The following is a 54,158-nucleotide window of genomic DNA, read 5'->3' on the forward strand; positions in this document are numbered from 1 at the left end:
ACACGCAGAGCCTGCTGCGGGCCTATGGCATCGACCGCCCGGGCGCGCAGCTGCTGGCACTGCACCAGCACAACGAGAGCGAGGCGGCGCAGGCGGTGATCGCGCGGCTGGCCGCGGGCGAGCGCATCGCCTACGTCAGCGACGCCGGCACGCCCGGCGTCAGCGACCCGGGCGCGCGGCTGGTGGCCGCGGCACGTGACGCCGGCCATCGCGTGCTGCCCCTGCCGGGCGCCAGCAGCGTGACCACCCTGGTCGGCGCCGCCGGGCTGGTCGCCGCCGGCGACGCGGGCAGCGCCTTCGTGTTCGGCGGCTTCCTGCCGAGCAAGGCGGGCGAGCGCGATGCCGCGGTGCTGCTGCTGGCCGACGAGCCCCGCAGCGTCGTGCTGCTCGAGGCGCCGCATCGCATCGAGGCACTGGCCCGCGCGCTGGCCACCCTCGGCGAGCGCAAGGTCACCGTCGGGCGCGAGCTCACCAAGCAGTTCGAGGAGATCGCGACCGTCGCCGCCGCCGACTTGCCCAGCTGGTTCGCCGCCAGCCGCGACCGCACGCGCGGCGAGTTCGCGCTGGTGCTGCACCCGAAGCCCACGGCCGTCGACGACAGCATCGAGGGCGAACGCGTGCTGCGCCTGCTGCTGGCCGAACTGCCCGTGAAGACCGCGGTGCGCGTCGCCGCCGAGATCAGCGGCGCCCCGCGCAATGCGCTCTACGAGGCCGCGCTGCGAATGCGCAAGGACGGGGACGAGTCGATCGCCCCCTAGTGCGACCGCCGACCCGCCGGCATCAGCCGTCGAGTTCGGGGTAGGCGCGGAAGATCCCGTCCTCGTTGAAGGCGATCCGGCGCGGGCTGCGCAGATAGTCGTGGACCCGCTGCCGGCGACCGATGTTGGCATGCAGCTTCGCGACCGCCGGGGTGTCGGCCAGCGCCCGCACAGCCGCCTTGGGGAAGGCATAGCGCAGCCCCGCGACCAGCTGGAACAGCGAGAGGTCGGCGTAGGTCAGGACGTCGCCGACCAGGTGCAGGTCGCCGGACGGATTGCGCTTCAGCACCGTCTCGAACCAATTCAGGAATTTCGGAATGCGCTCCTCGCGAAAGGCCCTGGCGCGTGCCAGCGCGGCCTCGCGCTGGTCCTCGTAGTAGAGCCCGGTCGACAGCGGATGATGGGTGTCGTGCGCCTCGGCCACGCAGTCGGCGATCGTCAGCTGCAGCTGGTGCGTCCAGAGGCCGTCGGCCTCGCCCACTCCCGCGAGCCCGAGGCGCGGACCGAGGTACAGCAGGATCGCCGCGGTCTGGCCGACCACGATGTCGCCGTCGACCAGGAAGGGCGGCGCGAACGAGGGCCGGGGATTGTCCGGATCGCCAAGCCGGCGCCCTAGATTCGATTCGCCGCCGCCCCTGGACGGGGGCTCCCGCGCCACGTCGACATAGGCAGCGCCCGCGGCCTCGAGCGCCAGGCGGACGAATTCACCGCGGCCCTGGATCGTGGGCCAGTAATGAAGCTGGTAGGTCAAGCATCCTCCGCACGAAGGGGTGGAGCCCGGAGGATACGAGCCTGGCGACCCTCAATTGCGAACGATCGCGTAGGCCGCCACGCCCGCGACCACGCCGGTGCGGCGCGCCCGGTCGCGTGCGCGCATCTCGTCGTCCCAGCGGCGGCGGTCGCACTCCCAGGTGTTGCCGGTGATCCAGAGGCAGTCGGCGTGGCGCTGGTCCGCGCGCTGGCGCTCCGCCGAACCCGCAACCCCGCCGGCCAGCACGCCGGTCACCACGCCGGCACGCTGGGCGTCGCGGCGGTTGTGCCAGTCGTTGTTCCAGTGGTTGTTGTTCCAGCCGCTGTTCCAGTGGTGCGGCGGCGGACGATGGCGCGAATGGTGGCGTTGTGCATCGGCCGCGCCTGCCGCCACCAGCAGCGCGACGGCGACCAGCGCATGCAGCGTCTTCATGGCTTCTGCACCAGGTCGACGATGCGGGTCTTGGCCGGGTCGGCGGCGGCCGCGCATTCCTTGCCGAGCCGGGTGACCTGGGTGCTGATCCAGTCGCGGGTCAGCTTGCCGACCGCCGGGCCGTTGCGCCCGGTGAGATAGCCGTGCAGCCAGACCATGCCGTTGCCGAGGTAGTCCTGCGCCTCGATGGCGCGGCGCCGCTGGGCTTCGCTGGCGTTCTGGCCGGGCAGCACCTGCGACGCCGCGGCATTGAAGTCGGCACACGACAGAACGGACGCATCGTCCGCCTCCCGCGGCGCCTGCGCCAGCGCGGCCTGCCCCGCGACGAAGGACCCGATCGCTGCCAAAGCCTTGAGTCGATGCATGTCTGCTGCTCCTTGGGCGGCTGCCGCCTTCGCGATCATCCTAGAAAGTTCGGCCATGCGCGTCCACCACTTCGAGTTGGCCGAGAATCCTGGCCGATGCGCTTGACGATGATTCGAACCCTGGTGCTGTCGATCGGCGGGCTGGTGCAACTCGCCGGCCCCACGGCCGCAGCGCCGGCCGACCAGGCCCTGGCACTGGCCCGGGCCAACGGCTGCATGGCCTGCCATGGCATGGTCCACAAGCAGGTCGGCCCCGGCTTCGCCCAGGTGGCGGCGCGCTGGCGCGACGACCCGGCTGCGCCGGCGCGGCTGGCCGGCAAGATCCGCGGCGGCAGCGTGGGCAGCTGGGGCCGGGTCATCATGCCGCGCCAGTCCGGGGTCGACGAGGCACAGGCCAGGCTGCTCGCCGACTGGGTCCTGTCTCAGCCGACGCCCTGAAGAAAAGCGACGCGACTGCGCCTCCCACATATTGAGGAGGAACCGAAGCCCCGGGACCCTGCGCGCTTGCCGGCCGCAATCGGTCCATCACACAATGCCAGCCACACCATGGAGGCGAAGCGATGAGTAGCGGGGCCGATGCGAAGGTATCCATCGAATACGACGCATCCCCCGATGCACTGTTCCATCCAGAGAAGCAACCCACGATGTTCGTCGGGCGCCCGGATGTCACATTGCCCGGACTGGCGGTCGAAGCAGCGCGCCTGGCCTACCTGCATGCCGAGTCGGATCCGGCCGAATCGCGCAGGCTGGCGGACGCGCTGCGCCTGGCGGGTTTCGCGCAACCCGCCCACTTCGCCGACCAGTCCACCGGTGCCTACGGGTACGCGTCGCTGCGGGCCGCAGACGGGCTGGCGATGATCGCCTTCCGCGGCACCCAGCCCGATGATCCGAAGGACGTGCTGGCCGACCTGGCCCTGCTGCCGACGCCCTGGGCCGGCGGCCACGTGCATTCGGGATTCGGCCGGGCGGCCGAATCGCTGGAGACGCAGGTGCTGCAATGGCTTTCGATCGGCGCCCCACACCGCAGGCGGCTGCTGCTTTGCGGCCACAGCCTCGGGGCTGCCATGGCGACGATATTCGCCGGCCTGGTCGAACCGACCGACGTCATCACGATCGGCTCGCCGCGCGTCGGCGACATCGACTTCGTCGATTCGCTGCCGGCGCGCGCCATGACGCGCATCGTCAACTGCGCCGACGTCGTGCCGACCTTGCCGCCCGGCATCACCTCCTACCACCATGTCGGCAGGCTGCTCTACATCGACAAGGACGGCGTGCTGCACGACAACCCGGAAACCCCGTTCGTGCTCAAGGACCGGCTCACCGGACAGGCCGCGCACGCCGCGCGCGTGCTCGCGCAGCCACGCCCGGAAGCCCTTCCCGCCCGGGCCCTGACCGACCACTCGCCGGTCAACTATCTGCGCGCGTTCTTCTGATTCGCCACGCTCGCCGGCCTCAGCTCTCGTTGTGCGCGACCTGCACGCGGCGGCGCGTGCGTGCCGCGACGTCGTAGATGTTGAAGTCCTTCATCGTGCGCCCGTACAGATGCAGGCTGACGGCCCGGGCGCGCTCGGCGGGAACGCCCGTGACATGGATGTGGTCGGGGTTCGGCACGAAACTCGTCACCGCGCCGCGCGTGAGCAGCTGGAGGCCGCCGCGCACCAGGTCGATGTCCTGATCGCCGCCCTCAGGCGAGACCCGCAGGTAGCTGCGCTCCTCGAGCACGCCTTCGACGATGCCGACCACGCCCCAGCTGCCGTGGTCGTGCACCGGTGTCCACTGGCCGGGGCGCCAGACCAGCGCGTAGAGAGACAGCCCGTGGTCGGGATCGTCGCGGATCAGGTTGCGCGTGTAGCCCTCCGGGTCGCTGCGGTAGTGCTGCGGCTCCAGGAAGCTCTCGGCGTCCTCGATCAGGTCCAGCATCAGCGGCGCCAGCGCGAGCACGCGGTCGGCGGCGAGCGAATGCACACGGCTGCGTGCCGCGGCTTCGACAATGAAGCGGTCCAGGGCAGGTGAGGTCATGGGCGGATTATCGGGCGGGCGCGCACGCAGCCCGACAAGCTCCGCCCCGAAGGCTCACTTCGCCGGTGCCGGCGTCACCCGCAGCGCCACGGATTCGGTGATGTTGGCCACCACTTGGTCGCCCACCTTCACGTCCTGCAGCGCCTTCGGATCGCGCACGTGGACGTCGACCAGCTGGCCGCTGGTGCCTCGCAGCGTGACGATGTTCTTCTTGCGATCGAGCGAGAAGACGTTGGCGACGATGGTGGTGCGGTTGACGGCGATGCCGCCCGGCCGCGCGCCCTTCTGGGCCACAGCGGCCGCATCGGTCTCGACCCGCTCGCGAATGCCGTCGCCGCCCTTCACGAGCGCCACGGCGACGCCGATGCGGTAGCTCAGGCGGACCCGGTCGCCGACCTTGACCTGCTCGAGATTGCGCACCGCCGGGTCGACCCGCAGGTCGTTGATATTGCCCCTCGGGCCCTTGATCGAGACGATGCGGTTCGCGACATCCACGGCGGTGACCTCGCCGGTGACGGAAAGCACCGCCGAGCCGCCCCGGGCGTCCTCGACCTCGATGCTCCGTCGGGGAGCCTCGGTCTGAGCGCTGGCGGTGCCTGCGCAAAGAGTCAACGCGGCGCACGCCGCGAGCAATGCCTGTCTTTGGAGGTTTTTCATGTTGGACCTGCGTTGTGGAAGGAAGCCGAAGCGACCATACGCGGGCCGAGGCCGGCTGTCACTTGCACTTAAGTGCAGTGGCGGCCGTGGCGTGCCTTACTTCTTGGGGGCGGGATTGGTCTCGGCCGAGGTCTGGTTGGAGCTCGGCGGCGAAGCGGCGGTGGTTGCGGGCGAATGGGCGCCCGAGGCTTCGATCGGCTTCGCTTCCTCGGTCGGTGGCGCAAAGGCGAAGGGGCCCGGGTCGGTGCATGGCGGCGTCGGCGTGGCGACCGGCACCGGCTTGCCCGCGGCGACCAGTCCTTCGCGGACATGGTCCGCGACCCGCGTCTGCGCCTGGCAGAGCTGGTAACTGTCGACCTTGGCGCTCCAGGCGGTCCTGGCCGCCGCCTCGGCCGCCTTGGCCTTGGCTTCGGGCGTGGCAGGCGGTGCGGGCAACCTGGCCAGCGCAGAGGATGCAAAAGCCAAGGCCAACGACAGGCCGCAAAGTTTCAGCGCGTTCTTCATGAGGGACTTCCTTCGACCCGGACGTTGGCGACTGGCGCATGCTCGCGTGCCTGCACGCTGCGCTGCGCCAGGATCTTGCCGGCCGCGATGTCGGCATACCAGAGCGGGTGATGTTCCTTGGCCCAGGTCTCGTCGACCGAGCCCTCGCGCATGGCGGAGTAGGCGCCCTTCATGCCCAGCGTGCCGATGTAGATGTGGCCCATGATCAGCGCCATCATGCACAGCGTCGCGACCGCGTGGATCATGTGCGCGACCTGCATCTCGCCGCGCGTGTAGACAAAGCCCGGCAGCAGCTTGTCGAGGAACAGCCCCGAGCCGATGACCAGGCTGCCAAGAAACATCACGCCACCCCAGAACACCAGTTTCTCGCCCGCGTTGAATCGATGCGAAGGCGGCTCCTTGCCCCCGAACAGGCCGCCCCCTCGCTTGAGCCACGTCAAGTCGTCCTTGCTGGGCCAGTTGCTGCGAATGAAGGTGAAGATCATGAAGATCGTCGTCACCACGAACAGCGGACCCACGAAGTTGTGCACGGTCTTGAGGACGTAGGCCAGCCAGCCGAACAAGGCCCCGCCCAGCACCGGCAGCAGGAAGAACTTGCCGAAGGCCATCACGATGCCCGAGATGGCCAGCACCACGAAGGCACCCGCGTTCGACCAGTGCGTGGCCCGCTCGAACGGGGTGAAGCGCTCGATCTTGCGGCCGGTCTCGCGGCCGTGCAGCCCTATCGGCCCGCGGGTGAAATAGAAGATCGCCAGCGCCAGCAAGGTCACGAAGAGCAGCGCGGCGCCGTAGGGAATGATCCAGTTGTTGCGCACCTGGCGCCAGGCTTCGCCGGCGTTGGTGTACAGCGAGCCCGGGTACTTCACGAAGCCCTGGATCAGGTTGCCGGCCTCCGGCGCTTCGCTGGCCGGCAGGCTGCTGAAGCCGGTCACGCCGCCGCTCACCTGGCGCCACATCGGCGCGTTGTTGCCCGGCTGGACCCGCTGGCGTTCGCCATTGGTCTGGTTGAGGTAGTTCGGGTCGGCGCTGGCTTCCGGCTTGACGTCGAAGATGTTCTGGCTGCGGATGCCGCCCGCGACCGGCGCGGCCGGCGCCGGTGTGGCGACTGCCGGCGCGGTGGCTGCGGCCGGCGGTTCCGGCGTCTGGGCATGGGCGGCGATGCTGCAACCCAGCACGGCGGCCATCGCCAGGGCGTTAAGCGCTTGTCTCATGCGACCTCCGGCTCAGTTGATCCGGTTGTATTCGTTCTGGTTCTGGGCGCGCGTCTTCTGGTGCTGCTCCCAGGACGACCGGTCGCCGATCTGCCAGCCGCTCGCGGTAAACGCCGTGCCGGTGTCGGGCTTGGTGCCGGTGCCGGTCCATGGGGCGGCATCCAGCCGCACGCCATGGGCGTTGGTCTGCGGCTTCTCGGTGCAGGCCGCCAGCAGCACCAGCGCCGAGACCAGCGCCACCGTTGCGGAAAGCCGCCTCATTTCGTGACCCCGTTGGTCGGCGTGCCGGCCGTCGGCGTGCCGGCCGTCTGCGAGCCGTAGGCGGTGCCCCAGCCCCACACTTCGGCGCCCTTGCCGCGATGGACCACGCGGGTGCGGAAGATGTCGGCGACCACGTCGCCGTCGCCCGCCAGCAGGGCCTTGGTCGAGCACATCTCGGCGCAGGCCGGAAGCTTGCCTTCGGCCAGCCGGTTGCGGCCGTACTTCTCGAACTCGGCCTGCGAGCCGTTTTCTTCCGGACCGCCGGCGCAGAAGGTGCACTTGTCCATCTTGCCGCGGGCGCCGAAGGTGCCCTGCGACGGAAACTGCGGCGCGCCGAATGGGCAGGCGTACGAGCAATAGCCGCAGCCGATGCAGACATCCTTGTCGTGCAGCACCACGCCTTCTTCAGTGCGGTAGAAGCACTGGACCGGGCAGACCGCCATGCAGGGTGCGTCGGAGCAATGCATGCAGGCCACCGAGATCGAGCGCTCGCCGGGCACGCCGTCGTTGAGCGTCACGACGCGGCGGCGGTTCACGCCCCACGGCACCTCGTTCTCGTTCTTGCAGGCCGTGACGCAGCCGTTGCATTCGATGCAGCGTTCGGAATCGCAGACGAACTTCATTCTTGCCATACTGAGTCCTCTATGCCTTCTCGACGTTGCAGACCGTCGTCTTGGTTTCTTGCATCATCGTGACGCTGTCGTACCCGTAGGTGGTGCTGGTGTTGATCGCTTCGCCGCGCACGATCGGATGCGCGCCCGCCGGGTAGTAGGCCAGCATGTCGGCCCCCTGCCAGTGGCCGGAGAAGTGGAAAGGCATGAAGACCGTGTCAGGCCCGACGCGCTCGGTCACCAGGGCCTGCACGTTGAGCCGCGCCCCGGTGGGCGTGTGGACCCAGGCGCGCTCGCCGTTGCGGATGCCCTTCTCGGCCGCCACCCGCGGATGGATCTCGATGAACATCTGCTGCTGCAGCTCGGCCAGCCAGGGATTGGAACGCGTCTCCTCGCCGCCGCCCTCGTATTCGACCAGGCGGCCGGAGGTCATGATGAACGGGAACTTCTCCGCGATCTTGTCGGCGATGTTGCGCTGCTGAACGCTCTTGTAAAGGGTGGGCAGGCGCCAGAAGGCCATCTTGTCGTCGTGCGTGGGGTACTTCACCGCCAGGTCCGGCCGGGTCCCGTAGAGCGGCTCGCGGTGCTGCGGGATCGCATCGGGGAAGTTCCACACCACGGCGCGCGCCTTCGCGTTGCCGAAGGGATGGCAGCCGTGGTTCTGCATGAACACGCGGATCATGCCGCCCGAACTGTCGGTCTTCCAGTTCTTGCCGTCGGCCTTGGCCTTTTCGGCCTCGGTGAGCTCGTCCCACCAGCCGAGCTTCTTGAGCAGCAGGTGGTCGAGCTCTGGGTAGCCGGTCGTGATGGCGGCGCCGAGCGAATGGGAGCCGTCTTCGGCCAGCAGGTTCTTGCCGTTGCGCTCGACGCCGAAGTTGGCGCGGAAGTTGCCGCCGCCGTCCATGACGTGCTTGGAGGTGTCGTACAGGTTCGGCGACCCGGGGTGCTTCAACGCGGGCGTGCCGTAGCAGGGCCAGGGCAGACCGTAGTAGTCGCCCGCGATGTCGTAGCCGTTGACCTTGTCCTTGACCGAGCCCTTCGCCTTGAGCGTTCGGACGTCGAAGGCGGCCATGTTGCGCATGTGGGCCTGCAGCCGTTCGGGGCTCTGGCCGGTGTAGCCGACCGCCCAGCAGCACTTGTTGATCTCGCGCAGGATGTCGTCGGGCACGGGCTCGTCCATGCCCTTGACCTGCTGCATCTTGTAGTTCTTGCTGAGCTCCTTGCCAAAGCCGAGACGGTCGGCGAACTGCTGCATGATCATGTGGTCGCTGCGGCTTTCCCACAGCGGCTCGATCACCTTCTCGCGCCACTGGAGCGAGCGGTTCGACGCCGTCACCGAGCCGCTGGTCTCGAACTGGGTGCAGGCCGGCAGCAGGTAGACCGCGCGATTGGGATTGAGGTCTTCGGCCCGGCCGGGCATGGCGGCCATGGCCGCGGTCGCCGACGGATACGGATCGACCACCACCAGCAGGTCGAGCTTGTCCATCGCCCGCTTCATCTCGAGGCCGCGGGTCTGCGAGTTGGGCGCGTGGCCCCAATAGACGACGCCGCGCAGGTTCGAGTCCTGGTCGATCAGCTCGTTCTTCTCGAGCACGCCGTCGATCCAGCGCGAGACGGTGATGCCGGGCTTGCTCATCATCGCGGGCGAGGCGAAGCGGCTCTTGATCCAGTCGAAGTCGACGCCCCAGGTGGCGGCGAAGTGCTTCCACGATCCTTCGACCAGGCCGTAGTAGCCGGGCAGCGAATCGGGGTTCGGGCCGACGTCGGTGGCGCCCTGCACGTTGTCGTGGCCGCGGAAGATGTTGGTGCCGCCGCCCGCGGTGCCGACATTGCCCAGCGCCAGCTGCAGGATGCAGGAGGCGCGCACGATCGCGTTGCCGATCGTGTGCTGCGTCTGGCCCATGCACCAGACGATGGTGCCCGGACGGTTCTCGTTGAGCCAGGTCGCGACCTTGAGCACCTGCGCCTCGTTGACGCCGCAAGCCTCCTCGACCTTGTCGGGCGTCCACTTGGCCATGACCTCCGCGCGCACCTCGTCCATGCCGAAGACGCGGTCGTTGATGTACTTCTTGTCTTCCCAGCCGTTCTTGAAGATGTGGTGCAGCACACCGAAGAGGAAGGGAATGTCGGAGCCCGAGCGGATCCGCACGTACTCGTCGGCCTTGGCCGCGGTGCGCGTGAAGCGCGGGTCGACCACGATCATCTTGCAGCCGTTTTCCTTGGCATGCAGCATGTGCAGCATGCTCACCGGATGGGCCTCGGCCGCATTCGAGCCGATGTACAGCGCCACCTTGGCATTGCGCATGTCGTTGTACGAATTGGTCATGGCGCCGTAGCCCCATGTGTTCGCCACGCCCGCGACGGTGGTCGAGTGGCAGATGCGCGCCTGGTGGTCGCAGTTGTTGCTGCCGAAGAAGCTCACGAACTTGCGCAGCAGGTAGGCCTGCTCGTTGCTGTGCTTGCTGGAGCCGATCCAGTAGACCGAATCGGGGCCGCTGGCCTTCGAGAGATCCTTGAGCTTGGCGGTGATCTCGTCGAGCGCCGTGTCCCAGCTGATGCGCTCGTACTTGCCGTTGACCAGCTTCATCGGATAGCGCAAGCGGTACTCGCCGTGGCCGTGCTCGCGCAGGGCGGCGCCCTTGGCGCAGTGCGCGCCGAGGTTGATCGGCGAGTCGAACACCGGTTCCTGGCGGACCCAGACGCCGTTCTCGACCACGGCGTCGGAGGCGCAGCCCACCGAGCAGTGCGAGCAGATGGTGCGACGGACCTCGACCTTGCCCGCACCGACGGCGGTCGGCCGGCCTTCGGCGGCATTGGCCTTGCGCAGCAACGTGAGCTGGCCGGCCGCGAGGCCGGCGCCGACGCCCAGGCCCGATCGGCGCAGGAAGGCGCGCCGGTCCATGGTCGGCAGCGCGCTCGAGAGGCCGCGCCGCAAGCTGTGGACAAGGGACGACGAGGAAGAAGCGGCGCCGCCATGCGGGGCGCCGGTCGATTTTTTGGTCAATAGCATCGCAGGTGCCTTCGTTCTCAGGCGGACGTGGTCTGGTAGTAGCGCTTGACGTGTTCGCTCAGCGAGTAGCCGCCGCCCTTCGCGGGCGGTGGCGGGAGCTCGGGCGCCGCCGTGGCGGCGGGCGCCGGGGCGACCTGGGGCAGCGCGGCGACGGCTGCGGCGGCGGCGCCGACCGTGGCGGCGCCGAAAAAGAATCCCCTGCGCGACGCCCGCTGAGGGGCGGCGTTTTGGCTGTCCGGCATGTCAACTCCAGGAGTGGCTGGGCGAACCCACATATGAAACCAGTTGCGTACGTTTGGATACTAGTCCTGACCCTAATAGGTCGTCGTCAATGTCCTTCGATCTCAGTCCAGCATGTCGAAGCCCTGGCGTTCGACCTCCGCGAAGGCCGAGGTCAGGCCGGCCAGGGAGGCGTAGAAGCGCGCCTTGGGGTGCTGCGTCACTGCGTCGCACATCGCCGGCAGCCATGGCTGCACATGGGTCGAAAAGAAGGCCTGCTGGGCCGTGAGATTCGAGACCTCGATGTCTTCTCCGGCGATCAGGTAGCGCATGACCTCGAAGAGACAGGCGATGTGGTCCTCGGTCTCGGGCATCGATTCGTCGCGCGCGAGGCCGATCCGCTCGAGATCTCGGCGCAGGTGCACCAGCGGCTTGTCGTTGAGGAATCCGCTCAGGTAGTGCGAGCCGAAAAGATAGACCTCCGGCTTGCCGATCCCGCCGAAGAGCGCGTCGTATTCGCTGCGAAGCGCCGCCGCGTCGGTGTTGCGTGACGCGCCCACCAAGGTGCGCCACGGCTCCTCCAGGAATGCGCCCGCGGCCGGCGCTTCGGTCGGTGCGACCTGGACGGCCTCGAGCAGTTCCGCGTCGGGTGCGGCGTACCAGAGGCGCGCCAGCAGTCCGTAGAGTTCCGCGCGGGCGATCTCTTCGTCGAGTGCCGAGGAGGCGGGGAAGCTTTGGCTCATAGGTCAGTGATCTTCATTTCGCCCTGCGCGCTGTACAGATCGATCACCCGGCAGTCGCTGCACATCTTGAGCCGTTCCAGGGCCTCGCCCTGGAACATGGCATGGCCGGCCAGCTTGCCGAGCATCGCTTCGATGGCCTTCTGGGTGCCGAAGGGCTTCGCGCAGCGGATGCACGACCAGGGCCTGGCCTCGTTGAGCACCACCGGCTGCTTGCGCTCGGGCGCCACCAGGAGCCGCGGCACCAGCGAGATCGCGCGCTCGGGACAGGTCGTTTCGCACAGCCCGCACTGGACGCAGTTCTTCTCGATGAAGCGAAGCTGCGGCGCGTTCTGGTTGTCCTGGAGTGCGCCCGCCGGGCAGGCGCCGACGCAGGCCAGGCACAAGGTGCACTTGTCCTTGTCGACTGCGACGGTGCCGAAGGGCGCGCCTGGCGGCAACGGGATGGCGATCGGCGTGTCGGGCTGCGCCCTCAGCGCCGGCGCGGCCTCCGTCAGGTGATCGAGCGCGAGTTCGAGCGTGCTGCGCTTGTCGCCGCCGACCGCGAACCGGGCGACCTTGTCGGGCACCTGCGGCCGGGTGTCGCGCAGTGCGCCGAGCGCGCCGTCGAGCGCGGCGACCGACGCCGCTTCGACGATGCGGAAGTGGGTGCCCGTGTAGCCCAGCCCGTGCAGCAGCGACTGGGCAAGCGCCGCCTGTGTCTGGAGTGCGGCGCGGTACTGCGGCGCTTCCTCGCCGGTGACGAGCACGCACACCTGCGACGCGCCGAACGCCACGGCGCTCAGCCACAGGTCGATGCCGGTGCTTGCCGCGTGGAAGAGCCCGACCGGGATCACGTTCGCCGGCACGCCCTGCGCCTTGCCGAGCTGCGCCTGTCGTCCCAGTTGCGCCACCAGCGCCTGGCCGCCCTCCTCGCTGTGCAGCAAGAGCACCGCGTCGCGTCCGCCCGCGCCTGCGTAGGCGGACAGCAGCGTCCGCAGCTTGAGCCCCTGGTCGGGCGCGCGCGGATAGGCATAGCCCAGCGCGCCGGTCGGGCACACGGTCGTGCAGGCGCCGCAGCCGACGCAGAGATGGGGATTGACGACGATGCGCTGGCGTTCCTTGGCGCTGCTCACCGCGTGGGCCGAGCAGACGTCGATGCAGGCGCTGCAGCCGACCACCTCGTTGCGGCTGTGGGCGCAGAGCTTCTGGTTGTAGTCGAAGAACTTCGGCTTCTCGAACTCGCCGTCCATGTCGCGGAGGCGCAGCAGGATCTGCGGGCCCTGGGGATGCGCCACGCCGCCCGGCAGGTGGAAATAACCCTGCGGCGGCGCATGCCAATCGATCTGGGGCGCAGCGCCGAGATCGAGCACGAGGTCGAAGTCGCCGTCGAACGCCTCCGGCGGCCGGTCGAAGCGGATCGCACCGGCCGCGGTGCAGGCGCGCTCGCAATCACGGTGCGCGCTGCACTTGGCCATGTCGATCTGGTAGTCCAGGCCGATGGCCTGTTCGGGACACGCGGCCACGCAGGCGTTGCAGCGGGTGCAGAGATCGAGGTCGATCGGGTTGTCACGGGTCCACTGCAGCCGGAACGCGCCGAGCCAGCCCGCCAGCGAATCGATGCGCCCGGCGAGCACGGGCCAGCGCCGCTCCTGCGCACCGCCGGCCGCGCCCGCGCCTTGCGAGAAGATCGTCACGTCGAGGCTGTCGGCGACCAGCGCCGCCGCCTTCTCGGCCTCGTCCAGCGGACCGACGATCAGCAGGCGGCCCTGGCTGACATAGCGCACGGTCGAGACCGGATCGGGCTCGGGCAGCCGGGCGGCGGCGAGGAGCGCGGCGATCTTCGGCATCGCGCTCCTGGCGTCGCGGCTCCAGCCGCCGGTTTCGCGGATGTTGACGAAGCGGATCGGCGACGTGGCCGCCGGGACCTGTGCCGCCAGTTCCGCGAAAAGCCGCTTTTCCTGGGTGCAGGCGACCACCACGTCGTCGCCGGATTGGACGGCTCGCTGGAACGATGCCGCCTCGCGGCGGCAGAGCGAGGAATGAAGGGGGAGTGACTCAGCCAGGGCCGTCCCGAGCGTCTTCGGCTCGAGCGGCATCGTCTTGTTGCAGTCGCAGATCAGCGTGGTGGTCATCGGCATCTTGGCTGGCGGATTGCGCATCGGCAACCGGCTGGCTGGAAAGGTCCCCTGGATCGCTCGACTGTGCCACGTCTGGCGATCCATCGTCGCGGGATGTCTGCTCGGGCTCTTCGTCGAAGAGGTTCAGAAATTTCGCACTTGCCATCTGGCGCAGCACGCTCTCGGGCAGGGGAGTCGGCTTGGAATAGTCGTCGACGTAGGTGTCCAGGCCGTCCATCACGTTGAAGTGGGGGTCGGTGAACAGCTTCTTGAAGGCGGCGTTCTTGACTTCGGGCGCCACCTCCCGGCCGACGAACGGCCTGAAGTCGGAGTCGATGGTGAGCGCCTGCGCGTCCGCCAAGGTGAGCGGCGGCGGTTCGGGCGCGGGATCGGCAGGCGTCGTGCTCGCTTCGAGCGTCGCAGGCGGGGTGTCCTGCGGTGGCGCCGGCGCTGTCGGCGGCTGCTCGTCCGGCACCTGGCCGGCGCGCTCGGCCTGCTTGCGGCGCGACCACCGGCCCAGAAATCCCTCAGACATCGCCGGCTCCCGGTCCGCGCTTCTTTTCGGTCGTCACGCTGGCCGCGTTGCCGAAGCGATCGACCAGCGGCCGGAAGCTCTCGGGCCGCCGGCGGCGCTTGGGCTCGATCACGTAGTGCGCATCCACGAAGTCGCGCACCCAGTCGATCACCTCGGGCGGGGCCGGCACCTGTTCGACGGTCTCCTGCGCATCAAGCCAGCGGCCGGCCTCGTAGTAGCTGAGCGTCACGACGACCGGGCGCGGAATCGGCTCGGGGGCGAGCGTCGCCTCCTCGTCCATGCGCCAGAGCACGAACCAGCAGGGCGCCGGGGTGGTCGCGTTCAGGTGGTAGCCCTCGGCTTCGTCGCGGAACAGCTCGACCTTGTAGCCGGGATGGAGCCATCGCTGCGCGCCGTCGTCGTCGTGCAGCAGCCGGGGCCCGGCGCCGAAGCCTGGCGCGTCGGGGATCACGCTGTCGAGCGTCCAGCGCCAGGGCTGCCAGTGGCTCGACGGGCCGTGCAGGCGCTCGCGGCGCATCACGACCGCGACGTCGAGCGTCGGGCGGCCGACGGTGCCAGGCGCAGGGAACTCGGAGGAAGACATGTACCGCACGATAGCGGATTGCCCTGCACCATGGAGAAGCACCGCATCGATCAGGGCTGCAGATGTGAAAAGGCCGGAAGCAATTGGGATGCTTCCGGCCTCAAATTTGGTCCCGCCGCCAGGAATCGAACCTGGATCTCAGCCTTCGGAGGGCCGAATTCTATCCGTTGAAATACAGCGAGAGGGGCTTCCGAAACATCGGAAGCTCTCTATTATCGCCTATCGGACGGCGCCCGGCACGTCCGGGGTGAATCCGAGGCCCGCGAGGTACACCCGGAAGGCTTGGCGCCCCGTCGCCACGAGGTCGAAAGCGGACGGGTCCAGCAGCCAGTTCTGGATCAGCCCGCTGATCAGCGCATGCAGGCCCTGGGCCGCCGCCGGGGCCGGGATCGGCAGCCGCCTGCGGGTGCGGCGGGCGTCGGCCACCATGGCCTTCTCGAATTCGGTCACGCAGCCGTTGCGCGCCGACAGGTGGCGCTGCTGCACCGATTCCATGTCGTGGGTGTATTCGACCTTGTGGGTGGCGATGTCGAACACCCGGCGCACCTGCATGTCACTGGTCATGAGCTTCAGCGCCTCGACCATCTGGTGCTCGACCTCTCCCATGGGCTCGGCGCCGCTGCCGGCGGAGGCCCGGGCCACCTCGGCCTCGAGTGGCAGCGTGACGCGGTCCATCATGGCGTTGAAGAGCGCCGCCTTGTCCTTGAAGTGCCAATAGATCGCGCCGCGGGTCGCGCCGGCCTGGTGCGCAATTTGCTGCAGCGAAGTCTGCGACACGCCCTGGGCCTGGAACAGGATCTCCGCCGCGTCGAGCAGGCGGTTGCGCGTCTCCTGGGCCTCTTCCTTGGTTCGTCTGACCATTGTTCAGAGACTCCCTTCTTAAAATCCACCGGCTGGGGAAGGTCACACTATACATTCATGAATGTATGTAAGATAGAGCCCTTTCCCCGATAGTCAAGATCGCCCCGTTGCTCTAGGCACCCGCGCGGTCGCGCCAATCTCCCGTCCTCCTTCAAAGGAATCACATGCCCGACTTGCATGTCTCGCGCCATTCGTTGTTCTCGCCGCGCCGCCCCGCCACCATTGCCGCCGCCGCCATCATGCTGCTCGCGCTGACCGCCTGCGGCAAGGGCGAAGCCCCGAAGGCCGCCGGCGGCGGAGGCCATCCGGCGCCCGAGGTGGGCGTGGTCGTCGCGACCCCGACCAACGTCGGGCTGGTGACCGAACTGCCGGGCCGGCTCGAGTCCACCCGGGTGGCCGAGGTGCGCGCCCGCGCCGCCGGCATCCTGATGCAGCGTGTGTTCCAGGAAGGCAGCGACGTGAAGGCCGGCCAGGTGCTCTACCGCATCGACCCCGCCCCCTACGCCGCCGCGGCGGCGAGCGCCGAGGCCAGCCTGGCGCGCGCCGAAGCCAATGCGGTACAGGCCCGGGCCCTGGCCGAGCGCTACAAGCCGCTGGTCGCGGCCAACGCGGTCAGCAAGCAGGAATACCAGAACGCGGTCGCCGCGGCCAAGACCGCCGAAGCCGACATCGCGGTCGGCCGCGCCGCGCTGCAGACCGCCAAGATCAACCTCGGCTACGCGACCGTGACGGCCCCGATCTCGGGCCGCATCGGCCGCTCGCTCGTGACCGAGGGCGCACTGGTGGGCCAGGGCGACGCCACGGCTCTGGCCGTGATCCAGCAGATCGACCCGCTGTATGTGAACTTCACGCAGTCGGCCACCGAGGTGCTGCGGCTGCGCCGCGCGCTGCAGGAAGGCCAGTTCAAGCGCGCCGGCGGCGAGGCCGCCAGCGTGCGCATCGCGCTCGAGGACGGCACCGAATACGCGCACCCGGGCCGGCTGCTGTTCTCCGACCTGACGGTCGACCAGACCACCGGCCAGGTCACGCTGCGCGCCGAGGTGCCGAACCCGAAGGGCGACCTGCTGCCAGGCCTGTACGTGCGCGTGCGCATCGAGCAGGCCCAGGCCACCAACGCGATCACGGTGCCGCAGCAGGCGGTCACGCGCACCCAGCAGGGCGACACCCTCACAGTGGTGGGCGCCGACGGCAAGCTGAGCAAGCGCACGGTGAAGATCAGCGCCGCCCAGAACAACCAGTGGGTGGTGCTCGACGGCCTGAAGGCCGGCGAGCAGGTGATGGTCGACGGCTTCCAGAAGCTGCAGATGATGCCGCCCGGCACGCCCGTGAAGGCGGTGCCGTGGACCGGGCCGCAGGGCGCCACCGCCCCGGCGCCGGCTGCTTCCGCTGCGGCCGCCCCGGCTGCGGCCGCGAAGTAAGGAGCCCGCCCGCATGGCCAAGTTCTTCATCGACCGTCCGATCTTCGCGTGGGTGATCGCACTGTTCATCCTCGTGGTGGGCGGTGTGGCGATCACGCAGTTGCCGATCGCCCAGTACCCGCCGGTGGCCCCGCCGGCCATCGTCATCAACGCCGCCTACCCCGGTGCTTCCGCCCAGACGCTGGAGGACAGCGTGCTGTCGGTCATCGAGCGCGAGATGAACGGCTCGCCCGGCATGATCTACATGGAGTCGGTGGCGCAGGCCGACGGCACCGGCGCCATCACGATCAGCTTCGCGCCCGGCACCGACGCCGACCTGGCGCAGGTGGACGTGCAGAACCGGCTCTCGCGCGCCACCCCGCGGCTGCCCGCGGCGGTGACGCAGCAGGGGGTGCGGGTCGACAAGTCGCGCTCCAACTTCCTGCTGTTCACGATTCTTTCCTCCGACAACCCGGCCTTCGACCCGATCGCACTGGGCGACTATGCCTCGCGCAACGTCGTGCCCGAACTGCAGCGCGTCAAGGGCATCGGCCAGGCGCAGCTGTTCGGCACCGAGCGGGCGATGCGGGTCTGGATCGACCCGGCAAAGCTGCAGGGCTTCAACCTGTCGTCGAGCGACGTCACCAACGCCATCAAGGGGCAGAACGCGCAAGTGGCCTCGGGCACCATCGGTGACCTGCCGAACGTGGCCGGCCAGGCGATCGCGGCCACGGTGGTGGTCAACGGCCAGCTCACCAATGTCGAGCAGTTCCGCAACATCGTGCTGCGCGCCAACACCGACGGCTCGGCCGTGCGGCTGCGCGACGTCGCCCGCATCGAGCTCGGCGGCCAGGCCTATTCGACCTCGGCGCGCCTGAACGGCGAACCGGCGGTCGGTATCGGCGTCCAGCTGGCGCCCAGCGGCAACGCGCTCGAGTCGGCCAGGCTGGTGCGCGCCAAGATGGAGGAGCTTTCGCGCTTCTTCCCGCAGGGCGTGAAGTGGGAGATCCCGTACGACAGCTCGCGCTTCGTCAAGATCTCGATCTCGCAGGTGGCCGAGACGCTGGTCGAGGCCGTGGTGCTGGTGTTCCTGGTGATGTTCCTGTTCCTGCAGAACTGGCGCTACACCATCATCCCGACCATCGTGGTGCCGATCGCGCTGCTGGGCACCTTCGGCGTGCTGCTGGCGCTGGGTTTCTCGATCAACGTGCTGACGATGTTCGGCATGGTGCTGGTGATCGGCATCGTGGTGGACGACGCCATCGTGGTGGTCGAGAACGTCGAGCGCATCATGAGCGAGGAAGGGCTGCCGCCGCTGGAGGCCACGCGCAAGGCGATGAAGCAGATCTCGGGCGCCATCATCGGCGTCACCGTGGTGCTGATCTCGGTGTTCGTGCCGCTGGCCTTCTTCGCCGGTTCGACCGGCAACATCTACCGCCAGTTCTCGGCCGTGATGGTGGCGTCGATCGGCTTCTCGGCCTTCATGGCGCTGTCGCTCACGCCGGCGCTCTGCGCGACCTTGCTGAAGCCGGTCGAAGCCGGCCACCACCACGAGAAGACCGGCTTCTTCGGCTGGTTCAACCGCGGCTTCTCGCGCACCGCCAAGGGCTACGAAGGCCTGGTGGCGCGCATCCTGCGCCGCGCCTTGCGCTACCTGGTGATCTACGCGGCCATCATCGGCGTCGTGGTGATCGCCTACCTGCGGGTGCCGACCTCCTTCCTGCCGCAGGAAGACCAGGGCAACATCATCGTCAACGTGCAGCTGCCGCCGGGCGCGACCCAGGAGCGCACGCTCGACGTCATGAAGCAGGTCGAGGGCTTCATCCTCAAGCAGCCCGAAGTGCAGAGCATGGTGGGCGTGATGGGCTTCAGCTTCTCGGGCCAGGGCCAGAACGCCGGCCTCGCCTTCGTGACGCTCAAGGACTGGAAGGAACGCAAGGGCGAGGGCGAATCCGCTTCGGCCCTGGCAGGCCGTGCCTTCGGTGCGCTGTCGGGCGTCCGCGATGCCTTCATCTACCCGCTGAGCCCGCCGCCGATCCCCGAACTGGGCAATGCCAGCGGCGTGACCTTCCGCCTGCAGGACCGCTCCGGCGCGGGTCACGAGGCGTTGGTCAACGCCCGCAACCAGCTGCTGGGCATGGCGTCGCAGAGCAAGATCCTGACGCAGACCCGGCCCGACGGCCTCGAGGACGCACCGCAGCTGCAGATCGACATCGACCGCGACAAGGCCAATGCGCTGGGCGTGACCTTCGATGCGATCAACGCGACGCTGTCGACCGCCCTCGGCTCGAGCTATGTCAACGACTTCCCGAACCAGAGCCGCCTGCAGCGCGTGGTGGTGCAGGCCGACGCCCCGGCTCGGATGCAGCCCGAGGACCTGCTCAAGCTGAACGCGGCCAATGCGCAGGGCAAGCCGGTGCCGCTGTCGGCCTTCGCGACCACGCGCTGGATCACCGGCGCGCAGCAGACCGTGCGCTACAACGGCTATCCCGCGATGCGCATCAGCGCCGACGCGGCGCCGGGCTACAGCACCGGCGCTGCGATGGCCGAGATGGAGCGGCTTGCCGCCCAGCTGCCGCCCGGCTTCGGCTACGAATGGACCGGCCAGTCGCGGGAAGAAAAGCTCGCCGGCTCGCAGGCCATCATCCTGTACGGCTTCGCGATCCTGGCGGTGTTCCTGTGCCTCGCGGCGCTCTACGAGAGCTGGTCGATCCCGCTGGCGGTGATCCTGGTGGTGCCGCTGGGCGTGCTGGGCGTGCTGCTGGCGACGATGCTGCGGGCCTACTCCAACGACGTGTACTTCCAGGTCGGGCTGATCACCATCATCGGCCTGTCGGCGAAGAACGCGATCCTGATCATCGAGTTCGCCAAGGACCTGCAGGCGCAGGGCAAGGGCGTCGTCGAATCGGCGCTGGCGGCCGCGCACCTGCGGTTCCGGCCGATCATCATGACCTCGCTGGCCTTCGGCCTGGGCGTGATGCCGCTGGCCTTCGCCACCGGCGCCGGCTCGGCGAGCCAGCGCGCGATCGGCACCGGGGTGCTCGGCGGCATGATCACCGGCACCACCCTCGCGGTGTTCTTCGTGCCGGTGTTCTTCGTGGTGGTGCGCGGATTCTTCAAGGGCAGCGCCCGACAGCACGAGGCCGACAAGCGGCACGCCCAGGCCGCCGGCATCGAGGAAGAAAAACATGACTAAGCGATTCATCACCACCGCGCTGGCAGGCGCCGCCGCCCTGATGCTGGCGGGCTGCTCGCTGATCCCGACCTACGAGCGCCCGGCGGCCCCGGTGCCGGCCACCTTCCCGAACGCGGCGGCGGCGCCGACCGCGCCCGGCCAGCCGCCGGCCGCGACCGTGGCCTGGCAGGACTACTTCACCGACCCGCGGCTGCAGCAGCTGATCCACCTCGCGCTCACGAACAACCGCGACCTGCAGGTGTCGATCCTCAACATCGAGCAGGCGCGGGCGCAGTTCCAGATCACGCGCGCGGCGCTGTACCCGGCGCTCAACGCCAGCGCGAGCGGCACGCGCCAGCGTCCGTCGCTGGTCGGCGACGGCGTGAGCTCCGTCTATTCGGTGGGCCTGGGCGTGACGGCCTGGGAGCTCGATTTCTTCGGCCGCGTGGCGAGCCTGAAGGATGCCGCGCTGGCCCAGTACCTGGCGACCGAGGAAGCCCGCAAGGCGACCCAGATCAGCCTGATCGCCTCCGTGGCCAACGGCTGGCTGGCGGTGCTCGGCGACGACGAGGCGCTCGAGATCACGCGCCGCACCATGGTCACGCGCGACGACTCGCTCAAGCTGACCAAGCTGCGCTTCGACAACGGCGTGGCTTCCGAGATCGACTACCGCTTCGCCGAGGCGCAGGCCGAGACCGCGCGCGCCACCTACGCCCAGCAGCAGCGGCTGCGGCTGCAGGACGAGAACGCGCTGGCACTGCTGCTCGGTGCCCCGGTGCCGCCGGAGACCATCGTCGGCGCCGCCGAGGGACTGCAGGCGCTGGCGCCGATGCCCGAGGTGCCGGCGGGCCTGCCGTCCGACCTGCTGGTCGAGCGGCCCGACATCCGTGCCGCCGAGCAGCAGCTGATCGCGGCCAACGCCAACATCGGTGCCGCGCGCGCCGCCTTCTTCCCGCGGGTCACGCTGACCACCTCGATCGGCACCACGAGCTCGGAGTTCTCCAACCTGTTCAGCAGCGGCACCAAGGCCTGGGCCTTCGCGCCGCAGATCACGCTGCCGATCTTCAACGCCGGCGCCAACCAGGCCAACCTGGACTCGGCCCGCGCCGGACAGAAGATCGCGGTGGCGCAGTACGAGAAGTCGATCCAGTCGGCTTTCCGCGAGGTCGCCGACGCGCTGGCCGGCCGCGCCACCTACGACGAGGAACTGCGCGCGCTGGTGGCCCAGTCCAAGGCCGAGGAAACCCGCTTCCAGCTGTCGGACATGCGCTATCGCGGTGGCGTCGCCAGTGGGCTCGACCTGCTGGATGCCCAGCGTTCGCTGTTCACCTCGCAGCTCGCGACCGCCCAGATCCGGCAGCAGCGCCTGCAGAACCAGGTCGTGCTCTACAAGACCCTGGGTGGCGGCTGGGCCACCAGGTAGGGCCGCGGGACGCCCCGGGTCCGGCCTGAGACGGCCGGGCCCGGGGGCCTCTCTATAATCCGCCGTTGATCCGAAAAAAGCCCCCGATACTGAGGACGCAATGAGCGACGACCCGCACTACCAGGCCACAGAAGAAGCCCACACCGGCCCGATCAAGAATCCGAAGCAACTGCTGCTCGCGGTCTTTTTCTCCTTCATCGCTCCCATCCTGATCATCGTCGGCCTCGTGTCGTTCGTCGTCTCGGGCACCCATCCCTCGGGTTCGGCGCAAGGCGACAGCATGTCGCTGTACGGCGTCTCCAAGGACACCCGCGACCGCGACATCGCCGACCGCCTGAAGAAGGTCGGCTCGATCGAGATCCGCGACGCCAACCGGCCGCTGGCCACCGGCGAGGCCGTGTTCAAGGCCCAGTGCGTGGCCTGCCACGGCGCACCGGGCATCCCGGGCGCGCCGCACTACGGCGACGCCGCAGCCTGGGGCCCGCGCATCGGCCAGGGCTACGCCACGCTGGTCGAGCACGCGCTCAAGGGCAAGGGCGCGATGCCGGCCCAGGGCGGCGGCGACTTCGACGACATCGAGATCGGTCGCGCGGTGGTCTACATGGCCAACGCGGGCGGCGCCACCTTCCCGGTGCCCGACCGTCCGGCCGCGGCCCCGGCGGCCGAGGGCGCAGCCCCGGCCGATGCGGCCCCCGCGGTGGCCAGCGGCAAGTAAGCCGCCGCGACCCGACCCGAAGCCCGCGCGATGCGGGCTTTTTTCATGGCCGGGGCAACGGCTGGCCGGCGGACGGGCTCAGCACATGGCCGAAACGGGCCGGAAGGTCTTCGGCGCAGACATCCTCGGGGACCCATCGCCCCTGCTCGATCGCCTCGGCCGCCAGACCGACATCCTGCGTATGGACCAGGCCGAGGCCGATGTCCGCCACCAGGTAGAGCCGGCCTTCGCCGTCGAGCAGGCAGGCCGTGGGCTCGATCGGCAGACCGGAATGCGAGCGGACCGACAAATCCTCCGACACCCGCCAGATCCACGGCGCGGCCTCGAGCTCGACGTAGACCCGCTGGGGCCCGTTCTGGAAGAACCACTGGCCCTGGTCGTCGTGTTCGTAGTTGCGCTGGATGAAGTCGATCAGCTTGTCGTGCCTAAGCTGCGAGCCCCTGGCCTGGCTGAACGGCCCCAGGGCCTGGGTGCGGTCGTCGCGCAGGAACCAGTTGCCGCGGGCGTCGAGCCCCAGCCAGCCGTAGCAGTGCGGCACGTTGGGCCACTTGGCAAGGGCCTTCAGAACGATCTCATCCATGGCGCCATTTTGCGCCGTGCGGGGCTGTGCCTCAGCGGTGTTCGTTCAGCCAGGCCACCACGCGCTCGGGCATGGCCCGCACGTGGCCCGGGGGTGCACCGAGCGGAAAGCCCACGTGGCCGCCGTGAGCGGGCTGCCAGAGCGTCACGTGGCTGCCGACTTCGCCCTGGCGCGGCAGGCTCGCGGCCGGCACGAACGGGTCGTTGACGGCATTCACGACCAGCGCCGGGATCCGGATCTGGTGCAGGTGCGGCTTGGCCGAGCCCCGCGACCAGTAGTCGTCGGTGCCGCGGAAGCCGTGCAGCGGCGCGGTGAAGACATCGTCGAAGGCGTACAGGTCGCGCGCCGCGAGCAGCTTCTCGCGGTCGAACAGGCCCGGGTGCTGGGCCAGCTTGGCCAGCGCCTTGGGCTTCATGGTCGACAGGAACATGCGCGTGTAGACCAGCCGGTTGAAGCCGCGGCCGATGGCGGCGCCGCCGGCCGCCAGGTCCAGCGGGGCGGAGATCGCGGCGACCGCGCTGGCCACCTTGGCGGCTTCGGACCCGGCCTCCTCGGCCCAGCGCATCAGCGCATTGCCGCCGAGCGAGACACCCGCCGCCAGCAGAGGCTGGGCCGGGTCGCGCTGTGCGCGCAGGCGGGCCAGGATCCAGCCGACCTCCTCGAAGTCGCCCGAGTGGTAGGCCCGCGGCGCCAGGTTGAGCTCGCCGCTGCAGCCGCGGAAATGCGGCACGGCATAGTCCCAGCCCCGGGCATGGGCGAAGGCGCCGAAGACCTCGGCGTAGTGGCTTCTGGACGACCCTTCGAGGCCGTGGAACAGCACCAGCAGCGGCTTCGGACCGGACACCGCGGCATCCAGGAAGTCGACATCGACGAAGTCGCCGTCGGGCGTGCCCCAGCGCTCGCGCCGGTAGGCCGGCAAAGGTGCCTCGGCGCGCCGCGCGTACAGCGCGGGCCAGATGGTCTGAAGGTTGCCGCCGGGCAGCCAGCGTGGGGCGACGTACTGCATGGCCGCGCTCAATGCAGCGTCTGCGGCGCCTCGCTGGCGTCGCCGGGCTCGTGCGCGCTGCCGGGGCTCGCGTGGTGCGCGACCATGCGCCAGCCCTGTGCCGTGCGGTGATAGACGTTGGTGGCCAGCACGAAGGCATGGCGCGGCCCCTCGGCGGTCAGCACCTCGATGCGCTCCAGCACGTTGTGCACCGCACTGGCGAGCGATTCGACCTTGCGCACCCGCGCCGGCGTGGCCTGGATGGCGCCGTTGCCGAACATGTGCTCGAAGGCGGCGCGGATCGCCTCGGCCCCGACCAGGCGCGGGCCGCCCGGGTGGACGCAGAACACCTCTTCCTCGTCGGCCCAGCAATCCATGAGGGCGTCGACGTCGCCCCGCTGCAGGGCTTCGTAGAAGGCGGCTTCGACATCGTCGGCGGTGCCGCCGATGGTGCTGGCGCGGAGTTTGGCTTTGGTGGACATGGTGGTGCTGCCGGAAGTAGCGATTTTGCCTCGGTCGCGCGTCGCCTCAAGGGCCGGCGGCCACCCAGCCCTGCACCACCGAGCGCAGTTCGCCCTGGGTGGCGCGCCAGACCAGTTCGGGCGCCGCCACGTGAACCCCGGGCGGCGCCAGCGCCAATGCGACGTCGACCAGCTCGGCCACCTTGGAGGCCCGCGCCGGCTGCTCGCTGGGCGGCACCATGAAACGGGCGATCGACAGCATCCAGGCCGCCAGCCGCTCGGCGGGATGGGCCAGGCGCCGCGCCACCGGCTTCTGCGCCGAGCGCACCAGCAGCACGCGCTCGAAGCCCAGCGCCACCACCGCCTGCTCGTCGAGGCTGGCCAGGCCTCGCTTCAGAGCCTCGGGCAGCCGGCCCTGGTCGTGCGGCAGCACCACCGCCAGCGTCTGGACGCCGCACGACCGCAGCCAGCCGGCCAGCGCCGGCAGCTGCGCCGGCTCGGGCGTCCACAGCGCCCGTTCGCGGTCGTAGAAAAGCCGCGGCGGCTCGAACAGCACCAGCGCCGTGCGGGCGGCCACCGGCGGCCACTGCGCCATCGGCAGGTCCGGCACCTGCACGGTCTCGACGCCGGGCAGGCCGTCGCGGATGGGTTCGCGCGCGAGCACGTAGGTATGGTCGAAGCGATGGCGGCCCGCGAGCCGCCGCACCAGTTCGTGGCCCAGCACGCCGGTGGCGCCGGCGATCAGCAGCGCGCCCTTCGACGGCCGGCCATCGAAGGGTCGCCGGTTCGCGGCCTGCAGGGCCTGGAGCGGATCGGGCGCCATCCTTCTATGCTACCTTTGCCGACTTCGTACAGAGAGGGCTCGGACATGTTGAAACGCTGGCTACTGATCTTGATCGCGGCGCTGTCGCTCGCGGGCTGCGGCTACAACGACTTCCAGCGCCTCGACGAGGCCAGCAAGTCGGCCTGGAGCGAGGTGCTCAACCAGTACCAGCGGCGCGCCGACCTGGTGCCCAACATCGTCGCCACGGTCAAGGGCGAAGCCAACTTCGAGCAGGAGACGCTCACCAAGGTGATCGAGGCGCGGGCCAAGGCGACCTCGATCCAGGTCTCGCCCGAGACGCTCAACAACCCCGAGGCCTTCGCGCGCTTCCAGCAGGCGCAGGGCGAGCTGTCGGGCGCGCTGTCGCGGCTCATGGCGGTGTCGGAGCAGTATCCGAACCTGAAGGCCAACCAGGCCTTCCGCGACCTGCGCGTGACGCTGGAGGGCACCGAGAACCGCATCACGGTGGCGCGCAACCGCTTCATCCAGACGGTGCAGGAGTACAACGTGCTGGCCCGCAGCTTCCCGACCAACTTGACGGCCAAGGTGATGGGCTACCAGCCCAAACCCAACTTCACGGTCCAGAACGAAGCCCAGATCTCGGCGCCGCCGACGGTCGATTTCAGCGCCCCCAAGAAGTAGGCGCGGCAAGCACGCGATGACGGCGGCCCGCATCCGGCAGGCACTGACGGCCCTCCTCCTGATGGCGGCGGCGCTGCTGGGGGCGCGGGCGCAGGGCCTGCTGCCGGTGCCCGCGCTCGACGCCCGCGTGATCGACAAGACCGGCACCCTGAGCGCCGCGCAACGCAGCGCGCTCGACGCCAAGTTGCAGGCCTTCGAGCAGAAGAAGGGCTCGCAGATCGTGATGCTGATGGTCCCGACCACGCAGCCCGAGGACATCGCGAGCTACGCCAACCGGGTCGGCAACGCCTGGAAGATCGGCCGCAAGGCGGTCGGCGACGGCATCCTGGTGGTGGTCGCCAAGGACGACCGCAAGATGCGCATCGAGGTCGCCAAGGCGCTCGAGGGCGCGGTGCCCGACCTGGCCGCGGCCCGCATCATCGACGAGGCGATGAAGCCGCGCTTCCGCCAGAACGATTTCGCCGGCGGCCTCGATGCCGCGGCCGACCAGCTGATCGCCCGCGTCAACGGCGAGGCCCTGCCCGAGGTCGACGCCCGCGGCGGCGACTTCGGCGAGGCCCCGCGCGGAGGCAGCGGCTTCAACTGGCAGGACCTGGGCATCTTCCTGTTCGCTGTGGTGCTCGTGGGGGGCCCGATCGCCCGCCGCATCCTGGGCAAGATCCCAGGCTCGCTGGCGCTCGGCGGCCTGACCGGCGTGGTGGTGATGGTGCTGACATCCAGCCTGGTGATCGCGGTGCTGGCCGCGCTGGGCGCCCTGCTCTTCACGCTGCTGTCGACCGCCTTCGGTGCCGGGCCCACGATCGGCCGGCGCGGCGGCGGCTTCGGCGGCGGCCTGGGCGGCGGATTGGGCGCCGGCGGCCTGGGCGGCTGGGGTGGCGGATCTTCCCGTGGCAGCGGCGGTGGCGGCGGTGGCTTCGGCGGCGGTTTCAGCTCCGGCGGCGGTGGTGATTTCGGCGGCGGCGGCGCCTCGGGAGACTGGTAGCCATGGCCTTGTTCGCACGCCTCGCCCGCATCTGGCGCCATCGCTGGACCGACGAAGCCGACCTGCGCCGCGCGCTGCCGGCCGACCTGCTCGACCGCCTGACGCACCGCGTATCGGCCAGCGAAAAGCGCCACACCGGCGAGATCCGCATCTGCGTCGAGGCCGGCCTGCCGCTGTCCTACCTGTGGCGGGATGCGCCGGCCCGCGAGCGCGCCATCATGTTGTTCGGTAAGCTGCGGGTCTGGGACACCGAGCACAACAACGGCGTATTGATCTATCTGCTGCTGGCCGAGCACGCGATCGAGATCGTCGCCGACCGCGGCATCGATGCGCGGGTCGACGACGCGCAATGGGCGGCCCTGGCGCAGCGCATGGGCGCCGCCTTTCGCGAGGGGCGCTTCGAGGACGGGCTGACCCAGGCGCTGGAAGAAGTCTCGGCGCTGCTGGTCGCGCACTTTCCGCTGGCCGAGGGCCACGCGGACAGCAACGAACTGCCGGACGCGCCAGTCGTCCTCTAGGGTTCGAGCAACATCAGGCCCGAGGCCGTGTTGGAGATCGGCAGGTGGTAGTTGCGGTGCAGGCAGCGGGCGCTTGACCCGAGGGCGCCGCGAGTGGCCAGCCACATCAGCAACTCCACGCCCTGGGTGCCGGCCTTCTCGACCAGCTCATGGGTGCTGAACCGCGTCGCCCATTTCGGGTCGTCAACCAGGCTGTCCATGAACCGCAGGTCGAAGTCCTTGTTGATGAAACCGGCGCGCTGGCCGTCCAGCTGGTGCGACAGGCCACCCGTGCCCATCACGGCGACCCGGGCGTCGCTGTCCCAATTGCGGATGGCGCGCCCGACCGACTCGCCCAGTGCGTAGCAGCGTCTGGCCGAAGGCAGCGGGAACTGGACCGTGTTGATGCACACGGGCACGACCTTCACGGGCCAGGCCTGGTCCGGCCACAGCAGCGCCATCGGAAGCGTGAAGGCGTGATCGACCTGCATCTCCTGGCAGCTCGTGATGTCGAACTCGTCTTGCACCAACGCGTCGATCAGTTGCCACGACAGCGCCTGCTCGCCCTCGAACGAGGCCATGACCGGCAGGCCCCAGCCTTCGTCGGCGCCGCTGTAGACCGGTGCGGCACCGACCGCGAAGGTCGGCATCTTGTCGAGGAAGAAGTTGAGGCCGTGGTCGTTGTAGAACACCACGAGCACTTCGGGCCGGGTCTCGGCCAGCCAGCGGTGCACCGGCGCGAAGGCATCGAAGAAGGGGCGCCAGTAGGGCTCCTGCTGCAGGTTGCGGGCGATTGCGCGGCCGATCGCCGGCACGTGGGAGGTGGTGATGGCACCAACAAGATTGGCCATGGCAGGTGTCTCCTGGCGGGTCAGGCGGCGGCCAGGAGCCGGGCCTGGAACTCGGCCTTCGTCAGGCCGGTCTGCTGGGCGCCGATGTCCTGCATGTCGAGGCCGAAGATGCCGGCGAACTTGGCGAGGTAGTAGGCGTTGCCGCCGGCCTCGATCAGCTGCAGCACATTGCGCGCGCGAATCGCTTCGCGCTGCTGCTCGTTCAATCCGTAGGCTGCGCAGTAGGCGTCCTCGTCGCGAACGAAGGCCTCGCGGTTGGCGGCTTGGTTGAAGGAAAAGCACATCTTGTTCAGCGCGTAGCCCTTGCGGGCCTGGCGGCCGTCGAACAGAGTCGTGCCGGGAATGTCAGGGGTGCACATGAAGGTCTCCTGGAGGGGTCGGTCGGGCGAATGCTTGATCTGGATCAATCGCGTGCGCTCCAGACCGGCCTGCGCAGTGTTCCGGCAATCGACGCGCCGATAAAGGCCGACATACTCATCCCACCCATGAGCGAATTCGATCATTTGGACTTGGACGGCCACCTGCTGCGCCTGCTGCTCGCGGTGCACGAGGAAGGCTCGATCACGCGTGCGGCGCAGCGCCTGGGCGTCACCCAATCGGCGGTGAGCCATCTGCTGGACAAGCTGCGCGCCATCGTCGGCGACCCGCTGTTCGTCAAGTCCGGCCGCGGCATCGTGGCCACCGCGCAGGCCGACCTGCTGGCCGGGCGCGCCCTCGTGCTGCTCGACGAGTTGCGCGCCTTCAGCACCGCGGCCGGCTTCGAGCCGGCCCGGCTCACGGCCTGCTTCACCGTGGCCGCCAACGACCTGCAGCGCGACCTGCTGGTGCCGGCGCTGCTGCGCCGCCTTCGGGCCGAGGCGCCCGGCGTCACGCTGCGGGTCATCGCATCGGGCGCGCCGGTGCCCGCGATGCTGCGCGAACAGGCCTGCCAGTTGATCATCACGCCGCGTCCGCCCGAGGGCTCGGACATCATGCAGAAGCGCCTGTTCGAGGACCACTACCGCGTCTACTTCGACGCCGAATGCCGTGCCGCGCCAACCTCCGAGGCCGACTACCTCGCCGCCGAACACGTGAGCGTTCTCTATGAACCGCTGCGGCGGCTCGACATCGACGATTGGTTCGTGCAGCGCCATGTGGAGCGCCGCATCGTGGCCAGCGTGCCCGGCATGGCGGGACTGGGCGCGCTGGTGCGCGGCGGGCCGTGGCTGGCCACCGCCCCCTCGCTGCTGATCGAGGGCGCCCTGCGCGGGCTGGCATCGGCGCCGGTGCCGCTGCACACGCCGGCGATGCCGATGTACATGGCCTGGCACCAGCGCCACCAGGTCGATCCGATCCACCGCTGGCTGCGCACGCACCTCGAGGCCGCGGTGGCCGCCACCTTGGCGGGGACGCGGCACCTGTCCTGACCGCGCCGCCCTTCAGGCCAGGCCGGGTAGCGCCCAGACACCGTTGCCGCCGACGGCATAGAAACGCCGCCCGGGCGCCGGCTCCACCTGCCAGCCACCGGTGAATTCGCCGAAGGCGGGCAGGATCAGTTGTTCGCCCTCGCGCACGAAGCAGGGCATGCGCAGGCTGTCGCGGCCACGGCCATGCAGCCTGCAGGCCGGATGAAGATGGCCGGCCAGCACGAAATGCGTCGGATGGCGCTGCGGATGATGGCAGGCCGCGAAGGGGCCGAACCGATGCGGCTCGTCGACCAGTTGGAAGCGCAGCGCGGCCGGTGGGTCGCCGGCACGGCTGTCGTGGTTGCCGCGCACCAGCGTGCAGGCCAGCGCGGCGTGGCGGTCGCGCCAGGCCTCCACCGCCGCCAGCAGCGTGGCCGTTCGGGCCTGCGCCGCATGCAGGAAATCGCCGAGGAAAACGACCTCGCGTGGCGTCAACCGCTCGATCAGGCGGTCGAGCCGTGCCAGGTTCTCCTGCGTGGTGCCGCCGGGCACCGGCTGGCCGAGCGCGCGGTAGGTGGCCGCCTTGCCCAGGTGCAGGTCGGCCGCGAACAGCACGCGGGCGGCCGGCCACCAGAGGGCGCGTTCCGGCAGCAGTTCGATGGTTTCGCCGGCCAGTTCGATCCGGCAGGCAGCGAGCGGCGAGGTCACGGTTCGAGTTTCCCAAAAAGCGGCGCGGCGGGCTTCAATGGCCCGCGGCCGCACTTTCGAACTGCTGCACCATGCGCGCGATGCGATCGGCCACGTTCTCGTTCGAAAGCTTCTCTCGAAATCGCTCGACCATCAGCGGAAACGCGAAGGGCGTGGGCTTGGCGAGCGTTCGCAGCACCAGCCGCTGCGCACGCATGCGCGCCAGGCTGGCCCGCAGGCGGCCGATTTCCAGCTCCAGCGCCAGCAGTTCGGCCTCGGCCTGCTGCAGCAGCCGATTGGCCGGGTCGTACTTGCGGAACACTTCGTAGAACAACGACGACGACGCCTGCAGCTGCTTGTTGCTGCGCTTCTCGCCCGGATAGCCCTGGAAGATCAAGCCCGAGACCCGCGCGATCTCGCGAAAGCGGCGGCGCGCAAGCTCGGTGGCGTTCAGCGACGCCAGCACCTCGTGCAGCAGCGCCGTGCGCTCGTCGTCGTGCGCGATCGCGTCCTGGGCCTCGGCGTCGTGCCCGGCCACCAGCACCTGCGGCAGCAGGGTCGGCCAGTCGACCTCGGTGGCACTGAGCAGCTCGAAGCCGTAGTCGTTGACCGCGATCGAGAAGGTGCGCGGCTGGTGCTGCGCGACGCGCCAGGCGACCAGGTTCGCGAGGCCGAGGTGCACCGGCCGGCCCGCGAACGGATACAGGAACAAGTGCCAGCCCTCGCGCGACTTGTGCACTTCGGCCAGCAGCGTATCGGGTGTGGGCAGCGCCGACCAGCGCTGCTGGATCTCGAGCAGCGGACGCACGCATTGCAGTTCCGGCGTCTCGTAGCGGCCTTCGTCGGCGAGAGCGAGCTGCTGCACCACCGCGTCGGCCAGCGTGCTCGACAACGGCATCCGGCCGCCGTTCCAGCGCGGCACCGCGGAGCGCTTGCCGCTGGCGCGCCGCACCCAGGCGGTCATGTCGTGGATGCGCACCAGTTCGAGCAGGCGGCCGCCGAAGAGGAAGCAGTCACCCGGCTTCATGCGCGCCACGAAGCCCTCCTCGACGCTGCCGATCTTCGCGCCGCCCAGGTACTGCACCGACAGGCTGGCGTCGCTCACGATGGTGCCGATGTTCATGCGATGACGGCGCGCCAGCCGCGCATCGGGCACGTGCCAGACGCCTTCCGCGTCGGGCACCGCGCGCCGGTAGTCCGGGTAGGCGGCCAGCGATGCGCCACCCTGCGAGACGAAGTCCAGGCACCACTGCCAGCTCTCGCGCGAGAGCGTGGCATAGGCGGCCGTGTTGCGCACCTCGTCGTAGAGCGCGTCGGGCTCGAAGCCGCCGCCGAGCGCCACCGTGACCATGTGCTGCACCAGCACATCGAGCGGATGCTCGGGCGAGCGGCGCGATTCGATGTGGCCGCCCGCGATCGCGGCGCGCGCCGCCGCGCCCTCGACCATCTCGATGCTGTGGGTCGGCACCAGCGTGACGCGCGATGGCCGGCCCGGCGCGTGGCCGGAGCGGCCCGCGCGCTGCAGCAGCCTGGCCACGCCCTTCGGGGAGCCGATCTGCAGCACTCGCTCGACCGGCAGGAAGTCGACGCCCAGGTCGAGGCTCGACGTGCAGACCACCGCCTTGAGCTCACCGTTCTTCAGGCCCAGTTCGACCCACTCGCGCACCGCGCGGTCGAGCGAGCCGTGATGCAGCGCGATCTGCCCGGCCCAGTCGGGCCGCGCCTCGAGCATCGCCTGATACCAGATCTCGGACTGCGAGCGGGTGTTGGTGAAGACCAGCGTGGTGGTGCTGGCGGCGATTTCCTCGATGACCTGCGGCAGCATCGTGAGGCCCAGGTGGCCGCCCCACGGAAAACCCTCGGCCCGACCCGGCAGCAGCGAGTCGACGACCAGCTTCTTCGGCACCTCGCCCTGCACCAGCAGGCCCGGCTCGTCGCCCAGCAGGGTGCGCATCGCCTCTTCGAGATTGCCGAGCGTGGCCGACATGCCCCACACGCAGAGCCTGTCGTTCCAGCGCCGCAGGCGCGCCAGCGCCAGCTGCACCTGGACGCCGCGCTTGTTGCCGAGCAGTTCGTGCCATTCGTCGACCACCACCATGCGCAGCGTGCCGAGTACCTCGCGCGCATCGGCGCGCGCGAGCAGCAGCGACAGGCTCTCGGGCGTGGTGACGAGCACGGTCGGCAGGCGCTGGTTCTGGGCGCTGCGCTCCGCCGAGCCGGTGTCGCCGCTGCGTGCGCCGGCGCTCCACGGGTGCATCTCGGCACCGGCGGCGTCGAGCGCCTGCTGCAGGGCACGCAGCGTGTCGGCCGCCAGCGCGCGCATCGGCGTCAGCCACAGCACCGTGAGCGGCGGCGGGGCTTGTGGCCGCTTGCCGCCGGGACGTTTCGGCGGCGACGCGAAGGCCAGCAGCGCGCCCAGCCAGACGGCGTAGGTCTTGCCGGCGCCGGTGGTCGCGTGCAGCAGGCCCGAGCGGCCCTGCGCCACCGCCTTCCACACGGCGCGCTGGAACTTGAAGGCCTTCCAGCCACGCGCCGCGAACCAGGCATCGAGCGCTTGTTTCGTCGTCATCACGAAGGCAGCAGCGCCGCCAGGGTCTGCAGGGTATCGGCGTCTTCGACGGTCTTGTCTTCGCGCCAGCGCAGCATGCGCGGGAAGCGCACCGCGATGCCGCTCTTGTGGCGCGCGCTGCGCGCGATGCCCTCGAAGCCGAGCTCGAACACCAGCGTGGGCCGCACGCTGCGCACCGGCCCGAAGCTCTCGATGGTGGTCTTGCGGATCACCGCATCGACTTTCGCCATCTCGGCGTCGGTGAGGCCCGAGTAGGCCTTGGCGAAAGGCACGAGCTTGCGGTCCGCCGCTTCGGGCGGACCGTCCCAGACCGCGAAGGTGTAGTCGCTGTAGAGGCTGGCGCGCCGGCCATGGCCGCGCTGCGCGTAGACCAGCACCGCATCGATCGAGAGCGGGTCGATCTTCCATTTCCACCAGGTGCCGACGTCCTTGGTGCGGCCGACGCCATAGTGGGCGTCGCGCTGCTTGAGCATCATCCCTTCGACGCCCATGGCGCGCGCCGCCTCGCGCTGCCGGGCCAGGTCCGGCCAGTCGCCGCCGTGCAGCATCGGGCTCGCGATCAGCGACGGATGCTGCACGCTGGCGAGCAGGTCGTCGAGCAGCGCGCGGCGCTCCTGCTGCGGCATGGCGCGCAGGTCGCGGCCCTGCCATTCGAGCAGGTCGTAGGCCAGCAGCACCACCGGGATCTCACGCAGCAGCTTCGGCCCGAGCGTCTTGCGGCCGATGCGCCTCTGCAGCTCGGCGAAGGGCTGCGCGCGGTCCTCGCGCCAGACCACGATCTCGCCGTCGAGCACCGTGCCGTCGGGCAATGCATCACCCATCACGGCGAGCTCGGGGAAGCGATCGGTCACCAGTTCCTCGCCGCGCGACCAGAGCCAGACCTGGCCCGCGCGCTTGACCAGCTGGGCCCGGATGCCGTCCCACTTCCACTCGACGATCCATTGCGAAGGCGCACCCAGCGCGGCGTCGAACTGGTCGAGCGGCAGGTTGAACGGATGCGCGAGGAAGAATGGGTAGGGCTGGCCGCTGGTCTTTTGGTCGCGCTCTCCGGTGCTCTCCGGCGAGATCAGCGCCGCATAGTCGGCGGCCGTCGGCTGGCCGCTGATGTGGGTGTAGCCCATGAGCCGCTGGGCCACGCGCTTGGGGTCGAGCGCGCCGACCGCGGCCAGCGCCTGCGTGACCTGCAGCTTCGACACGCCGACCCGAAACCCGCCCGTGATGAGCTTGAAGTAGACCAGCCGCTCGTCGGTGGCGAGGCGCTGCCACTGCGCTCGCAGCGCATCGGGCAAGGCCTCGGGCTGCAGCTTGCGCAGCGGCAGCAGGTGCGCCTCGATCCATTCCGCAAGGCCCATGTCGTGCCTGTCGGTCGGCGCCGGCAGCAGCAGTGAGATCGTCTCCGCGAGATCGCCGACCGCTTCATAGCTTTCGTCGAACAACCACTCGGGCAGGCCCGCGGCCTCCTGCGCGAGCAGCCGCAAGAGCTTGGCGGGCACCAGCTGGCGCGGCTTGCCACCGGCCAGGAAGTACACGGCCCAGGCCGCGTCCGGCGCCGGTGCGTCCTGCAGATAGCGCTGCAGCGCGGCCTGCTTGGCGAGGCTGGAGGTGGTCGCGTCGAGTTCGCGATAGAGCGCGGCGAATTGCTTCATGGCGCAGGCGCGACCGGCTCCGTGTCCTCGTCGCCGTACTCGGTCTTGAAGCCCTGGGCCTCGAGCCCGTTCTCTGTCAGCCAGCGGACCAGCACCGCGACGCTGCCGTGGGTGACGAAGACCCGCTCGGCGCCGGTGCCCGCAATGGCCTGCTGCAGGCCGGGCCAGTCCGCGTGGTCGGACATCACGAAGCCGCGATCGACGCCGCGCCGACGCCGCGTGCCGCGCAGCTGCATCCAACCGCTGGCGAAGGCATCCGAATAGTTGCCGAAGCGGCGCATCCAGGGCGTGCCCTGGGCCGATGGCGGCGCCAGCACCAGCGCGCGCCTGAGCAGCGCGGCATCGACGCCCGGATCGGTCACGCGAACGGTCGGCGGCAGCGCCACGCCGGCGGCGCGGTACACCGCGTTGAGCGGCTCGACCGCGCCGTGCACCACGATCGGCCCGATGGCCGGATCGACGCCGTGCAGGATCCGCTGCGCCTTGCCGAAGGCATAGCAGAGCAGCACCGACGCCCTGCCCTGTTCGGCGTTGGCGCGCCACCAGTCGTTGATCTCGGCGAACAGCGCCGCCTGCGTCGGCCAGCGATAGATCGGCAGGCCGAAGGTCGACTCGGTGATGAAGGTGTCGCAGGGCACCGGCTCGAAGGGCGTGCAGGTGCCGTCGGGCTCGGTCTTGTAGTCGCCCGAGGCGACCCAGACCCGGCCGCCGTGTTCGAGCCGCACCTGGGCCGAGCCGAGCACATGGCCGGCCGGGTGCAGCGAGATGCGCACGCCGTTCTGCACGATCGACTCGCCGTAGGGCAGGGTCTGCAAGGTGATCTCGCCGAGCCGCGTACGCAGCGTGCCTTCGCTGTCGGTGTGCGCCAGGTAGTGGCCGTGGCCGACGCGGGCATGGTCGGAGTGCGCGTGGGTGATGACGGCGCGGTCGACCGGGCGCCATGGATCGATGTAGAAGTCGCCCGGCGGGCAGTAGAGGCCTTCGGGGCGGGCGACGACGAGGTCGCCGGAGGACGTGGGCGGCGCAGTGACCATGGTTCCCGTCATGGTAGGCCGCGCAAGGGCCGGCAGCGCCGTGACTCGGGCGCGACGCGATGTGGGCCGGGGCCTACGCGCGCGCCCGACGCCCTACCACGCCGTCCATTTCTGCTCGCTGCCCGCCGAGGCCACGGTGCGTTCGATGAAGCGCACACCGCGCGCACCGTCTTCGACCCGCGGATAGTCGGCCGCGAGGGGATCGGCCGCCTGGCCCGCGAGCCTCGCCCGGATGTCCGCGACCACCCCGCCGTAGACATTGGCGAAGGCCTCGATGAAGCCCTCCGGATGCCCGCTCGGCAAGCGGCTCGCGCGCCGCGCCGACTCGCACAGCCATGGCGCGCCGCGCGTGAAGATGCGCTTCGGGCCGTCGTGCGGGAAGTGCACGAGTTCGCTCGGCTGCTCCTGCCGCCAGACCAGCGTGCCGAGCGTGCCCGAGACCCGCAGCCGCAGGTCGTTCTCCAGGCCGGTGTTGACCTGCGATGCGATCAGCACCCCGCGCCCGCCACCGCGGAATCGCAGCAGCAGGCTGCCGTCGTCGTCGAGCGGCCGCCCGGGCACCAGCGCGCTCAGGTCGGCACAGAGGCTCTCGATCTCGAGGCCGGTGATGGTCGCCACCAGGTTCTCCGCATGCGAGCCGATGTCGCCGATGGCCCCGGCGGCACCGCTGCGCGCCGGATCGCTGCGCCAGGCCGCCTGCTTGTTGCCCTCGCCCTCGAGCCGGGTCGCCAGCCAGCCCTGGTTGTATTCGACCACCACCTTGCGGATCTCGCCGAGCTCGCCCGCGCGCACCATCTCGCGCGCCTGCCGCACCATCGGGTAGCCGGTGTAGTTGTAGGTGACGCCGAACACCGTGCCCCGGCGCGCCACCGCCGCGACCAGTGCATCGGCCTGGTCGCGCGTATGCACCAGCGGCTTGTCGCAGACGACATGGAAGCCGGCGTCGACGAAGGCCTGCGCCACGGGGTAGTGCACATGGTTCGGCGTGACGATCGAGACGAAGTCGATGCGCTCCCCTTCCGGGCGCTTCGATTCGTCATCGAGCAGCGCCTGCCAGTCGCCATGATTTCGATCGTCGGCCAGGAACAGGTCGCGCCCCGAGGCCCTGGCCTTGTCGGGGCTCCCTGACAGCGCGCCCGCCACCAGTTCGGCCTGCCCATCGAGCGCGATCGCCTTGCGGTGCACCGCGCCGATGAAGGCGTCGCGGCCGCCGCCGACCATCGCGTAGCGCAGCTTGCGGCCAGAGGTCTCCGGAGACATCAGAATGGCGAGTCGGGGTGGTAGAACGACTTCGCGTTGTCCTTGGTGATCAGCACCGACGGAATGATCGTCGTCGCCGGCAGCTTCTCACCCTTCAGCCGGGCTTCGGCCGTGAGCTTTATCGCGTCGTAGATGAACTTCGGCGAGTAGCTCACGTCGGCCTGGATCCGCGGGTCCTTGCCGTCCATGATGGTCTTGACCATGCCCTTGGCACCGGCGCCGCCGAACACCACCAGGATGTCGTCGCGCTTGGCCTGCTCGATCGCCTTCAGCACGCCCACCGCCATGTCGTCGTCGGCGGCCCAGATGGCGTCGATCTTCTTGAAGCGCGTCAGGTAGTCCTGCGTGACCTTGAAGGCATCGTCGCGGTTCCAGTTGGCGTACTTGGCGTCAAGCAAGGTGATGCCGGGGTAGTTCTTGAGCACGCTGTTGAAGGCGTCCATGCGCTCGTTGTCCAGCGTGGTCGCGATGCCGCGCAGCGCCACCACGTTGCCTTTGCCGTCCAGTTTCTTGGCGATGTACTCGGCCGGAATTTTGCCGAAGGCAGTGTTGTCGCCGGCCACGTAGGCGTCCTGCGCGCTGGTGTCGGTCAGGCCGCGGTCGACCACCGTGACGTAGGCGCCCTTGGCCTTGACCTGGGCCACCGGCTTGGTCAGCGCCGCCGACTCGAACGGGAACACCACCAGGGCGTTGATCTTGGTCACGGTCGACAGGTCCTGCAGCTGGTTGGCCTGCTCGGGCGCGTTGGCCGCGGTCTTGATCGTGATCTTCAGGTCCTTGTGCTCTTTCTCGAGGTCCTTCTTGGCCTGGTTGGCCCAGTAGTTGATGCCGCCCATGAAGCTGTGCGTGGCGGCCGGGATCGACACGCCGAGGTTGACCGTCTCGGCGGCGGCCAGCGCCGGGAAGGCCGCGATGCTCGCGGCGGCGATGGCGCCGAGCGCCAGGCGTCGTGTGAGGGAAGTCATGCTGCTTGTCTCCTGTTGTGAAAAAGAAGTGGAACGGACGGGAAAGCGAATGCGGCCCCTAGCGCTTGCCGCGCTGCAGGAAGGCCACGACGATGATCACGATGCCCTGCACCGCGGCATTCAGGTACACGCTGATGATGCTGGTGAGGTTCAGGATGTTGCTGATGACCGACAGCAGGATCGCGCCGATCACGGTGCCCGTGATGCTGCCGGCACCGCCCTTCAGCGCCGTGCCGCCGACGATCACCGCCGCGATCGCCTCGAGCTCCCACAGCAGGCCAGTGGTGGGCGAGGCTGACCCGAGCCGCGGCACATACAGCAAGGTGGCGATGCCGACGCACACGCCCAGCAGCACGTAGGTCATGATCTTCACGTTGTCGACGCCCACCGCGGCATAGCGCGCCACCTGCTCGTTCGAGCCGATGGCCTGCACGTAGCGCCCGTAGGCGGTGCGGTTGAGGATGAGCCCGCCGATCACTGCGACGATGAAGAACACCCACACCGGCACCGGAATGCCCAGCAGGCTCGCGTAGTACACCGGCGCGTAGAGGTCCGACAGCTCGTTGTCCAGGGTCAGCGCACCGCCGTCGGCGAAGTAGGTCAGGTAGGCCCGGAAGATGCCCAGCGTGCCGAGCGTCACGATGAAGGGCTCAATCCGCCCCTTGGTGATCAGCAGGCCGTGCGCCAGGCCGAACACGGCGCCGAGCACCACGGCCAGCACCGCGCCGAGCACCACCGCGAGCAGCGGCGAGCCGAGCGCCGGGCCCATCGCGTTGATGAACATGATCACGCAGCCGGCGATCAGCGCGGCCATCGAGCCGACCGACAGGTCGATGCCGCCCGAGATGATCACGAAGCACATGCCGACCGCGATGATGCCGATGAAGGCGGTGCGGGTGAGCACGTTCATCGCGTTGTCGAGCGTGGCGAAGTCGCCGTTCAGCAGGGTGCCGGCGATGCACAGCAGCACCAGCCCGATGACCGGACCGAAGCCATGCAGGCGCTCGGTCCAGCGCGGCTGGACGACCGGGCGGTGCGCGGCCTGTGTGTCGGTGCTAGGGAGCTGTTCCGGTGGCATGGGCGATGAGCTCCTCTTCGGTGAGATGTTCGGCGTCGAGCGTGGTGACCAGCTTGCCCGCACGCATCACGGCGACGCGGTGGCAGAGTCCGATCAGCTCCATCAGCTCGGACGAGACGACGATCACGGCCAGCCCCTGCCGGGCCAGCCGCTGGATCAGGAAATAGATGTCGCGCTTGGCGCCGACGTCGACGCCGCGGGTCGGCTCGTCGAGCACCACCACCTTGGGCTGCGGCTGCAGCACCTTGGCCAGCGCCAGCTTCTGCTGGTTGCCGCCCGACAGCGACGAGGCGCGGGCGTCGAGGTCGCCGGTGCGGATTCCGTAGTCCTTCACGGCCTCGGCCAGCGCGGCGCGCTCGGCGTCGGGCTTGAGCCAGGGCTGCGCATAGCGTTCCAGCGCCATCAGCGTGAGGTTCTGGCGCAGGCCCAGGTTGACGTGCAGGCCCTTGCCCTTGCGGTCCTCGCTCAGGTAGGTCAGGCCATGGCGGGCGGCGTCGCGCGGATTGCGGAAGCTGCGCACGTGGCCGTCGATCTCGACCGAGCCGGTCGCAGGCCGCAGTCCCAGCACGCCCTCGAAGAGCTCGGTGCGCCCGGCGCCGACGAGGCCCGCGAAGCCGAGGATCTCGCCGGGTCGGACGTCGAAATTCGCGTCCCGGGCCCAGCCCGGCACGACGAAATCACGCACCCGCAGCGCCGGTTCCGTCGCCGTGACCACCACGTCGCGCGGCGGATACAGGTCGGCGAGTTCGCGCCCGACCATCAGGTTCGCCATCTGCTGCCGCGTGACCTCGGCGGTCGGCGCCCGGGTCACGAAGCGGCCGTCGCGCATCACGATCACCTCGTCCGTGACCTGTTCCACCTCGTCGAGCTTGTGCGAGATGTAGACGATGGTCACGCCGTCGGCCCGCAGCTGCGCGATCAGCTTGAACAGGCGCTCGGTCTCGCCGGGCGTCAGCGTCGCCGTCGGCTCGTCCATGATGAGCAGCCGGGCATGGCGCGAGACCGCCTTGGCGATCTCGACCAGCTGCTTCTCGGCCACGATCAGCCGCCGCACCTTGGTCCTCGGGTCGACGTCGAGGCCGACCGCGGCCAGGGCGCTCGCCGCCTCGCGCTCCATCGCGGCGTCGTCGAGCAGCCATCCCTTCTTCTTTTCATGCCCGAGGAAGATGTTCTGCGCCACGCTGAGGTCTTCCGCGAGGTTGAACTCCTGGTGGATCAGCACGATGCCGAGCGCCTCGGCATCGCGCGAGCTGGCGAAATTGCGCGCCTCGCCGTTCACGCGCAGCGTGCCGTCGGTGAGCGATTCGTAGCCGGCCAGGATCTTCATCAGCGTCGATTTGCCGGCACCGTTCTCGCCCAGGAGGCCATACACCCGCCCGGGCTCGAGCGCGAATGACACGCCGTGCAGCACCTGCACCGGGCCGAAGGACTTGCGCACCTGCTCGAACGAGACCGACACGCTCTTCATGGCGCCACCCCCCGCACCTTGAGCGTCTCGTGCATCGCGAGCGCGCCGGCGCCGATCAGCCCGGCCTGCGCCCCGAGCGGCGTGTACTGGATCTCGAGGTGGCGCGTCGACAGCGCCAGCGAGCGCTGGTAGACGCTCTGGCGCACCGCGGCCAGGAACAGCGGGCCGATCCGCGTGATGCCGCCGCCGATGAACACATGCGAGGGATTGAAGAAGTTGACGATCGACGCCAACATCTGGCCGATCAGGCTGCCCGCGCGCTGCACGATCGCATTGGCCGAGGCATCGCCGGCTCGGCTGGCCTCGCCGACATCGATGGCGTCGATCCGGCCCTGGGCACGCAGGCATTCCGCCAACGCGGCGCTCTCGCCGGCCATGGCGGCCTCCACCGCCATCCGCGTGATCGCCGGGCCGGCCGCCATCACCTCGACGCAGCCCAGGTTGCCGCAATGGCAGCGCGGGCCTTCCTGGTCGACGCAGATGTGGCCGACGTCGCCGGCCGAGCCGGCGGCGCCGCGGTAGACCTCGCCGTGGCAGACGATGCCGCAGCCTATGCCGGTGCCTACCTTGATCACCAGGAAGTTGGTGAGCGAGCGCCGCAGCCGCCACAACTCGCCGAGCGCCATCAGGTTCACGTCGTTGTCGACGAACACCGGCGCGGCGTACTCCTCGCGCAGGTAGTCGCGGATCGAGAAGCTGTCCCAGGCAGGCATCAGCGGCGGATTCACGAGCTGGCCGATCTCGAAATTGACCGGGCCGGGCACGCCGATGCCGATGCCGATCACCTGGCGCGGCGCGAAGCCCGCACGCGACAGCAGTTCGCGCACCAGCACCCGCACCCGCGCCAGCACCACGCCCGGGCCCTCGCGCACGTCCGCCGGCTCGCCATGGTGGGCCAGCACGGCCAGGTCGGGGCCGAGCACCGCCACATCGACGCTGGTGGCGCCGATGTCGATGCCGACCACCACGCCCAGGCCCGCATGCAGCTGGAGGTTCTCGGGCCGGCGTCCGCCCGACGAGCGCTGCAGGCCGGCTTCGGCCAGCAGGCCCTGTTCAACCAATCCGGCGATCAGCGCGTTGGTCTTGCTCTTGGAGAAGCCGAGCTGTTCGGCCATGCCGTGGCGCGACCCGCCGGCCGACCAGAAGGTGGTCTCCAGCAGCTGCATCTCGTCCGCGGTCAATCGGCTCCAGGGGGCCAAGTGCTTGTCTCCGGTATTCGTTCTTCTGTCGTGCCTGGCCGGGGCCGGCCTGAACGATGGCGAATACTAGGGGCGCGGCTTCAGCCAAACAAGTCCCATCTTCGACCAAATAAAGTCCGAAGTTGTTGACTGTCAGGCGCTGAAACGAAAAAGCCGCCCGAAGGCGGCTTTGACTCGGAAAGCGCGGGCGCGCCTACTTCTTCTGGCGGTACTTGCGCAGGGCGGCCAGCTGGGCCGCCATCACGGCCAGTTCCGACTGTGCCATCGCGATGTCGATGTCGGTCTTGGCGCTCTTGAGTGCTTCCTCGGCCGCGGCCTTGGCGGCGTTGGCCTTTTCGCTGTCGAGGTCCTTGCCGCGGATCGCGGTGTCGGACAGCACGGTCACGGTGGTGGGCTGCACCTCGAGGATGCCGCCGGCCACGAAGACGAATTCCTCGCCGCCGTCGGCCGTCTCGATGCGCACCGCGCCGGGGCGGATGCGCGTGATCAGCGGCGTGTGGCGCGGGTAGATGCCGAGCTCGCCGGCTTCACCGGGCAGAGCAACGAACTTGGCCTCGCCCGAGAAGATCGACTCCTCGGCGCTGACCACGTTGACGTGAATGGTGCCTGCCATGGGGATTCCTTAAGCGACCTTCTTGGCCTTTTCGAACGCTTCGTCGATGCTGCCCACCATGTAGAACGCTTGTTCCGGCAGGTGGTCGGCTTCGCCGTTCACGATCATCTTGAAGCCGCGGATGGTCTCGCTCAGCGGCACGTACTTGCCGGGCGAGCCGGTGAACACTTCGGCCACGTGGAAGGGCTGCGACAGGAAGCGCTGGATCTTCCGGGCGCGGGCCACGGCCAGCTTGTCTTCGGGAGCCAGTTCGTCCATGCCCAGAATGGCGATGATGTCGCGCAGTTCCTTGTAGCGCTGCAGCGTGCCTTGCACGGCGCGGGCCACGTTGTAGTGCTCTTCGCCGACCACGTTCGGGTCGAGCTGGCGCGAGGTCGAGTCGAGCGGGTCCACGGCCGGGTAGATACCGAGCGAAGCGATGTCGCGCGACAGCACCACGGTGGAGTCCAGGTGGGCGAAGGTGGTGGCGGGCGACGGGTCGGTCAAGTCGTCGGCCGGCACGTACACGGCCTGGATCGAGGTGATCGAGCCGACCTTGGTCGAGGTGATGCGCTCTTGCAGGCGGCCCATTTCCTCGGCCAGCGTGGGCTGGTAGCCCACGGCGGAAGGCATCCGGCCCAGCAGTGCCGACACTTCGGTACCGGCCAGCGTGTAGCGGTAGATGTTGTCGACGAAGAACAGGACGTCGCGGCCTTCGTCGCGGAACGACTCGGCGATGGTCAGGCCGGTCAGCGCCACGCGCAGACGGTTGCCCGGGGGCTCGTTCATCTGGCCGTAGACCATGGCCACCTTCGACTCGCCGAGGTTCTCCAGGTTCACGACGCCGGAGTCGGCCATCTCGTGATAGAAGTCGTTGCCTTCGCGGGTGCGCTCACCGACGCCGGCAAACACGGACAGACCCGAGTGCGCCTTGGCGATGTTGTTGATGAGCTCCATCATGTTCACGGTCTTGCCGACGCCGGCGCCGCCGAACAGGCCCACCTTGCCGCCCTTGGCGAACGGGCACACCAGGTCGATCACCTTGATGCCGGTTTCAAGCAGGTCTTGCGAGGGCGAGAGTTCGTCGTAGGCCGGGGCCTTGCGGTGGATCGAGGCGGTCAGGGTCTGGTCGACCGGGCCGCGTTCGTCGATCGGCGCGCCCAGCACGTCCATGATGCGGCCCAGCGTGCCCTTGCCCACGGGCACGGTGATCGGGGCTTGCGTGTTGGTCACGATCAGGCCGCGGCGCAGGCCGTCGGAGGAACCCAGCGCAATCGTGCGGACCACGCCGTCGCCGAGCTGCTGCTGCACTTCGAGGGTCAGTGCGCTGCCTTCGAACTTGAGCGCGTCGTAGATCTTCGGCATCTTGTCGCGCGGGAATTCCACGTCGACCACGGCGCCGATACATTGAACGATCTTGCCTTGAACTGCTTCTGCTTGAGCCATGTCTGCTCCGATAAAAATTTAAATCTGTTGAGGGCCGAAAGGCTCAGACGCCGGCGGCCGCCGCGGCGCCCGAGACGATTTCCGACAGCTCTTTGGTGATGCCTGCCTGGCGGGTCTTGTTGTAGACCAGCTTGAGTTCGTCGATCACGTTGCCCGCGTTGTCGGTCGCGGCCTTCATGGCCACCATCCGGGCGGAGTGCTCGGACGCCATGTTCTCGGCCACTGCCTGGTACACCAGCGATTCGACATAGCGCACCAGCAGCTCGTCGATCACGCTTTGCGCATCGGGTTCGTAGATGTAGTCCCACGAGTGATGGCCCGACTCGGTGCGCAGCGTGTCCGCGGCCAGGGGCAGCAGTTGCTCCACCACCGGCTCTTGCTTGATGGTGTTGACGAACTTGGTGTAGCAGAGGTGCACGGCCGAGACCTTGCCTTCGGCGTAGGCGTCGAGCAGCGCCTTGACCGGCCCGATGAGCTTGTCGAGGTGCGGCGTGTCGCCCAGGTGCGTGACGTGCGAGACGACCCGCGCGCCGATGCGGTTCAGGAAGCCCAGGCCCTTGCTGCCGATGGCGACCGAGTCGATCGTCTTGCCGGCCGCCTGCGCCTCGCGCATCTTGGCGGTCACGGCGCGCAGCAGGTTGGTGTTCAAGCCGCCGCACAGGCCCTTGTCGCTGGTCACGACGATGAACCCGATCACCTTGGCCTCGCTCGTCTTCATGAAGGCGTGCGTGTACTCCGGGTTCGCCTGGCCGAGGTTGGCCGCGATGTCGCGGATCTTCTCGCTGTAGGGGCGGGCCGCGCGCATGCGTTCCTGCGCCTTGCGCATCTTGGAAACCGAGACCATTTCCATGGCCTTGGTGATCTTCTTGGTGTTCTCCACCGATTTGATCTTGCCGCGGATTTCCTTACCAGCTGCCATGAGCGTTCCTTCCTTGGTCGTCGATCAGGCGAACGACTTCTTGAACGCGGCGACGGCCGTGTTCAGTTCGGCTTCGGCGTCCTTGTCGAGCGCCTTGGACTGCTCGATCTTGTCGAGCAGCGCGCCATGGCTGGACTTCAGGAACTGGTGCAGGCCGTGTTCGAAGGGCAGGATCTTCTTGATCTCGATGTCGTCCATGAAACCCTTGTTGACCGCGAACAGCGTGGCACCCATCAGCGAGATGGGCAGCGGGCTGTACTGGGTTTGCTTGAGCAGTTCGGTCACGCGGGCGCCGCGGTCGAGCTGCTTGCGGGTCGCTTCGTCGAGGTCGGAAGCGAACTGCGCGAACGCAGCCAGTTCACGGTACTGCGCCAAGTCGGTACGGATACCGCCCGACTGGCCCTTGATGACCTTGGTCTGCGCCGACGAACCCACGCGCGACACCGAGATACCGGCGTTGATGGCGGGGCGGATACCGGCGTTGAACAGGTTGGTTTCCAGGAAGATCTGGCCGTCGGTGATCGAGATCACGTTGGTCGGAACGAAAGCGGACACGTCTCCGGCTTGCGTTTCGATGATCGGCAGCGCGGTCAGCGAGCCGGTCTTGCCCTTGACTTCACCCTTGGTGAAGGCTTCGACGTATTCGGCGTTGACGCGGGCTGCGCGTTCGAGCAGGCGGCTGTGGAGATAGAACACGTCGCCGGGGTAGGCTTCGCGGCCCGGCGGGCGGCGCAGCAGCAGCGAGACCTGGCGGTAGGCCACGGCCTGCTTGGACAGGTCGTCATAGACGATCAGGGCGTCCTGGCCGCGGTCGCGGAAGTACTCGCCCATCGTGCAGCCCGAGTAGGCCGACACGTATTGCATGGCGGCCGATTCCGAAGCGGAAGCTGCAACCACGATGGTGTATTCCATCGCGCCGGCTTGTTCCAGGGCGCGCACCACGTTCTTGATCGACGAAGCCTTCTGGCCGATCGCGACGTAGACGCAGGTCATGTTCTGACCCTTCTGGTTGATGATCGCGTCGATCGCCACGGCGGTCTTGCCGGTCTGGCGGTCGCCGATGATCAGCTCGCGCTGGCCACGGCCGATCGGCACCATCGAGTCGATCGACTTCAGGCCGGTCTGCATCGGCTGGTCGACCGACTTGCGGGCGATCACGCCCGGGGCGACCTTTTCGATCACGTCGGTCATCTTGGCGTTGATCGGACCCTTGCCGTCGATCGGCTGGCCCAGTGCATTCACCACGCGGCCGATCAGTTCGGGGCCCACCGGCACTTCCAGGATGCGGCCCGTGCACTTGACGGTGTCGCCTTCGGAGATGTGCTCGTACTCGCCCAGAATCACGGCGCCGACCGAATCGCGCTCGAGGTTCAGCGCCAGGCCGAACGACGGCGTGCCGTCGGCCGACGGCGGGAACTCGAGCATTTCGCCCTGCATCGCGTCCGACAGGCCGTGCACGCGCACGATGCCGTCGGTCACCGACACCACGGTGCCTTCGTTGCGGATGTTCGCGCTGACGCCGAGGCCCTCGATGCGGCTCTTGATCAGTTCGGAAATTTCTGCGGGATTGAGTTGCATGACTCTTTCCTTCTTTCTTTGTAAGGGGCTGGCGACCTCAAGCGGCTGCCAGCGCAACTTTCATTTGTTCAAGGCGCGCTTTGACGGAGGTGTCGAGCACTTCGTCACCGACCACCACACGAATGCCGCCGATCAGCGACGGGTCCTGCTGGACCGTGAACTGCAGCTTGCGGCCGAAACGCTTTTCGAGCGCGGCGGAGATGTTGCCCAGGGCGGCGCCGTCGATCGGGAAGGCGCTGTACACCACGGCATCCGACGTGCCGCTCTGCGCGCTGGCCAGCACGCGGAACTGCTTGGCGATCTCGGGCAGCGCGGTGAAGCGGCCGTTCTCGAGCAGCGCCATCAGGAAGTTGTTCGCCGCAGGCGGCAGCGGCGAACCGTGCGCGGCGGCGACAACGCCGAGCACCTGCTCGGGCGTGGCCTTGGGGTTGTCCGCAAACTGGAGCAACTCGGGATTGGCGGCGATGGCGGCGACGTTGTCGAGCCAAGCGCCGGTTCCGGCGAGGTCCGACGAAGACGCCTTGAACAGCGCTTCGGCGTAGGGACGTGCGATGGTGGCGAGTTCGGCCATGGCGTGATCAGAGTTCGGTCTGCAGGCGGGCCAGCAAATCGGCGTGGACGGCCGGATTCACTTCCTTGCGCAGGATCTGCTCGGCGCCCTTGACGGCCAGCGCGGCGACTTGCTCGCGCAGGGCCTCGCGGGCCTTCACGGCTTGCTGCTCGGCTTCGGCGCGGGCGGCCGCAACGATCTTGTTGCCTTCTTCCGTGGCGCGGCCCTTGGCCTCTTCAACGATGGCCTGCGCACGACGTTCGGCATCGGCAAGACGCTGGGCGGACTCGTTGCGCGCCTGGCCGAGTTCGACTTCCACGCGCTTGTTGGCGGCGGACAGTTCGCTCTTGGCCTTGTCGGCGGCTGCGAGGCCTTCGGCGATCTTCTGGGCACGATCGTCCAACGCCTTGGCGATCGGCGGCCACACGTATTTCATCGTGAACCCGACAAGGATCAGGAACACGATCATCTGGACGATCAGGGTACCGGTAATGCTCACTTTTCACCCTCTCTTTGGGAATGAATCCGAGGCCATTCAACGCGGAACGACATGGGTTCGACGAGAAAGCCTGGACCCGATTACTTCGGCAGGTTGGCGATTTGCGAGAGGAACGGGTTGGCCGTTGCGAACCACAGCGCGATACCGGTACCGATGATGAACGCGGCGTCGATCAGACCGGCCAGCAGGAACATCTTGGTTTGCAGTTCGCCCATCAGCTCGGGTTGACGGGCAGCCGATTCGAGGTACTTGCTGCCCATGATGCCGATGCCGATACATGCACCGACAGCGCCCAGACCGATGATCAGGCCGGCGGCCAGTGCGACAAAGCTGATAACTTCCATGATGACTCCTAGAGGACTTTGGTTGAAGAGAAAAGAAAACGAAAACGAATGATCAGTGGTGATCGTGCGCCTGGCCGATGTAGACCAGCGTCAACATCATGAACACGAAGGCTTGCAGCGTGATGATCAGGATGTGGAAGATGGCCCAGGCCGTGCCCGCGATGATGTGGCCGAGCGCCAGGAAGATGCCGGTGGCGGACAGCGTCCAGGCGCCGCCCATCAGGGCGATCAGCAGGAAGATCAGTTCGCCGGCATACATGTTGCCGAACAACCGCATGCCGTGCGAGACCGTCTTGGCGATGAACTCGATCATCTGCATGGCGAAGTTGAAGGGGTACAGCGCCCAGTGGTTGCCGAAAGGCGCGGTGAAGAGCTCGTGGATCCAGCCGCCCAGGCCCTTGATCTTGATGTTGTAGTAGAGGCAGATGATCAGCACCGTGACCGACATGCCCATCGCGACCGAAAGGTCGGCCGTCGGCACGACGCGCAGGTAGGCATGCTCCGGGTCATGGCCGGCGATGCCGAAGATCTTGGCCCAGATGGCCGGGAACAGATCGACCGGGAACAAGTCCATCGCGTTGAGCATGAAGATCCACACGAAGATCGTCAGCGCCAGCGGAGCGACGTACTTGCGGCTCTCGACGTTGTGGACGATGCCCTTGGCCTGCTGGTCGACGACCTCGACCAGGATCTCGACCGCGGCCTGAAAGCGCCCGGGAACACCCGAAGTCGCCTTGCGGGCGGCCCGCCACAGGATCCAGCAGCCCAGCACGCCGAGCAGGATCGAGAAAAACAGCGAATCAAAGTTGAAGACGGAGAGATCGGCCACACCTCCAGGCTTGGCGCTTTGCAGGTGCGTCAAGTGGTGAACGATGTATTCACCAGCGGTCATACCGTGTTCCGCAGCGTTTTCAGCAGCCATCCGTTACTCGTCTCAAAGTTTCAGGCGTTTGGGGGCCAGCATCACCGCCACCCAAGCCGCCTTCATTGTCACCACCAAGCCCACCAGCATCGCCGGCCAGCTCAGTTCCGAAATCAGCCTTGGCGCGGCGATCAGCATCGCCACCGTCAAGGCCATCTTGACCATTTCCCACAAGAAGAACCCGAACACCGCAGTGCCCGGATTCAGGGATGCAAAACGTCCGGTGAGCCCCCGTGCGAACACCGCCGCGGGAACGACCACCGCGAGCGCACCGTATCCGGCGGACCACCCCAGATTTTCCCTCCCTGTCAGACCCCAGGCCGCCAATGCCGCCAGCAGCCCCCCAACGACCTGAATCGCGATCACCCGCCAGGGCGAGATCAGCGGCTTCAGTTCGCGTAGCCGCTGGGCCTCTTCGGCGGTCAGCGGCTTGAACTCTTCTTCCGGACCGTCGCCATCCTCGGGATCCTCGGGGACCTCTTTCGATGCATTGCGGGCGATTGTTTTCATTTCGAATGAAGCCCGGATGACGAACCAGAATTTCTACAAAGCCATTGATTATAAGTAAAAACCCATGGCGTTCGGCCAGCCCACACGGATGCGGAGGAAAAGTTCCCCAGTCCGGCGCCGGGGCGCTCCGAACCCGCTTGGGAAAGCTCTGCGCGCCCCCACCATAATTCTCCATGCACCCGATCGCCCACGCCCTCCCGGACAACCTCTGCTACCTCGACGGTAGTTATACGCCGCTGCGCGACGCCAAGATCAGCGTACTCGACCGCGGGTTCATTTTCGGCGACGGCGTCTACGAGGTGGTGCCGACCTACGGCGGCCAGCCCTTCTGCTTCGACCTGCACATGGCAAGGCTCGAGCGTTCGCTGGCCGAGTTGCAGATCCGCAGCCCGTTGTCACCCGCGCAATGGCGCGAGATCGCGATGCGGCTGGTCGAGGCCGCGCCGCCGGCCCAGCGCGCCGGCATGCAGGGCATCTACATCCAGGTGACGCGCGGCGTGGCGCCGCGCGACCATGCGATGCCGCAGGGCCTGACGCCCACGGTGTTCGTGATGGTGAACCCCATGAAACCGGTCGCCGACGCCGTGCGTGCCCAGGGCGTGGCCTGCGTGAGCGCGCCCGACTTCCGCTGGCAGAAAGCCCACATCAAGGCCACCAGCCTGCTCGGCGCGGTGCTGGCGCGGCAGATCAGCGTCGCGGCCGGTGCCGCCGAGACGATCATGTTCCGCGACGAGGGACTCAGCGAGGCCTCCTCCAGCAACGTCTGGGTGGTGAAGGACGGCATCGTCAGCGGCCCGCCCAAGGACCAGCTGGTGCTGGCCGGCATCCGCTACGGCCTGATCGAGCAGATCTGCGCCGACGCCGGCATCCCGTTCACGCTGCGCCGCATCACGCGCGAAGAGGTGTTCGGCGCCGACGAGCTGCTGCTGTCCTCCGCCAGCAAGGAAGTGCTGCCGGTGGTGACGCTCGACGGCCGCACCATCGGCGCCGGCCGCCCCGGCCCGATCTACCAGGCGCTCTACGCCGGCTACCAGCAGGCCAAGGCCCGCAGCACGCAACGACAGGGTTTTCAAGGAGTGCCCGCATGACCCAAGTCCCCGACACCCCGATCGACGCCCGCAAGGAATCGCTGATCGAGTACCCCTCCCAGTTCCCGATCAAAGTGATGGGCGCGAAAGTCGAAGGCTTCGTGCATGCCGTGACGCTGATCGCCGAGCAGTTCGATCCGGCGTTCGACGCCACCACCATCGAGCTGCGCAACAGCAAGGCCGGCAACTACCTCGGCGTGACGATCACCGTGACCGCCACCAGCCGCGAGCAGCTCGACGACATCTATCGCGCGCTGTCGAGCCACCCGATGGTGAAGGTGGTGCTCTGACCCCAGCGCTCGCGCCGACGCTGCTCGGCCGCGTCGACTACGCCCCGACCTACGCCGCCATGCAGCAGGCGACGCAGGCGCGCAGCCCCGACAGTCCCGACCAGCTGTGGCTCTGCGAGCATCCGCCGGTCTACACCCAGGGCCTGGCGGGCAAGGCCGACCACGTGCTGAACCCTGGCCCGATTCCCGTGGTGCAGACCGATCGCGGCGGCCAGGTGACCTACCACGGCCCCGGCCAGGTGGTGGCCTATCCGCTGATCGACCTCAAGCGGGCCGGCTACTACGTGAAGGAATACGTTTACCGGATCGAGGAGGCCGTGATCCGCACGCTGGCCCATTTCGAGGTCACTGGGCACCGGGTGGCCGGCGCACCCGGCATCTACGTGCGGCTGGACGACCCGTTCTCGCATGCGGCGCTGACCGGCCCGCAGCATCCCGCCGACCCTTTTCGGGGCCTGGGCAAGATCGCCGCGCTCGGGATCAAGGTCAGCCGTCACTGCACCTACCACGGCGTGGCGCTCAACGTGGCGATGGACCTGGAACCCTTCACCCGCATCAACCCTTGCGGCTACGCAGGGCTTGAAACCGTCGATCTTTCTACAATCGGCGTTCGAACAACCTGGGACGAAGCCGCGCAGGTGCTTGGCCGCAAGCTGGCCGCCTACCTCGCGCCCTGAGCCCCGTCAAAGAGAGTTGCCATGAGCACCGTCGAAGTCGTCCGCGACGCACAAGGCCCCGAAAACTACAACCCGCTCGCCAAGCAGAAGGCCGCGGCCAAGCTGTCGCGCATCCCGGTCAAGGTGGTGCAGGGCGAGGTGCTCAAGAAGCCCGACTGGATCCGCGTCAAGGCCGGCTCGCCGACCACCCGCTTCTACGAGATCAAGCAGATCCTGCGCGAGAGCAACCTGCACACGGTGTGCGAGGAGGCTTCGTGCCCGAACATCGGCGAGTGCTTCGGCAACGGCACGGCCACCTTCATGATCATGGGCGACAAGTGCACCCGGCGCTGCCCGTTCTGCGACGTCGGCCACGGGCGGCCCGACCCGCTCGACACCGATGAGCCGCTGAACCTGGCCAAGACCATCGCCAGGCTGCGCCTCAAGTACGTGGTGATCACCAGCGTCGACCGCGACGACCTGCGCGACGGCGGCAGCCAGCACTTCGTCGACTGCATCCGCAACATCCGCGAGCTCTCGCCAACGACGCAGATCGAGATCCTGGTGCCCGACTTCCGCGGCCGCGACGACCGCGCGCTGGAGATCCTCAAGGCCGCGCCGCCGGACGTGATGAACCACAACCTCGAGACCGCGCCGCGCCTCTACAAGGAAGCGCGGCCGGGCAGCGACTACCAGTTCAGCCTCAACCTGCTGAAGAAGTTCAAGGCGCTGCACCCCGACGTGCCGACCAAGAGCGGCATCATGGTCGGCCTCGGCGAGACCGACGAAGAAATCCTGCAGGTGATGCGCGACATGCGCGCCCACGACATCGACATGCTGACCATCGGCCAGTACCTGTCGCCCAGCAACAGCCACCTGCCGGTGCGCCGCTACGTGCATCCCGACACCTTCAAGATGTTCGAGGAAGAGGCCTACAAGATGGGCTTCAGCCATGCGGCCGTCGGCGCGATGGTGCGCTCGAGCTACCACGCGGACCAGCAGGCTGGGCACGTCCTGGCCGGCGCGCCTTCGCTCGGCTGAGGGTGCGCACCGCTGCGCCGGGCCCGGCTGCCGGGCGCCCGCTGAACATCCTGCTTGCGATGTGCTATCTCGTGCATCGCTCGGGTGCGGAAATGTTCACCCGCGATCTGGCACTTTGGCTGCGTCGGCGCGGGCATGCGGTCACCATCTTCGCCACTACCTTCGGCGACATGGCCGACGAACTGCGATACGCCTCGATCGCCTGTGTGACGGACGTGGCCGACATGGCCGGGCGGCCCGACGTGATCATCGGCAACACCCACCACGAGACGGTGCGCGCCCTGCTTCATTTCCACGACGTGCCGGTTCTCACGATCTGTCACGACCGCAGCGCGGACCATGGGCGCCCGGCCCGGTTCGCCCAGGTCGTCTGCCACGTGGCCGTCGACGAGAACTGCGCCGAGCGCCTGGTGCACGAATTCGGGATCCCGCGCGAGCGCATCGAGCTGATCCAGAACGGGGTCGACCTCTCGCGCTTCCTGCCGCGCCCCGCGCTGCCGGTGCGGCCACGCAGCGCGCTGGTGTTCAGCAACTACGCTTCGCACGATGCGCAGCTCGAAGAAGTCCGGGCAGCCTGCACGCAGCGCGGACTGACTCTGGACGTGATCGGCAGCGGCAGCGGCAACCACATGACCGACCCGGCGGCGGCCCTCGGCCGCTACGACGTGGTCTTCGCCAAGGGCCGCTGCGCCACCGAGGCGCTGGTGACCGGCAATGCCGTCGTGGTGCTCGACCCCAGCATGGGGATGGGCGAGATGGTGACGGCGGGCGAGGTCGCGCACGCACGGCGCTGGAACTTCGGCCGCGCCTTGATGGTCCGCCCGATCACGCGGGACAACGTGGGCGCCGAACTCGACCGGTACGACGCGCAGGACGCGGGCGCCGCCGCTGCGTGGGGCCGCGCGAAAGGTGGACTCGATGTGACGCTGGGCGCGCTGGAGACCTGGGCACTGCGACTCTCACAGCAATACCCGACGGTCGAGGTCCCTTCGGACCAACGCGCACGCGAGATGGCGCACTACATGGACGATTGGATCCGGCGCGGCAGCCCCACGGCGGCGCATCTCGCCATGGCGGCGCTGCAGCAGCAGCTCGCGCTGCTGCATCAAGCCCTCAACGACCGCCAGCGCGCGCACCAGGTTGAGCTCGACGCGCGGCAGGCCCAGGTGCAGGGTCATGCCGACCGAGCGACCGCGCAGGCCGAGCTGGCCGAGCAGTTGCGAGCCACCGAGGCCGCTTGCAGCGCCAGGCTGGCCGACGCCGAGCAACAGAGCCGGCAGGCGCGCGCCGAACTGGCGGGCCTGCAGGCGCAGTTGCGCGAAGTCCACGCCAGCCGTTCATGGCGCGTGACCGCGCCGCTGCGCCGGATTTCGACCTTCCTCCTGTCGAGAAGCCAGCGCGCATGAAATCCCTGGTCATCGCCGCCCACTCGGGGCACGAACTGCTGCTCTGGAAATGGCTGCGCAACGAGCGCCCCGACTTCGTGGTGCTGACCAACGGCGCCGGGTCGAGCGGCGTGCCGCGGCTCGACCCCACGCTCGCCAACCTGGCTGGTGCCGGTGCGAACTGGGTGCCGGGGGTCGTGCAGCCGGTGGCCGATGCGCAGATCTACCGCGCACTGCTGGAGGGCGACAGCCTTCTGTTCGCGCAGTGGCTCGAGGCCTTGACGACGCATGTGCTCGCGCAGGGCATCGACTGCATCGTCGCGGACGAGGCGGAGGACTACAACCCGTCGCACGACCTCTGCCGCCTGTTGGCCAACCAGGTCGCGGTGCGCTGCGCGGCGCGCGGTCATGCGGTCGCCGCGTTCGGCTACCCGACGGTGGGCCATCCGAGCCCGCCGGCCCGCCTGTCGGCGGAGCAGCATCTCATGATCGAGCTCGATGAACGCGAGCTGCAGGCCAAGCTCGACGACATGCACGGCTACGCCCGCAGTTTCGGTGGCCAGCTGGAGCGCGAACTCGACGGCTTCATCGCCGAGTTCGGGGCCCGGGCCTATGGCCGGGAGTGTCTCTTCGCCGCACAGCCCACCCGCTACGAGCGGGCCGAGGCGGCGCTCGCCAAGCCGGCGTTCGAAACCTTCGGCGAAGAACGCGTCGCGGCGGGCGTCTACCGCCACGTGATCCGCGGCGCCCACCTCCAGGCCGTCGCCGACCGATTGCGCGGACCGGCTCGCTGAAGCGCCCCCCGGAATCGATGACTTTCTCGACCCCCGCCTTCACAGACGGCCCCATCGACGCGCCCACGGGGCAGCCGCCGTCTGGTCGCGTCGAAGCCGACCTCCT

At 68.7% G+C, this 54,158-nt stretch carries 58 protein-coding genes and 1 tRNA gene (2 of these 59 cut by a window edge); 18 read left to right on the forward strand and 41 right to left on the reverse strand.

The annotated features are described in order from the left end of the window. Nucleotides 1-758, forward strand: partial view of a 16S rRNA (cytidine(1402)-2'-O)-methyltransferase gene (gene rsmI / locus QZH52_RS07905; RefSeq protein ID WP_301806358.1) — the 3' portion only. The gene continues 190 nt to the left of window position 1, outside the view; 758 of the gene's 948 nt are visible here — the last part of the coding sequence; its start codon lies off the left edge, out of view; it ends in the stop codon at nucleotides 756-758. Between the two features lie 22 nt (nucleotides 759-780). Here rsmI and QZH52_RS07910 read toward each other — a convergent pair whose 3' ends face one another. Genes QZH52_RS07910 through QZH52_RS07920 form a run of 3 tightly spaced genes read right to left on the reverse strand, consistent with a single transcriptional unit; the run spans nucleotide 781 to nucleotide 2,306 of the window. Then, a complete protein-coding gene (locus tag QZH52_RS07910) occupies nucleotides 781-1,509 on the reverse strand; it encodes a glutathione S-transferase (protein ID WP_301806361.1) in 729 nt (242 codons plus the stop codon). 51 nt (nucleotides 1,510-1,560) lie between these two features. Then, the gene (locus QZH52_RS07915) at nucleotides 1,561-1,941 is read right to left on the reverse strand and encodes a hypothetical protein (protein WP_301806363.1); all 381 of its coding nucleotides are present in this window, start codon (nucleotides 1,939-1,941) and stop codon (nucleotides 1,561-1,563) included. Continuing rightward, on the reverse strand, nucleotides 1,938-2,306 hold the full coding sequence (locus QZH52_RS07920) for a hypothetical protein (protein WP_301806365.1): 369 nt from the start codon (nucleotides 2,304-2,306) through the stop codon (nucleotides 1,938-1,940). The genes QZH52_RS07915 and QZH52_RS07920 overlap by 4 nt, the downstream gene beginning before the upstream one ends. 96 nt (nucleotides 2,307-2,402) lie before the next feature. Between QZH52_RS07920 and QZH52_RS07925 the strand changes: the two genes are divergently transcribed. Next, nucleotides 2,403-2,744 (forward strand): c-type cytochrome, encoded by a 342-nt coding sequence (locus tag QZH52_RS07925; protein ID WP_301806366.1) that lies wholly within the window; start codon nucleotides 2,403-2,405, stop codon nucleotides 2,742-2,744. A 122-nt stretch (nucleotides 2,745-2,866) separates the two neighbouring features. Further along, entirely contained in the window at nucleotides 2,867-3,739 is an 873-nt protein-coding gene (locus QZH52_RS07930) for a lipase family protein (protein ID WP_301806367.1), read from the forward strand. Between the two features lie 19 nt (nucleotides 3,740-3,758). On the opposite strand, the gene QZH52_RS07935 is transcribed toward QZH52_RS07930, so the two are convergent. From QZH52_RS07935 to QZH52_RS08000, 14 genes are all read right to left on the reverse strand, one after another. Then, on the reverse strand, nucleotides 3,759-4,325 hold the full coding sequence (locus QZH52_RS07935; protein WP_301806368.1) for a cysteine dioxygenase family protein: 567 nt from the start codon (nucleotides 4,323-4,325) through the stop codon (nucleotides 3,759-3,761). Nucleotides 4,326-4,379: 54 nt separating this feature from the next. Next, nucleotides 4,380-4,982 carry a hypothetical protein gene (locus QZH52_RS07940; RefSeq protein ID WP_301806369.1) on the reverse strand — a complete coding sequence of 201 codons (603 nt, stop codon included), beginning with the start codon at nucleotides 4,980-4,982 and terminating at the stop codon, nucleotides 4,380-4,382. A 96-nt stretch (nucleotides 4,983-5,078) separates the two neighbouring features. Next, on the reverse strand, nucleotides 5,079-5,486 hold the full coding sequence (locus QZH52_RS07945) for a hypothetical protein (protein WP_286534930.1): 408 nt from the start codon (nucleotides 5,484-5,486) through the stop codon (nucleotides 5,079-5,081). Continuing rightward, nucleotides 5,483-6,697 carry a formate dehydrogenase subunit gamma gene (locus QZH52_RS07950; RefSeq protein WP_301806377.1) on the reverse strand — a complete coding sequence of 405 codons (1,215 nt, stop codon included), beginning with the start codon at nucleotides 6,695-6,697 and terminating at the stop codon, nucleotides 5,483-5,485. Before QZH52_RS07950 ends, QZH52_RS07945 begins: the two co-directional genes overlap by 4 nt. Nucleotides 6,698-6,709: 12 nt before the next feature. Continuing rightward, entirely contained in the window at nucleotides 6,710-6,958 is a 249-nt protein-coding gene (locus tag QZH52_RS07955; protein WP_301806379.1) for a hypothetical protein, read from the reverse strand. Next, a complete protein-coding gene (fdh3B, locus tag QZH52_RS07960) occupies nucleotides 6,955-7,590 on the reverse strand; it encodes a formate dehydrogenase FDH3 subunit beta (protein WP_301806381.1) in 636 nt (211 codons plus the stop codon). The genes QZH52_RS07955 and fdh3B overlap by 4 nt, the downstream gene beginning before the upstream one ends. 10 nt (nucleotides 7,591-7,600) lie before the next feature. Continuing rightward, entirely contained in the window at nucleotides 7,601-10,579 is a 2,979-nt protein-coding gene (locus QZH52_RS07965; RefSeq protein ID WP_301806383.1) for a formate dehydrogenase subunit alpha, read from the reverse strand. 17 nt (nucleotides 10,580-10,596) lie between these two features. Next, nucleotides 10,597-10,821, reverse strand: a complete 225-nt coding sequence (locus tag QZH52_RS07970; protein WP_301806386.1) for a formate dehydrogenase — start codon at nucleotides 10,819-10,821, stop codon at nucleotides 10,597-10,599. 102 nt (nucleotides 10,822-10,923) lie between these two features. Beyond that, nucleotides 10,924-11,541 carry a TorD/DmsD family molecular chaperone gene (locus QZH52_RS07975; protein ID WP_301806389.1) on the reverse strand — a complete coding sequence of 206 codons (618 nt, stop codon included), beginning with the start codon at nucleotides 11,539-11,541 and terminating at the stop codon, nucleotides 10,924-10,926. Next, nucleotides 11,538-13,652, reverse strand: a complete 2,115-nt coding sequence (locus tag QZH52_RS07980; RefSeq protein ID WP_301806391.1) for a 4Fe-4S dicluster domain-containing protein — start codon at nucleotides 13,650-13,652, stop codon at nucleotides 11,538-11,540. The genes QZH52_RS07975 and QZH52_RS07980 overlap by 4 nt, the downstream gene beginning before the upstream one ends. Next, complete coding sequence (locus QZH52_RS07985; RefSeq protein WP_301806394.1) at nucleotides 13,576-14,172, reverse strand: DUF3306 domain-containing protein; 597 nt, start codon at nucleotides 14,170-14,172, stop codon at nucleotides 13,576-13,578. The genes QZH52_RS07980 and QZH52_RS07985 overlap by 77 nt, the downstream gene beginning before the upstream one ends. Continuing rightward, entirely contained in the window at nucleotides 14,165-14,755 is a 591-nt protein-coding gene (locus tag QZH52_RS07990; protein ID WP_301806397.1) for a DUF3305 domain-containing protein, read from the reverse strand. Before QZH52_RS07990 ends, QZH52_RS07985 begins: the two co-directional genes overlap by 8 nt. Before the next feature lie 107 nt (nucleotides 14,756-14,862). Then, nucleotides 14,863-14,937, reverse strand: a tRNA-Arg gene (locus QZH52_RS07995). A 37-nt stretch (nucleotides 14,938-14,974) separates the two neighbouring features. Next, a complete protein-coding gene (locus QZH52_RS08000) occupies nucleotides 14,975-15,616 on the reverse strand; it encodes a TetR family transcriptional regulator (protein WP_301806400.1) in 642 nt (213 codons plus the stop codon). A gap of 164 nt (nucleotides 15,617-15,780) precedes the next feature. On the opposite strand from QZH52_RS08000, the gene QZH52_RS08005 reads away from it, so the two are divergent. The 4 genes from QZH52_RS08005 to QZH52_RS08020 all read left to right on the forward strand — a co-directional run bounded on the left by QZH52_RS08005 (nucleotide 15,781) and on the right by QZH52_RS08020 (nucleotide 22,326). Then, complete coding sequence (locus QZH52_RS08005; protein WP_301806403.1) at nucleotides 15,781-17,034, forward strand: efflux RND transporter periplasmic adaptor subunit; 1,254 nt, start codon at nucleotides 15,781-15,783, stop codon at nucleotides 17,032-17,034. Between the two features lie 13 nt (nucleotides 17,035-17,047). Then, the gene (locus QZH52_RS08010; RefSeq protein WP_301806406.1) at nucleotides 17,048-20,209 is read left to right on the forward strand and encodes an efflux RND transporter permease subunit; all 3,162 of its coding nucleotides are present in this window, start codon (nucleotides 17,048-17,050) and stop codon (nucleotides 20,207-20,209) included. Further along, nucleotides 20,202-21,611: an efflux transporter outer membrane subunit gene (locus QZH52_RS08015; protein WP_301806407.1), complete on the forward strand. Its 1,410-nt coding sequence runs from the start codon at nucleotides 20,202-20,204 to the stop codon at nucleotides 21,609-21,611. The genes QZH52_RS08010 and QZH52_RS08015 overlap by 8 nt, the downstream gene beginning before the upstream one ends. Before the next feature lie 100 nt (nucleotides 21,612-21,711). Beyond that, nucleotides 21,712-22,326, forward strand: a complete 615-nt coding sequence (locus QZH52_RS08020) for a c-type cytochrome (protein WP_286534945.1) — start codon at nucleotides 21,712-21,714, stop codon at nucleotides 22,324-22,326. Nucleotides 22,327-22,369: 43 nt separating this feature from the next. Here QZH52_RS08020 and QZH52_RS08025 read toward each other — a convergent pair whose 3' ends face one another. From QZH52_RS08025 to QZH52_RS08040, 4 genes are read right to left on the reverse strand one after another with little or no spacing between them, the layout of a single operon-like run. After that, a complete protein-coding gene (locus tag QZH52_RS08025) occupies nucleotides 22,370-22,906 on the reverse strand; it encodes a DUF2946 family protein (RefSeq protein WP_301806410.1) in 537 nt (178 codons plus the stop codon). A 31-nt stretch (nucleotides 22,907-22,937) separates the two neighbouring features. Beyond that, complete coding sequence (locus QZH52_RS08030) at nucleotides 22,938-23,912, reverse strand: YheT family hydrolase (RefSeq protein WP_301806414.1); 975 nt, start codon at nucleotides 23,910-23,912, stop codon at nucleotides 22,938-22,940. An 8-nt stretch (nucleotides 23,913-23,920) separates the two neighbouring features. Further along, nucleotides 23,921-24,373 carry a YybH family protein gene (locus tag QZH52_RS08035; RefSeq protein WP_286506421.1) on the reverse strand — a complete coding sequence of 151 codons (453 nt, stop codon included), beginning with the start codon at nucleotides 24,371-24,373 and terminating at the stop codon, nucleotides 23,921-23,923. A 46-nt stretch (nucleotides 24,374-24,419) separates the two neighbouring features. Then, nucleotides 24,420-25,175, reverse strand: coding sequence for a hypothetical protein (locus QZH52_RS08040; protein WP_301806419.1), 756 nt, complete (start codon nucleotides 25,173-25,175; stop codon nucleotides 24,420-24,422). 45 nt (nucleotides 25,176-25,220) lie between these two features. Here QZH52_RS08040 and QZH52_RS08045 point away from each other — a divergent pair, with 45 nt between their 5' ends. Genes QZH52_RS08045 through QZH52_RS08055 form a run of 3 tightly spaced genes read left to right on the forward strand, consistent with a single transcriptional unit; the run spans nucleotide 25,221 to nucleotide 27,317 of the window. Beyond that, nucleotides 25,221-25,817: a LemA family protein gene (locus QZH52_RS08045; protein WP_436411553.1), complete on the forward strand. Its 597-nt coding sequence runs from the start codon at nucleotides 25,221-25,223 to the stop codon at nucleotides 25,815-25,817. Nucleotides 25,818-25,833: 16 nt separating this feature from the next. Then, nucleotides 25,834-26,799 (forward strand): TPM domain-containing protein, encoded by a 966-nt coding sequence (locus QZH52_RS08050; RefSeq protein ID WP_301806423.1) that lies wholly within the window; start codon nucleotides 25,834-25,836, stop codon nucleotides 26,797-26,799. Between the two features lie 2 nt (nucleotides 26,800-26,801). Further along, nucleotides 26,802-27,317 (forward strand): TPM domain-containing protein, encoded by a 516-nt coding sequence (locus QZH52_RS08055; protein ID WP_301806426.1) that lies wholly within the window; start codon nucleotides 26,802-26,804, stop codon nucleotides 27,315-27,317. Here QZH52_RS08055 and QZH52_RS08060 read toward each other — a convergent pair. Beyond that, the gene (locus tag QZH52_RS08060; RefSeq protein ID WP_301806429.1) at nucleotides 27,314-28,147 is read right to left on the reverse strand and encodes a class III extradiol dioxygenase family protein; all 834 of its coding nucleotides are present in this window, start codon (nucleotides 28,145-28,147) and stop codon (nucleotides 27,314-27,316) included. The genes QZH52_RS08055 and QZH52_RS08060 overlap by 4 nt on opposite strands. A 20-nt stretch (nucleotides 28,148-28,167) precedes the next feature. Beyond that, nucleotides 28,168-28,506, reverse strand: a complete 339-nt coding sequence (locus QZH52_RS08065; RefSeq protein ID WP_301806432.1) for a protocatechuate 4,5-dioxygenase subunit alpha — start codon at nucleotides 28,504-28,506, stop codon at nucleotides 28,168-28,170. 126 nt (nucleotides 28,507-28,632) lie between these two features. On the opposite strand from QZH52_RS08065, the gene QZH52_RS08070 reads away from it, so the two are divergent. After that, nucleotides 28,633-29,553, forward strand: a complete 921-nt coding sequence (locus QZH52_RS08070; protein WP_301806435.1) for a LysR family transcriptional regulator — start codon at nucleotides 28,633-28,635, stop codon at nucleotides 29,551-29,553. Nucleotides 29,554-29,565: 12 nt separating this feature from the next. Here the strand turns inward: QZH52_RS08070 and pdeM are convergent, their stop codons facing one another. From pdeM to QZH52_RS08160, 18 genes are all read right to left on the reverse strand, one after another. Further along, nucleotides 29,566-30,240, reverse strand: coding sequence for a ligase-associated DNA damage response endonuclease PdeM (pdeM, locus tag QZH52_RS08075; protein WP_301806438.1), 675 nt, complete (start codon nucleotides 30,238-30,240; stop codon nucleotides 29,566-29,568). A 34-nt stretch (nucleotides 30,241-30,274) separates the two neighbouring features. Beyond that, complete coding sequence (locus tag QZH52_RS08080) at nucleotides 30,275-32,788, reverse strand: ligase-associated DNA damage response DEXH box helicase (RefSeq protein ID WP_301806440.1); 2,514 nt, start codon at nucleotides 32,786-32,788, stop codon at nucleotides 30,275-30,277. Beyond that, the gene (locus QZH52_RS08085) at nucleotides 32,788-34,434 is read right to left on the reverse strand and encodes an ATP-dependent DNA ligase (protein ID WP_301806443.1); all 1,647 of its coding nucleotides are present in this window, start codon (nucleotides 34,432-34,434) and stop codon (nucleotides 32,788-32,790) included. The genes QZH52_RS08080 and QZH52_RS08085 overlap by 1 nt, the downstream gene beginning before the upstream one ends. Then, nucleotides 34,431-35,468 carry a ligase-associated DNA damage response exonuclease gene (locus QZH52_RS08090; protein WP_301806446.1) on the reverse strand — a complete coding sequence of 346 codons (1,038 nt, stop codon included), beginning with the start codon at nucleotides 35,466-35,468 and terminating at the stop codon, nucleotides 34,431-34,433. Before QZH52_RS08090 ends, QZH52_RS08085 begins: the two co-directional genes overlap by 4 nt. 93 nt (nucleotides 35,469-35,561) lie before the next feature. Next, nucleotides 35,562-36,728, reverse strand: a complete 1,167-nt coding sequence (locus QZH52_RS08095; RefSeq protein WP_301806448.1) for a Gfo/Idh/MocA family protein — start codon at nucleotides 36,726-36,728, stop codon at nucleotides 35,562-35,564. Beyond that, nucleotides 36,728-37,693, reverse strand: coding sequence for a substrate-binding domain-containing protein (locus QZH52_RS08100; RefSeq protein WP_286534963.1), 966 nt, complete (start codon nucleotides 37,691-37,693; stop codon nucleotides 36,728-36,730). The genes QZH52_RS08095 and QZH52_RS08100 overlap by 1 nt, the downstream gene beginning before the upstream one ends. 58 nt (nucleotides 37,694-37,751) lie before the next feature. Then, on the reverse strand, nucleotides 37,752-38,771 hold the full coding sequence (locus QZH52_RS08105) for an ABC transporter permease (RefSeq protein ID WP_286521907.1): 1,020 nt from the start codon (nucleotides 38,769-38,771) through the stop codon (nucleotides 37,752-37,754). After that, nucleotides 38,749-40,239 carry a sugar ABC transporter ATP-binding protein gene (locus tag QZH52_RS08110; RefSeq protein ID WP_301806454.1) on the reverse strand — a complete coding sequence of 497 codons (1,491 nt, stop codon included), beginning with the start codon at nucleotides 40,237-40,239 and terminating at the stop codon, nucleotides 38,749-38,751. Before QZH52_RS08110 ends, QZH52_RS08105 begins: the two co-directional genes overlap by 23 nt. Continuing rightward, the gene (locus tag QZH52_RS08115; RefSeq protein ID WP_286535339.1) at nucleotides 40,236-41,405 is read right to left on the reverse strand and encodes an ROK family protein; all 1,170 of its coding nucleotides are present in this window, start codon (nucleotides 41,403-41,405) and stop codon (nucleotides 40,236-40,238) included. The genes QZH52_RS08110 and QZH52_RS08115 overlap by 4 nt, the downstream gene beginning before the upstream one ends. A gap of 226 nt (nucleotides 41,406-41,631) precedes the next feature. Further along, nucleotides 41,632-42,051 (reverse strand): F0F1 ATP synthase subunit epsilon, encoded by a 420-nt coding sequence (locus QZH52_RS08120; protein WP_286506402.1) that lies wholly within the window; start codon nucleotides 42,049-42,051, stop codon nucleotides 41,632-41,634. Nucleotides 42,052-42,060: 9 nt separating this feature from the next. Beyond that, nucleotides 42,061-43,476 carry a F0F1 ATP synthase subunit beta gene (gene atpD / locus QZH52_RS08125; RefSeq protein ID WP_286534965.1) on the reverse strand — a complete coding sequence of 472 codons (1,416 nt, stop codon included), beginning with the start codon at nucleotides 43,474-43,476 and terminating at the stop codon, nucleotides 42,061-42,063. A gap of 43 nt (nucleotides 43,477-43,519) precedes the next feature. After that, nucleotides 43,520-44,395, reverse strand: coding sequence for a F0F1 ATP synthase subunit gamma (atpG, locus tag QZH52_RS08130; RefSeq protein ID WP_286534966.1), 876 nt, complete (start codon nucleotides 44,393-44,395; stop codon nucleotides 43,520-43,522). Between the two features lie 24 nt (nucleotides 44,396-44,419). After that, the gene (gene atpA / locus QZH52_RS08135; RefSeq protein WP_286535340.1) at nucleotides 44,420-45,973 is read right to left on the reverse strand and encodes a F0F1 ATP synthase subunit alpha; all 1,554 of its coding nucleotides are present in this window, start codon (nucleotides 45,971-45,973) and stop codon (nucleotides 44,420-44,422) included. Between the two features lie 37 nt (nucleotides 45,974-46,010). Further along, nucleotides 46,011-46,544 carry a F0F1 ATP synthase subunit delta gene (locus QZH52_RS08140; RefSeq protein ID WP_286534967.1) on the reverse strand — a complete coding sequence of 178 codons (534 nt, stop codon included), beginning with the start codon at nucleotides 46,542-46,544 and terminating at the stop codon, nucleotides 46,011-46,013. Nucleotides 46,545-46,551: 7 nt separating this feature from the next. Next, on the reverse strand, nucleotides 46,552-47,022 hold the full coding sequence (locus tag QZH52_RS08145; RefSeq protein ID WP_286521901.1) for a F0F1 ATP synthase subunit B: 471 nt from the start codon (nucleotides 47,020-47,022) through the stop codon (nucleotides 46,552-46,554). 80 nt (nucleotides 47,023-47,102) lie between these two features. Next, a complete protein-coding gene (gene atpE, locus QZH52_RS08150) occupies nucleotides 47,103-47,366 on the reverse strand; it encodes a F0F1 ATP synthase subunit C (protein WP_019657641.1) in 264 nt (87 codons plus the stop codon). 52 nt (nucleotides 47,367-47,418) lie between these two features. After that, entirely contained in the window at nucleotides 47,419-48,288 is an 870-nt protein-coding gene (gene atpB, locus QZH52_RS08155) for a F0F1 ATP synthase subunit A (protein ID WP_301806460.1), read from the reverse strand. A gap of 12 nt (nucleotides 48,289-48,300) precedes the next feature. Next, nucleotides 48,301-48,798, reverse strand: a complete 498-nt coding sequence (locus tag QZH52_RS08160; protein WP_301806463.1) for an ATP synthase subunit I — start codon at nucleotides 48,796-48,798, stop codon at nucleotides 48,301-48,303. A 173-nt stretch (nucleotides 48,799-48,971) separates the two neighbouring features. Between QZH52_RS08160 and QZH52_RS08165 the strand changes: the two genes are divergently transcribed. From QZH52_RS08165 to QZH52_RS08195, 7 genes are all read left to right on the forward strand, one after another. Beyond that, the gene (locus QZH52_RS08165) at nucleotides 48,972-49,886 is read left to right on the forward strand and encodes a D-amino acid aminotransferase (RefSeq protein ID WP_301806466.1); all 915 of its coding nucleotides are present in this window, start codon (nucleotides 48,972-48,974) and stop codon (nucleotides 49,884-49,886) included. Further along, complete coding sequence (locus tag QZH52_RS08170) at nucleotides 49,883-50,176, forward strand: YbeD family protein (protein WP_301806468.1); 294 nt, start codon at nucleotides 49,883-49,885, stop codon at nucleotides 50,174-50,176. Before QZH52_RS08165 ends, QZH52_RS08170 begins: the two co-directional genes overlap by 4 nt. Continuing rightward, entirely contained in the window at nucleotides 50,173-50,853 is a 681-nt protein-coding gene (gene lipB / locus QZH52_RS08175; protein WP_286522271.1) for a lipoyl(octanoyl) transferase LipB, read from the forward strand. Before QZH52_RS08170 ends, lipB begins: the two co-directional genes overlap by 4 nt. Nucleotides 50,854-50,874: 21 nt before the next feature. Continuing rightward, nucleotides 50,875-51,873, forward strand: a complete 999-nt coding sequence (gene lipA / locus QZH52_RS08180; protein ID WP_301806470.1) for a lipoyl synthase — start codon at nucleotides 50,875-50,877, stop codon at nucleotides 51,871-51,873. A gap of 92 nt (nucleotides 51,874-51,965) precedes the next feature. After that, entirely contained in the window at nucleotides 51,966-53,279 is a 1,314-nt protein-coding gene (locus QZH52_RS08185) for a glycosyltransferase (RefSeq protein WP_301806473.1), read from the forward strand. Further along, on the forward strand, nucleotides 53,276-54,052 hold the full coding sequence (locus tag QZH52_RS08190; protein ID WP_301806476.1) for a hypothetical protein: 777 nt from the start codon (nucleotides 53,276-53,278) through the stop codon (nucleotides 54,050-54,052). Before QZH52_RS08185 ends, QZH52_RS08190 begins: the two co-directional genes overlap by 4 nt. A 17-nt stretch (nucleotides 54,053-54,069) precedes the next feature. Next, nucleotides 54,070-54,158: the beginning of a Gfo/Idh/MocA family protein gene (locus QZH52_RS08195; RefSeq protein ID WP_301806480.1), read on the forward strand. The gene runs 862 nt beyond the window's last position; the window shows 89 of its 951 coding nt (coding positions 1-89); it begins with the start codon at nucleotides 54,070-54,072; its stop codon lies off the right edge, out of view.

It is taken from the genome of Variovorax ginsengisoli, from assembly GCF_030486595.1.
In the GTDB taxonomy this organism is placed as follows: domain Bacteria; phylum Pseudomonadota; class Gammaproteobacteria; order Burkholderiales; family Burkholderiaceae_C; genus Variovorax; species Variovorax ginsengisoli_B.

Coding starts and splice junctions, on each gene's coding strand:
- QZH52_RS08050 (WP_301806423.1), top strand. CDS start 25,834: ATGACGGCGGCCCGCATCCGGCAGGCACTGACGGCCCTCCTCCTGATG.
- QZH52_RS08160 (WP_301806463.1), bottom strand. CDS start 48,798: ATGAAAACAATCGCCCGCAATGCATCGAAAGAGGTCCCCGAGGATCCC.
- QZH52_RS08040 (WP_301806419.1), bottom strand. CDS start 25,175: ATGGCGCCCGATCCGCTCCAGGCCCTGCAGGCCGCGAACCGGCGACCC.
- atpA (WP_286535340.1), bottom strand. CDS start 45,973: ATGCAACTCAATCCCGCAGAAATTTCCGAACTGATCAAGAGCCGCATC.
- QZH52_RS07980 (WP_301806391.1), bottom strand. CDS start 13,652: ATGACCACCACGCTGATCTGCGACTGCAACAAGACGATGCCGCTCGAG.
- QZH52_RS08165 (WP_301806466.1), top strand. CDS start 48,972: ATGCACCCGATCGCCCACGCCCTCCCGGACAACCTCTGCTACCTCGAC.
- QZH52_RS08025 (WP_301806410.1), bottom strand. CDS start 22,906: ATGGATGAGATCGTTCTGAAGGCCCTTGCCAAGTGGCCCAACGTGCCG.
- QZH52_RS08030 (WP_301806414.1), bottom strand. CDS start 23,912: ATGCAGTACGTCGCCCCACGCTGGCTGCCCGGCGGCAACCTTCAGACC.
- QZH52_RS08070 (WP_301806435.1), top strand. CDS start 28,633: ATGAGCGAATTCGATCATTTGGACTTGGACGGCCACCTGCTGCGCCTG.
- QZH52_RS07925 (WP_301806366.1), top strand. CDS start 2,403: ATGCGCTTGACGATGATTCGAACCCTGGTGCTGTCGATCGGCGGGCTG.
- QZH52_RS08065 (WP_301806432.1), bottom strand. CDS start 28,506: ATGTGCACCCCTGACATTCCCGGCACGACTCTGTTCGACGGCCGCCAG.
- QZH52_RS08010 (WP_301806406.1), top strand. CDS start 17,048: ATGGCCAAGTTCTTCATCGACCGTCCGATCTTCGCGTGGGTGATCGCA.
- QZH52_RS07915 (WP_301806363.1), bottom strand. CDS start 1,941: ATGAAGACGCTGCATGCGCTGGTCGCCGTCGCGCTGCTGGTGGCGGCA.
- QZH52_RS07955 (WP_301806379.1), bottom strand. CDS start 6,958: ATGAGGCGGCTTTCCGCAACGGTGGCGCTGGTCTCGGCGCTGGTGCTG.
- QZH52_RS08110 (WP_301806454.1), bottom strand. CDS start 40,239: ATGAAGAGCGTGTCGGTCTCGTTCGAGCAGGTGCGCAAGTCCTTCGGC.
- QZH52_RS08115 (WP_286535339.1), bottom strand. CDS start 41,405: ATGCAGCTGCTGGAGACCACCTTCTGGTCGGCCGGCGGGTCGCGCCAC.
- QZH52_RS08140 (WP_286534967.1), bottom strand. CDS start 46,544: ATGGCCGAACTCGCCACCATCGCACGTCCCTACGCCGAAGCGCTGTTC.
- atpE (WP_019657641.1), bottom strand. CDS start 47,366: ATGGAAGTTATCAGCTTTGTCGCACTGGCCGCCGGCCTGATCATCGGT.
- QZH52_RS07920 (WP_301806365.1), bottom strand. CDS start 2,306: ATGCATCGACTCAAGGCTTTGGCAGCGATCGGGTCCTTCGTCGCGGGG.
- atpD (WP_286534965.1), bottom strand. CDS start 43,476: ATGGCTCAAGCAGAAGCAGTTCAAGGCAAGATCGTTCAATGTATCGGC.
- QZH52_RS08020 (WP_286534945.1), top strand. CDS start 21,712: ATGAGCGACGACCCGCACTACCAGGCCACAGAAGAAGCCCACACCGGC.
- QZH52_RS08085 (WP_301806443.1), bottom strand. CDS start 34,434: ATGAAGCAATTCGCCGCGCTCTATCGCGAACTCGACGCGACCACCTCC.
- QZH52_RS07950 (WP_301806377.1), bottom strand. CDS start 6,697: ATGAGACAAGCGCTTAACGCCCTGGCGATGGCCGCCGTGCTGGGTTGC.
- atpG (WP_286534966.1), bottom strand. CDS start 44,395: ATGGCAGCTGGTAAGGAAATCCGCGGCAAGATCAAATCGGTGGAGAAC.
- QZH52_RS08100 (WP_286534963.1), bottom strand. CDS start 37,693: ATGACTTCCCTCACACGACGCCTGGCGCTCGGCGCCATCGCCGCCGCG.
- QZH52_RS07985 (WP_301806394.1), bottom strand. CDS start 14,172: ATGTCTGAGGGATTTCTGGGCCGGTGGTCGCGCCGCAAGCAGGCCGAG.
- QZH52_RS07975 (WP_301806389.1), bottom strand. CDS start 11,541: ATGAGCCAAAGCTTCCCCGCCTCCTCGGCACTCGACGAAGAGATCGCC.
- QZH52_RS08190 (WP_301806476.1), top strand. CDS start 53,276: ATGAAATCCCTGGTCATCGCCGCCCACTCGGGGCACGAACTGCTGCTC.
- QZH52_RS07930 (WP_301806367.1), top strand. CDS start 2,867: ATGAGTAGCGGGGCCGATGCGAAGGTATCCATCGAATACGACGCATCC.
- QZH52_RS07935 (WP_301806368.1), bottom strand. CDS start 4,325: ATGACCTCACCTGCCCTGGACCGCTTCATTGTCGAAGCCGCGGCACGC.
- lipA (WP_301806470.1), top strand. CDS start 50,875: ATGAGCACCGTCGAAGTCGTCCGCGACGCACAAGGCCCCGAAAACTAC.
- QZH52_RS08000 (WP_301806400.1), bottom strand. CDS start 15,616: ATGGTCAGACGAACCAAGGAAGAGGCCCAGGAGACGCGCAACCGCCTG.
- QZH52_RS07970 (WP_301806386.1), bottom strand. CDS start 10,821: ATGCCGGACAGCCAAAACGCCGCCCCTCAGCGGGCGTCGCGCAGGGGA.
- QZH52_RS07940 (WP_301806369.1), bottom strand. CDS start 4,982: ATGAAAAACCTCCAAAGACAGGCATTGCTCGCGGCGTGCGCCGCGTTG.
- atpB (WP_301806460.1), bottom strand. CDS start 48,288: ATGGCTGCTGAAAACGCTGCGGAACACGGTATGACCGCTGGTGAATAC.
- QZH52_RS08090 (WP_301806446.1), bottom strand. CDS start 35,468: ATGGTCACTGCGCCGCCCACGTCCTCCGGCGACCTCGTCGTCGCCCGC.
- QZH52_RS08035 (WP_286506421.1), bottom strand. CDS start 24,373: ATGTCCACCAAAGCCAAACTCCGCGCCAGCACCATCGGCGGCACCGCC.
- QZH52_RS07945 (WP_286534930.1), bottom strand. CDS start 5,486: ATGAAGAACGCGCTGAAACTTTGCGGCCTGTCGTTGGCCTTGGCTTTT.
- QZH52_RS08015 (WP_301806407.1), top strand. CDS start 20,202: ATGACTAAGCGATTCATCACCACCGCGCTGGCAGGCGCCGCCGCCCTG.
- QZH52_RS08060 (WP_301806429.1), bottom strand. CDS start 28,147: ATGGCCAATCTTGTTGGTGCCATCACCACCTCCCACGTGCCGGCGATC.
- QZH52_RS08185 (WP_301806473.1), top strand. CDS start 51,966: ATGTTCACCCGCGATCTGGCACTTTGGCTGCGTCGGCGCGGGCATGCG.
- QZH52_RS08170 (WP_301806468.1), top strand. CDS start 49,883: ATGACCCAAGTCCCCGACACCCCGATCGACGCCCGCAAGGAATCGCTG.
- QZH52_RS07990 (WP_301806397.1), bottom strand. CDS start 14,755: ATGTCTTCCTCCGAGTTCCCTGCGCCTGGCACCGTCGGCCGCCCGACG.
- QZH52_RS08005 (WP_301806403.1), top strand. CDS start 15,781: ATGCCCGACTTGCATGTCTCGCGCCATTCGTTGTTCTCGCCGCGCCGC.
- QZH52_RS08080 (WP_301806440.1), bottom strand. CDS start 32,788: ATGACGACGAAACAAGCGCTCGATGCCTGGTTCGCGGCGCGTGGCTGG.
- QZH52_RS08120 (WP_286506402.1), bottom strand. CDS start 42,051: ATGGCAGGCACCATTCACGTCAACGTGGTCAGCGCCGAGGAGTCGATC.
- QZH52_RS08055 (WP_301806426.1), top strand. CDS start 26,802: ATGGCCTTGTTCGCACGCCTCGCCCGCATCTGGCGCCATCGCTGGACC.
- fdh3B (WP_301806381.1), bottom strand. CDS start 7,590: ATGGCAAGAATGAAGTTCGTCTGCGATTCCGAACGCTGCATCGAATGC.
- QZH52_RS08105 (WP_286521907.1), bottom strand. CDS start 38,771: ATGCCACCGGAACAGCTCCCTAGCACCGACACACAGGCCGCGCACCGC.
- QZH52_RS08045 (WP_436411553.1), top strand. CDS start 25,221: ATGTTGAAACGCTGGCTACTGATCTTGATCGCGGCGCTGTCGCTCGCG.
- QZH52_RS08095 (WP_301806448.1), bottom strand. CDS start 36,728: ATGTCTCCGGAGACCTCTGGCCGCAAGCTGCGCTACGCGATGGTCGGC.
- QZH52_RS07965 (WP_301806383.1), bottom strand. CDS start 10,579: ATGCTATTGACCAAAAAATCGACCGGCGCCCCGCATGGCGGCGCCGCT.